Genomic DNA, 41,397 nt, shown 5'->3' on the forward strand with positions numbered 1-41,397 from the left:
CACCGGATTGGCACCCGCCTCACCATGACGACATCACGCATTCAAGGTCAGTAGTTACGCCAGGCGTCTACCCCCAAAACCGGGCGGCACCAGAACTCCTGAAGCTGAGCGCCCTGGGCTGTGCGACTTCACGGGAGGCTTGGAGGATTGTGCGTTCCGGGGCGGATCGGCATCCCCTTCCAAATCTGCACCTGAATGGCTTTCGGTGCGGCCCTGAGAAATAGAGCCGACTCTCACGAGCTTGGCTGTGGCGGTTCTTCACGACGGCATTTCGCCTTGACTGCTGTTGCACGGGATCGGCTTCTGACTGCGAGCCAGCGATACCCGGTCCTACACCCGGTTGACCTCATGATTCGTGCCGGTCGATTCCGGGCGCCGCTGCCGGCCGGGCTGCCGTACGTACCCGGTTGGGACGTGGCCGGTACGGTCGACGCGGTGGGTCCGTCCGCCGGAGATCTCAACTATGGGTGACGATGTCATAGGCTTCTCTCCTTGGCTGCGCACCACGGTCGGTGCCCATGCGGTGTATGTGATCATGGAGGCCGCGTGGCTGACCGCCGCGCCCGCCGGGATTCCCGCCACCGAGGCCGCGCCCCGGAAAAGAGGTACGGGCCCGGGGATTTCACCGCTCCGGTCCATGCCTCGTCCGTGACCGATGCGGCGATCATCGTCCGGCGTGGGGTGTCGGTGAAGAAGGTCCGGCGCAGGTCGATCACGTCGGGCAGGTCGAGGTCGAACCAGCGGGCCTGGCCGTTGTCGAGGCGTTCGTGACAGGTGTTGAGTCCGACACCGATCTCCACCACGGTGCCGGTGGGATGGGCGGTGAGGAGGTCCGCGGCCCACCGGTCGAACAGGCTGGTGCGCAACACCGTGCCGATCAGACTGGGCAGGTTGTCGAAGCGCGCGAAGTCGTAGTCGAGCGACGCGACAATGTCCTCAGCCCGGGGGTCGCGCAGGGCGGGATCCGGATTGCGGTTCTCCACCGCCCGGCCGTACAGCGGGATGAGGAGTGTCTCCTGGACCGTGCCCAGGTGCACACCGCGTTCCGTTATGGTCGGCCTCCCTCGCTCGTGTGTGTGCCGGGCCGGGCAGCGCCGTGGCTGCGACCGCTGCCCGGCCCGGAGTCCTCAGGCGTACGTCGCCGACGTCCGCTCCGCGTGCACGGGCCGAGACAGTCCGTCGTACGGACCTCGAAGCCGCCGGCGGACGCGGCGGCCCCGGCGCGCAGCCGCTCCAGCTGCCAGGCGTGGTCGGCGCCGGGGTGCTTACGCGGGTTGCCGCAGCAGCATCCCCGGCAGACGACCAGGGTGCAGGGCCGCAGTCCGGCGGCTCCGATCATCACGGTACGGGAGGCTCGGGGCCCGGGAGGCGTACGAGGGTTCACAGCGCGGCCCGTGAAGACACGCCGTACGCCCGCACGCAGCCGTCACGCAGTGCCGTGACCAGCAGATGCGGTCCGGCCCAGGCCAGCGCGGCCACCGGGGAATCGCCGCTGTCCAGGGTGCGCGCCGGGCGCAGGAGTGCCTGGGGCCGCCCGGCCGTCGCGTGCCACAGCGCCACCGTGCCGTCGTCGCCACCGCTGGCCAGATGCCCGGCGGCGCCCGGCCGCCAGGCCAGCGCGGTGACCGTCTCGTGGCAGCGCAGCGATCGAGGCGCCGTACCGGCTGGGCCCTTGCCCGAGAAGTCCCACACCGTGACGTCCGGCGCGCCGTCGGCGGTCAGCCAGAACCCGGTCTCGTCGAAGGTGAGCCGGGAGACCTTCTCCGGGTAGCCGGACATGGTCAGTTCGCTGCCGTCCCGCGTACGCCAGATGTGGATGGACGCGTCCTGGTTGCCGCTGCAGATCCACTTCCCAGTGGGTGCGACGGCGAGCGCGAGGTGCGAGCCGATATACGGGTAGGTCACCACCGGCTTCTCGGTGTGCCGCTCGTGACCCTGCACTGCTCCGTACGCCGCCACGGCCAGGCGCCGCCCCTGCCGCATCCAGGCGACGTCGGTGACCGTCGACGCGGCCGGCTCCGAACGCCACAACTCCCCGCCGTCCGGGTTGAGTACGAGCGCACGGCGGCCGGAGGCGACCGCGACCCGGTCGCCGTCGGCCCACGCGGCGGCGGCCGACCAGGAGCCGTTCTCTCGTACGGTCACCCGCCCGTCCGCGCGTCGCCACAGCGCGTAACCCATCGGCCCGGTGACCACCAAGTGCCTTGCGTCTGGGGCCAGTTCGACGCTGAGCGCGCCGCCGGGCAGTTCGAGGGCGCCGATCTCGGCGCCCATGGCCGCGTCGAGGACGCGGACAGTGCCTTCGGCTCCGGCGACGGCGACCAGGTCATCGCACGCGCTGAGTGCGACGGGCGCATCGTCGACGGTGACCTCCCACGCGGTGGCGAGATCGGAATCCATGGTGACGCTCACGCGGCCGCTCCCGCCGTGGCCAGGCAGTCCGCGAACCCGCGCTCCAGAGCCTCGCGGTCGAGGTTGCGGCCGATGAACACGAGCCGGTTGCGCCGCTCCTCGCCGTCTCGCCAGTCCCGCCCGAACTCGCCGTCCAGCAGCATGTGCACGCCCTGGAAGACGTACTGCTTCGGTGCTCCGGCGATGGCGAGGATGCCCTTGGAGCGGAAGATGTCGACGCCCTTGGTGCGGAGCAACTGCCCCAGCCACCTGTTGAGCCGGTCCTCGTCGAGCTCGCCTGGCAGGTCGATGCCGACCGAGGTGACGGTGAGGTCGTGCTGGTGCTCGGTCTCGGTGAGGAAGGACGGGTCCTCGGCGAGTACCCGCTCCAGGTCGAATGCGCCCACGTCCAGCACCTGCTGGAGGTCCAGCTGCGCGTGCTGGGCCGGGATGATGCGTACACCGCTGTTGATGGCGCGGATGCGCGCGGTGACCTCGGCGATGGTGGCCTCGCCGGCCAGGTCGGTCTTGTTGAGCACGATCCGGTCGGCGAAGGCGATCTGCTCGACGGCCTCGTTCTCCACACCCTCCGGCTTGACCTCGTCCAGATGCTGGAGCACGTGGGCGGCGTCGACGAGCGTGACGATCGCGTCCAGGCGCAGCTGGCCGGCGATCTCGTCGTCCATGAAGAAGGTCTGCGCGACCGGCGCCGGATCGGCGAGCCCGGTGGTCTCGATGAGGATATGGTCGAACTTCTCGCGCCTGCGCATCAAGGCGCCCAGGATGCGGATGAGGTCCCCGCGCACGGTGCAGCAGATGCAGCCGTTGTTCATCTCGAAGATCTCTTCCTCGGCGTCGAGGACGAGGGCGTCGTCGATGCCGACCTCACCGAACTCGTTCTCGATGACGGCGATCCGCAGTCCGTGCTGCTCGGTGAGGATGCGGTTGAGGAGGGTGGTTTTGCCCGAGCCGAGGAAGCCGGTCAGGACGGTGACGGGGACGCGCTCGTCACGGGGTTCGGGGGTGGTCATGCGCAGGCTCCTTCGTGCGGGGTGTCGAGCAGGGCGGCCCGCAGGTCGTCCTCGGTGATCTGTTCGGCGGGGCGGTGCAGGGTCCAGCGGCGGGCCTCGCCGTCCATCGGGAGAACGGCGACGACCGTCTCCAACGGCGGGCAGCCCGGCTCGGTACAGGCGAGCTCCCGGACCATGACGGCGGTGTCCTCGTCGAGGCCGAGCAGCGTGCGCACGGTCTCCTTCAGTTCGCGCAGGCGCGGGCTCGGTCCCGGTCTTCCCGGGCGGGCTCCCAGTGGCATGGCGGCGGTTCTCCTTCGTCCGGGGCGGGTTGGCAGCCGGCGCAGGTGCCGGTGAGTGCGACGGTGTGCTCCACTGCGGCGAAGCCGGTGTCGGAGGCGATCTGGCCGGCCCACTGCACGACGACGTCGGAATCGACCGGGCGGCTGCGGCCGCAGCCTCGACAGATCAGGTAGTGGCGGTGTCCGTCGTCGGGGCGACGACGGTAGAGCCGCTCGCCGGCGTCGTCGCGTACGACGTCGACACCGCCTGACGCCTCCAGGTCGCGCAGCGCACGGTAGACGGTGGTCAGCCCGATCCGGGTCCCGTCCGCGGTCATCAGGCCGTACAACTCCTGCGCCGACACGAAGTCCTTGCAGCCGGTCAGGACTCGCAGGACCGTTGCTCGCTGCCGGGTCGTCCGGCTGCTCACACAGATCACCCCCAAGGCGCTCGCCGGTTGGTGCGCTCCCATCTCCTCCACCGTAGATGAAAATGAAATCCATCGCCATATGAGCGGTCGGTCATGTGTCGGTGAATTCTCGGCTCCGCGCGACATGATGTGATGAATTCAGGATGTGCTGTACCGTCGGCATGTGCTGACTCTCGCTTCCGAGGTCGAGGTGCTCGCCCGTTTCGGCCGTGCGCTCGCCGACCCGATCCGCTGCCGCCTGCTGCTCGCACTGCGTGAGGCCCCGGCCCATCCGTCCGATCTGGCGGACGAGTTGGGGATCTCCCGCACCCGGCTCTCCAACCACCTGGCGTGCCTGCGCGACTGCGGGCTGGTCGTCGCCGTGCCGGTGGGCCGCCGCACCCGGTACGAGCTGGCCGACCCCCGGCTCGGGCACGCTCTGCAGGACCTGCGGACGGCCGTGGTGGCGGTGGAGGTCGACCGCACCTGCCCGGACGCCGAGGAGAGGGGCTGCTGCTGATGGGTAGCGAGACAGCCCTGCCCTCCAGTGACCGCCGCGAGACGCTGACCCGACGGATACGGCTGCTGGTCGGCGTGACCATCGCCTACAACGTCGTCGAGGCGGCCATCGCCCTGGCTGCCGGCGCCGCTTCCTCCTCCGCCGCGCTCATCGGCTTCGGGCTCGACTCGGTGATCGAGGTGTCGTCCGCAGCGGCTGTCGCCTGGCAGTTCTCGGCGACCGATCATGCGGTGCGCGAGGCCAGGGAGTGGCGGGCGCTGCGGATCACCGCGGTGTCCTTCTTCGCCTTTGCGGCCTACGTCGCCGTGGAGTCGGTACGAGCCTTCGCCGTGGCGGGGGCGGCGGGTCGCTCGTACACGGGCATCGCTCTGGCCGCCGTCTCGCTCGCGGTGATGCCCCTCCTGTCCTCCGCCCAGCGGAAGGCAGGTCGCGAACTGGGCTCGGCGTCCGTCGTGGCCGACTCGAAGCAGACCCTCCTGTGCACCTATCTGTCGGCAGTGCTCCTGGTCGGGCTCGTCGCCAACGCCGCGCTCGGCTGGAGCTGGGCCGACCCGGCCGCAGCCCTGGTCATAGCGGGGATCGCTGTGAAGGAGGGGCGAGACGCCTGGCGCGGTGACAGTTGCTGCGCGGTGCCGGGGGGCCGGTTCGAGGATGGCGGGCAAGGATGCGCCGCGGGATGCGCCTGCTGTGTGTGAGGGGCTGGGTCAACTCAGGCAGCGGAGTGGGTCCTTGGACTTTTTGCGGCTGACGTGCCGGACGTACGCGCGGACAGGCTGACGAGCATTGCCCCGGCCAGGGTCGCGATGCCACTCGCGAGGCCCGCGATGTGCAGTCCGCTGACGAAGCCGTCGGCGTAGTTCTCGCCCGCGGGGGCGGAGCCCCCCTGCGTCGCGACGATCAGGCCGAGCACGGCCACGCCCATCGTGGTGCCGAGTTGGCGGCTGGTGGTGACGCAGGCCGAGGCGAGGCCGGAGCGCTGCACCGGCAGGGTTGGACCATGCCTCGATGCCGCCGGGAAGTTCGACCCTGGCGGCCGGGCCCATGGCGCGCAGTCGCATGGCCTCGCCGTGGATGTCGGATGCCGTGGCGTCAATGACGAAGGGGCAGCCAGGCCTGGGCATTGTTGCGGTCATCAGGTGCCTCCGTAAGGGTGAGGGGCGGGCGGTGTCGTGCGAGGGAAGCTGACGGGGAGGCTGGTCCAACCGCTGTGGAAAGTGCCGGGACGGCGCACCAGGTCGCTGCGCGGGCAAGCGAGCGCGAGGTCGGGCAGGCGGTCCAGGACGCGTTCGATGGCGGTCTCCGCGATGACGCGGGCCAGGTCGGGAGCGGGGCAGGCGCGGATGCCGGCACCGAAGGCGAGGTGTGTGCCCTGTTTCCTGAACGGCGGTGGGCGCTCTGGTCGAGGGTGGGGTCGCTGTTGGCCGCGGCGAAGGACACCAGGATCGGCACGCCGGGGCGCGCAAGGGGACGCCCTCGTAGGTGTGGTGGTCGCGCGGGTACAGCGGGCAGTAGTCGGAGATCGGGGGTCTTCCCACAGGACGTGATCGAGGGCGTCGGCGACGGGTCGAACGCCAGTGTGGATGTCGCCGCTGCAGCGCTCGTCTGTGATCAGTAGGAGCAGGCTGTTGGCGATCAGGTTGGTGGAGGGGGTGGTGCCGGCGCCGATGACGAGGAGGATCTGCCGGATCATCTCGGCGTCATTCAGCAGCGCGGGGTGGGCGATCAGCCAGGAAGTGACGTCGGCTGCGGGCTGGTGTCGTTTGAGGCGGGTCAGGGCGAGGCAGGCCGCCTCCAGTTCAACGTTGCCCGGGCGGCATCCTGTGTGGTGTCGAAGAGCTTGGCGATCGCGATGACGATGGGCCGGCCCAGGGCGGGCGGGCAGCCGAACATCTCGATCAGCACCTGCATCGGCAAGGGGTCGGCGAAGTCGGTGACGAGATCGGCATGTTCGAGAAGGGTGACCCGGTCGAGGAGCCGGTCGGCGATTCGCGCCACGGTGGTGGCCAGGGCATGGCTGTCAACCCATGCCAGGCTGTCCGTGATGGCGCCGCGCAGGCGGGCGTGGGCGTCCGCGTCCAGCCACAGAGCGCTCCGACGTGGCTGCGTCATCATCCGAGCCGGGCTGTCCGCGGCACCTCTCCATCCCGGAGTGCCTGCCAGTGGATCGGGTCCTTGGCGAACAGCATGGGCGTGTTGCGCAGTAGGTACAGGGCCGAGCGGTAGGCGGTGGTGATGTATCCGTAGACGCCGGGGGCGATCTCGCACGGGACGATAGGCCCCAGAACGCGCAGCTGGTCGTAGGTCGCGCGGCGGTTCGCACTGAATTCGGGTCCGTAGATCGGTTGCGGATACGTCGGCAGCGCCGCGGACGATGCGGCGCTGTAGGGGCAGTTGCCTGATGAAAGGGGGATCCCGGCGGCGGCTCGGGGCGATAGGTGGTCACTGGTCGGGCATCGGCCTGGCGACGGCGGAGCCGCCCTGGCCATCGCCATCCTGCTCAACCGCGACCAGCCGGTGCACTACATCTCCAGTCGGGCCATCCACCGCGCCTGCGAAAGCTACCGTGACGAGGGCAAAACCGACGCCAAGGATGCCGCCGCACCGTGGACATGCTCCGCGTTCAACTCACGGGCGTCCTCCGGGGCCTGGAGCGCGCTGGACCTCATCTACACCGGCCCGCTGAACCCTGTTGACCGGCAACCAGACCCCGGCTGCCCTCCGACGGTTCGGAGCCAAGCGACTGGAAACCTGGCTGCGCAACCGCCGCGTCCTCCGTGCCGACAAGCTCGCCGAGACAGGCCTCCAGGCCGCCGCCGAACCCCAGCACATCGGCCTCCCGCGCGAAAGGTTGACCGCCCAGCTGGTGCACACGTTGGCGCAGCACGGAGCGCCCCAGTGTTGTCCCCGTGGGGCGTGTTCTCCCCAGCTCAGCGGAGCCGACGTCACTGCCGGGCGCTGCCCATCTCCGCGGTGAAGACCACCGGGTCACTGTCGAACCCGCGGACCATCTCACGAAACTCCCAGGCACCCGAGTCGTCCCTGACAAACTCCGCGACCGTCATGGCCGTAGACTCGGCGACGCCCGCGAAGTCGTCCGCCAGCAGTTCTCTGTACCCTTCGACGACCAGCACCCCGGCATTGGATATGTCACCGAAGGTGCGAGGGCCGCCGTCCTGATGAATGACGACCCCTACGACGACCCGTCCATAGGCGGACGACAACCGCTCCAGCTCCAGGACCATCACCTCGACGAACCCCAGGCCCAGGCCTGTCTCGCTGTGCCGATTCATGTTGATGGTGCCGTCCGGTGACCGGCTCTCGTAGTGGACGACGTACACCGGCCGCCCGAGGGGATCGTCCGCGGAGTAGGTCGCGCCGATGATGTCGAGATGGCGAGGCCGCTCCCCGAGGGGACTCGGATCCCACTTGAGTCTCACCTCGACCTTGCCCAGTCCCACACCGGTGCCGCTCACATCGCCTCCCGCGTCAAGTCACCACGGGACACCCCCGCTTGGTCAAGTATCGCCCCTGACCAGCCACTTGATGCTTCTCTAACGCGCCGCACAGCCTAGGCAGCCGTGCCCGCCTGACGCGCCCGGAGTTCCACTGCTGTCGGTGCCGGGATGTCAGATCACAGATGTGTGAACCGGGGCTCTCAGCCTCCTGCTCCTCGGTGTGAGAGCGTCGCAACCGAACCTCCCACGCGGCCTAACAGTTGGGAAACGGCAAGGCGCGGAGATCGCGCTAGCGTCGTGACGTATGAGGGTGTGGGAGCCGCTGCGGCGGCAGTTCGGCAGGCTCAGCGCGATCCGCAAAGGCCTCTCGGGCAAGGGTGGTTCAGCGGACCGCCCCGGTGGCGGGACGGCTCCGGGCCGTCGACCGGTGCCCGGCTGGCGCAGCATCAGGGGCCGGGTGACGGTGGTCATCACGGTCCCGATCTGCCTGCTGCTGGCGGTGGCCGGTCTCGCCGTGCAGGGCCGCGCCGAGGCACTCGGCGACGCCCGCACGACCCGTGCCGAGGTCGGCCTCAGTCTGCGCATCCAGGCCCTGGTGCACCAGCTGCAACGTGAACGCGGCCTGACCAACGGCCTGTTGGGCGGTGAGAAGCAGTTCCGCTCCGCACTGTCCGCCACCCGCACGAGCGTGGACACGGAGCTGCGCGGAATGCGCGGCGACATCCCCGTCGAGGGCGTCGTCCAGCAGCACCTGGGGCGCCTGGCCGGCGTCCGCGCCGCCGCCGACCGGGGCACCGCCGACCGGGCCGCGACCCTCACCTTCTACACCACCGCCATCGACGCCCTGAACGCCGTCGACCCGGTGGCCGAGACCACGACCGGCGCCGATCGCCGGCTGCGCGACGGGCTGGCGGCGTTGCGGGAGCTGGCCGCGGCCAAGGAGGCCGTCGCTCTCGAACGCGGGCTGCTCAACGGCGTGTTCGCCGAGGGCGCCTTCCACGGCCGCGAGTACCTCACCTTCACCGAGGTGCGCGCCACCCGCGTCGCCGCCCTGGCCCGCTTCCGGCAGGTGGCCACCGCACCCCAGCGCGCGGCCCTGACACACGCCTTCGCCACCGCCGACGCCCAACGCGCCACCGCCTACGAGAATCAGGCGGAGGACGCCGCCGACGGCTCCGCGCTGCATGCCGACGCCGGCACCTGGTGGAACGCGATGACCGTGCTCGTCGATGATCTGTACGCCGTCCAGCAGTCGGTCGGAGGCGATGTGCAGGGCCGGGCCGACCGGCTCAGCCACGACGCCGAACTGGGCCTGGTCGCCTACCTCGTCGCGGGAACGCTGATCGCCGCCCTCCTCGCGGGCCTGGCCGCCTTCGCCTCCCGTTCCCTCACGCGCCCGCTCGGCGCGCTCGCCGAGGCCGCCCACGAGGTGGCGCGGAACCGCCTGCCCCAGGCCGTCGAACGTATCCAGCAGTCCCCACCCGACCAGGTGGAACACCTCCTCTCCGGGGACATCCCGGACCACCGCGACGCGCAACTGTTGGGCGGCGCCGCGGAGATCGCCCAGGTCGCGGCCTCCCTGCGCCAGGTGGAACACACCGCCCTCCATCTCGCCGCCCAGCAGGCCGGCCTGCGCCGCACCACCACTGAATCGCTTGCCAACCTCGGCCGCCGCAACCAGAACCTCGTACGCCGTCAACTCGGCCTCATCACCCGCCTGGAACGGCAGGAACTCGACCCGGATGCCCTCGCCGAGCTCTTCGAACTCGACCACCTCGCCACCCGCATGCGGCGCAACGCCGAAAACCTGCTGGTCCTGGCCGGGCAGAATCCGCCGCGGCCGTCGGCGGCACCGGCCGACGGCCTGGAAGTCGTCCAGTCCGCCGTCGCCGAGGTCGAGCAGTACCGGCGGGTCCTGATCGCGGCCGTGGAGCCGGTACGGGTGCGCGGGCACGCCGTCGCCGACATCGCCCACCTCCTCGCCGAACTCATCGAGAACGGGCTCACCTTCTCGCCACCGATCCAACCGGTCGAGGTGCACGGCTGGCACGACACCCAGGACGACACGTACTGCTTCGCTGTCGTCGACCACGGCGTCGGCATGTCCGAAGCCGACAGGGAACGCGCCCACACCCGCTTCTCGGGCTCCGGGGAGGAGGCCCTCCTCGCCGCACCCACCCGCTTCCTCGGCCACCTCGTCGTCGGCCGTCTCGCCCACCGCCTCGGTGACGGCACCCAGGTCCACCTCTTCGACACTCCCGGCGGCGGCCTGTCCGCACTCCTCGCCCTCCCCGGCCGCCTTCTCTCTCCCGCCGAGACCCCCTCCACCGCACCGTCCGCGGCTGCCCGGCCCGCCGTCTCCTCCCTGCTCAACGGTTTCCGAGCAGGTGTCGCCCGTGCCGAAACCCGAACCACTCAAGGAGTGTCATCGTGACCACCGCCGTCCAGAGTTTCGGCTGGCTCATCTCGGAGTTCGTCCGCACCGCCGACGGTGTCACCGACGCCATCGCGGTCTCCTCCGACGGCCTGCTCATGGCCGCCTCCGACAGCCTCGGCCGAGACAGCGCCGACCACCTCGCCGCCATCGTCTCCGGCATCACCAGCCTCGCCCAGAACGCGGCGTCGGCGCACGGCTTCCGCGGCATGAAACTCGTCATGATCGAAATGCTCGGCGGCTTCCTCATGGTCGGCCGCATCCGCGACGGAAGCTGCCTCGGCGTCCTGGCCGCCGAAGGATGCGACGTCGGCCTGGTCGGCTACGAAATGGCCGTCCTCGCCGACCGCGCCGGCGAACTCCTCACCCCGCAGCTGGTCCGCGAACTCCATACCGGACCCGTGGCCGCGGGATAGACACGGTCGGTGCGCCACCGCGCGCGGGAACGACTCCCGCAGCCGTCTGCAGTGGGCCAACCGCCCCTGCCCGGCCTCCGGCGCCGCCGAGTGTCCGGCAGGTCACCGGCTGGCTCATCCGCCGCCCCTCGAGCGCGGCGCCTTCGGCGTAGGCTCCGGCCCGGTCCCGGCAGATCACCTCCCCCTCAAGCTGCGGCGAGGAACTCGCCGCCCCCGACCCAGCCGCCTCGACGTCCACCGCTCCTAGTTGCCGGAGCTGTGAAGACCAGGCATTGGTGGTTACTGAAGCCGCAGGATGCCTGGGGCACGGTCCTCGAAGATTGTGATCAGCCGGTCGAAGACGGTCGGCCCGTGGTCTGCGTGTGCCGCAGTCAGATCCGCGCTGTCGGCAGGACGGTTCGTGGGATGGCACCGTGGGAGGCGAATCTCCAGCTGGCGAGCGGTCTCCGGATAGCCCAGAATACGGCAACTGGTGGGCGCCGCCAGCGTGCTCGGCATGTCCAGTCCGCTCCACCTGGCTGCACGGGTTGGCGGAGTGGCCACCCCCTGGACGCCCTGGAGGAGGCGGTCGCTGCAGGGCTGCTGGCCGAAGATCCGGCCGCCGACCTGCCTCGGGCGATCTTCGCGCATCCCCTGCAACAGGCCGCCGTCTACCAGAGGTTGGGCCCGCGGCGGCGCTCGGAGTTGCACGAGGTGGCGGCACGGCTCGCCGACGAGCTGCCGAGGCGCTGTGCCACCGGGCCCGTGCCGCAGTGCGGCCGGATGCGGACCTCGCTGACGAACTGGCCGGGTACGCCGCCTGGCAGGCCGGCGGGGGCGCCTGGTCGGCGGGCCGCGCAGCAGCAGTACGTACTTGGGCATATCGCCCTGGTGTCCGGCCGCCAGGACGAGGCTCGCCGGGAGCTCACCGCCGCCTGGCAAAGCCGGAGCGCCGACACCGAGCCGGATACCGTACGTTGCATCGCCGAGCAGATGGCCGGGCTGTGTCTCATCCAGAGTGACGCGCACGGGGCGGTCCGCTGGCCCGCCGCGGACTTGGCACCGAACCCAGTGCCGAGCCTCGTTCCTGCGCGACGAATTCGCTTACGCACTGGCCCTGACAGGGCAGTACGGCGAAGGGATCAAAACCGTCGCCCACGTGCCCGAACAAGGCCCCTGCTCTGGTGCGAAGGCACTGGAGGGGTTGTCCGCCCGCGGCACGCTGCGCATGTGGAACGGGGAGTACCTGGCCGCCTGCCGCGACCTGCGCTAGGCCTCCGCCGCACACCGCAGGGGCGGCCTGCGGGGAATGGTCGTGCCCTTGCTGGGCTACCTCGCCGAGGCCGAATAGCGCGCGGGACGCTGGGGCGACGCCATCGCCCACAGCACCCAGGCCGTGTCCCTGGCCGAGGACACCGACCATCTCTCGGTGCTGACCACGGCGGCGGAGATCATAACCGTCACAGGCTCGTCCGATCGCCTGACCCAGGGTGGCAGCCGTGGGGCCGATGGACACGTTCCGCCGGCGCCACGGGCGGTCCAGGCCCGCAACCGCCAACGCCACGGAACAGCCCCATCCGTACTGCACCAGCAAGTACGGTGATTCGCAGGCCCGGTACCGCATCCCCCGTCGGTGCCGGTTCCTTCCTGTCCACTTCGCTGGTCAGCCCACAAGGAGCAGCATGGGCCATGAGTGATACGGCATCACTCGTCGGGATTGTCGGTGGGGGCCTGGGCGCCCTTGCCTTCCTTTGGCGGTTCTTGGAGTCACTGCTCGCCTACCTGCATCTCGACCTCGCTGTGGAGGTGGTTGAGGGGGTGGACGGGAGCCGCTTGCCCACTGCGGTGGTGACGGTGGAGAACAAGGGACGCCTTGGTAAGCGGATCCACTATGCAGCGCTGCTTGTCGGTCCGCCTCGGGAGACGATCGGTGAGATTGCTGCTCACTTCGTCGGCAGCGATGCCCAGTCTGATACCGCCCTGGCCCTGCTAGGCCTCTTCGAGAGTCAGCCTGACGATGATCATTGCGCCCTTGATCGTCGTGCCGCGGTCATCCCTCTCCCGTTCTTTTATCGTGAACAGCGGCGCATCGGAACCGAGACCGTCCGCCAACGGATGATCTTGGACGTGTCCGGGCTTTCGCAGGAGGCGGCGTACCGCGTCGTGTTGGTGGTGTGCTTGCGCTACCCTCTGGGCGGTTTGCGGTGGCGGACCACAGGGGACCTATTGGCCATCTACGCCGGAAATCGGGGCGGCGGCGAGGGGAGCCACTGATGTCTGTCGGGGGTGTGTGGCCGCCAAGCGGAAGCGTGAAACAGGAAATCCGAGGCCGGTGGTGGCGCAGGCGAACAGGGTGGTCACCTCAGTCGATACGGGCATGGTCCAACCGGCCAGCAGGCGGTATCCGTATAGTGCTCATCGCGCGAACCGACGGCTACGTGTTCGGTTCGGGTGATGATCGGGAGATGCGCCGTATTGTGCTCGACGCTACTTCATCTGATCTCATCATGGTTGCCGTTAAAGGCTGGTCCGGAGAACTGTTCCTCCGCGTGGTGTACGACCTGGCGCTCCTGCGTCGGCAGATGGGGTTACCGAACCGAACAGTAGCTAGCACGCCGAACGCGCCGCGGCAGACAAGGCGTGAACAAACCTACGATGCCTCTGCGTTGGGTGCTTGGCAGACCAGAGAAGGCGTAGGCGCTGCTCACTGCATCTGGCTCACTCGACAAAGGCACGCCTATAGAGAATCTGCCTACTTGTTGGCCGGGGACGCTGCGGGCCCGCGCCCGGCCGAGGGTGACCTTGTGATCATCTTGCCTTCTCCAGCAGTGAGTTCGATGGGGTCTCCGCGTCGTGTCGATGACGTGGACCAGATGATGGCCATCAGCCGAGAGGAGCAAGGCTATCGCCCTCTACCAAGGTGGTAGCGGAACCGCGCAGGCCTTGACCAGCAACTCATTGCACGATCAGCGGCAAAAGGCCCAACCAAGTGATCGCCTCCAACGTACGGACGGCGGGTGCGCCGCAGTCCAGGTTGGTTGTGTACCTCGTCTTGGGACTGGCGCTGTTCTCGCCTGCTCCGTATCTCGAAGTCGTGCGACATTTGGTCGCGGGATTGCCGGGCCTGGGACTGCTGGGTAACTGGCATGTTCCAGCGAAGTCCTCGCTGTTCAGGGCCCGGCAGGCGCTGGGTTTTGAACCGCTGCAGGTGCTGTTCGCGGCGACTGCGAAGCCGATGGCCACCGAGTCGACGCCGGGTGCATTCGGGTCTGCTGCACGATCGGGTGACATCTGAACTGGCTTGCCCTGTGGGGCGGGTGGGAAGGATGTCGCTGTGCCCAAGCCTTACCGCAAGAGTTTCGCGAGGATGTCGTACGGGTCGCGAGGAACTGCGGCCCGGCGCGACGGTCGAGCAGGTGGCCGCCGATTTCGGAGTGCACGCGATGACGCTGTGGAAATGGATGCGCCGCGCGGACATCGACGAGGGGACCAAGCCCGGAACGACCAGCCAGGACAACGCGGAACTACGGGAAGCTCGTCGGCGGATCAAGCTGCTGGAGCAGGAGAACGAGGTCCTGCGCCGGTCCGCGGCCTACCTGTCGCAGGCACACCTGCCGGGAAAAGGATCTACCCGCTCGTGAAAGAGCTGGCCACGGGCGGAATTCCCGTCACGGTCACGTGCAGGGTCCTGAAACTCGCCCGCCAGCCGTACTACCGGTGGCTGGAGCGGCCGGTGACCGATGCCGAGTTCGATCAGGCCACACGTGCGAACGCGTTGTTCGACGCGCACCGCGAGGATCCGGAGTTCGGCTACCGGTTCCTGGCCGACGAAGCCCGCAGCGCGGGATCCGGCATGGCTGACCGGACCGCGTGGCGGATCTGCCGGGACAACAACTGGTGGAGCGTGTTCGGCAAGAAGCGCGGCAGTACCAAGAAGGCCGGCCCTCCGGTGCACGACGACCTGGTCCGCCGTGACTTCACCGCGACCGGCCCGAACCGGCTGTGGCTCACCGACATCACCGAACACGCCACCGGCGAAGGGAAGTTGTATCTCTGTGAACCAGGGCGTCGCATCTCCTTCCGCGAGACTGTAGCCAACGGCATGCTGTCCGCTGGATGGGCGCTTGAGGACGGAGTGGGGGCCCTCTCACGGACGGACGTCTTGAGGAAGCCGTCACCCGGACTCCGGGGGCCCGCTTGTACTGGGTGCAGGCAGATGAAGATCACGAGGTGACCGAGGAAGCGCTGCCATGTCGGCTGCTTCACGGAGCGACGTGATGCGCAGTTCACCTTCTTTGGGCTGGCTGTCGGGGTGGCGAGGTAGTCGGACCAGTTGTCGCCCGCGAGCCTGGCCCAGCGGGCAGCAGTGACGGGGCTGATGCCGACGAGATCTGAGATAACGATGGGTGGAAGGTCGGTGAGCGCTTCCATCATGGCGGTGTTGCGCGCTGCCCGGGCCGGTAGGCTGTGGCGCTTCATTGTGTCTCCGAGGCCCACAGGATTGCGAGGCCGACCAGGGATCTACCCGGGGAGGAGAAACCTCTCCGTGTCCTGTGGTTGTCGCTGCAGTGTGGTGGTTTCACGGAGGTGGTCTTCGATGAGGCGGGCCAGTTTCGGTGGGAGTACCACCGGGTGCCGGTTGATCGTCAGGTAAGCGTTCTCGTCGTCAGCGCGGTGGAATTGACCTGCGGTGAGTTCGACTATCCCAGCTTCTCCAGACTTCGGCATGTCTCATGAGACATGCCGAACTGGCGGCGGTCGTCAGAGGTCGTTTTCATCGACAGAGCCTGTTTCATCTCAACAAGTCACCGTGACGGAGCGGCCCTCGGGAGACTTCAGGGACTGGCGCGATTGATGGGGCGTGAGCGAAGCCCACATTGCCCGCCTCGTTCGAAGAAAAGTTGATATCGACAATTAAGCGGCACAAAGTAGCTGAAAGCGACCTCTCAGGTAGCGCTCGGCTGGATCATTTTCCGGCCCGTCGTGCTTCCGCCGTCCACCGTGACCGACGCACCCGTCATATATGGGAAGTCGTCGGACGCGAGCCCGAGCACCGCGCGCGCGATCTCCTCGGCGTCGGCCATCCGTTCGAGACCGTCGACGTTGAGCGGCCCCCATGCCTGCTTGTACTTGGCCCATTCCGCGTCCGGGATTCCCGGCGGGCGGACGAAGGGGGTGTCGGTGGTGCCGGGCAGCAGGGCGTTGAGCCTGATTCCCTTGGACCCGTACGCGAGCGCCGCGGACTTCACTATGCCCTGCACCGCCCGCTTGCTTGCGGTGTAGGCGGCGCCGTTCGGCCGCGCCTGTTCAGCCGCTGACGACGAGGTACAGATGATGACGCCGCGTTGCGCCCTGAGCATGTGCGGGATCTCGTACTTGATCGCGAGGAACACGCCTCGGGCGTTGGTGGCCTGGACGTCATCCCACTCCTCGACGCTCATCTCATGGGGTAGTTTGCCGCCGCCGACACCGGCGTTGTTGAAGGCCACGTCGATGCTGCCGTAACGGCTCGCGACCCGGTCCACGAAGCTCTGTACCTGGGCGGCTATCCGGACATCGGCCTGGATGTACGTGGCTTCGCCGCCCGCGTCCCGTATCTCCTGTTCCACCTGGCGCCCCAAGTCGGCTCGCCTGCCACAGAATCCGACATGGGCACCCTCTCCGGCGAACGCCTTCGCCGCCGCCCTGCCGATACCCGATGTGGCACCCGTGATGAGCACCGACTGTCCCTGGAAGCGGCCGGCCTTGGTGCGGGACCTGGACTGGGCGCCGACCGCATGGGCGGTGGTGCCGAAGGCCGCGCTCGCCAGGCCCAGGGCGGCAGCGCCACCGAGGAGGGACCGCCGCCCCGTGGTCGCGGAATCCGCACTCGTGTTGGTACTCGTGTCCGTGTTCGCCTTCGTGTCCATGGCGACCACACTGGCAGCCCGCCCGGGGCATACGACTCCGTCCTCGGGCCGGACATCGCGGCCGGTAGGAGGAGTGGCCCTCCTCCTATGGCAGGACCCCAGGTGCGCGGGCGTCCGCCTATCGTGGGCCGCGTGAACCGATCTTGGATCGAGCTTGCGTTCGACAGGAGATTCGCCGTCATACGGGTCTTTGCGCTCGCCGGCGTCCTGATCGGCGATTTCCTGCTGCTGCAGCGGCCGTCCGGAGCACAGGACTGGGTCTTTGCCGCAGCCGGGCTCGTGCTGTGCCTGGCTGCGGGTAAGTGGGCGTGCGGCGCGCTGCTGGCGCAGTCGGTCCTGCTCGTTGTCGCACACGCTCTGGGCGCGAGCACCGTTTCTTCGTTGAAGGTGCTGGCCGCCGTGACTCTCTTCGAGCTGGCGGTTCGGCAGTCCGGGCGCCGGCTGGCCGCTGGGACGACGGCACTGGCGCTTGCCGTCGCTGTTAACCGTCTTGAGGACCTGCCCGGCGAACTTCTTCCGGTGCTCTACAAGACGGGCATCGTCGCAGGCCTGCCACTGCTCCTGGGCGCGTATGTACGCGTGACCCGCGACGCCACAGTGCACGCCCGTCAGCACACAGAACAGCAGGAACTCCGTGCCGAACAACTGCTGCTGGCCGCCCGGGCAGCGGAGCGCACCACCATCGCGCGCGAGTTGCATGACCTCGTGGCCCACCATGTCTCCTCCATGGTGCTGCGCGTTGGTGTCGCCCGGCATGTCATCGCCGCCACCAGCACCACCGACCCGCGGATCACCGACGTCCTCGACGACCTGCACTCCAGTGCCGGCGCGGCACTGACTGATCTGCGGCGCCTGGTGGCAGTACTGCGCGCCCCGGACCGTACCGGTCCCGACACTGGTTCTCTGGTCTCGCCCGGGGCGCTGTCGGCGGCATTGGAGTCGGTGGTGGAACACAGCCGCCAGACCGGCCTGGCCGTAACCGCTTCCGTGGATCCCCGTGTCGCACGACTCGACGCGGTACGTGGCCTGGCGGTCCTCCGCCTGGCACAGGAGGGCTTGGCCAACGCGGCCAAGCACGGCGGGCCCGGCGCACACGCGGAGTTGGCCGTGCGCGTGGCCGATGACGCCGTACACGTGACGATCCACGACGACGGGGCCGGCCGAACGCGGCCATCGGCCCCCGGCCCATCCGGACACGGCTTGATCGGCATGCGCGAACGCGTGGACCTGCTCGGCGGCCGGCTGGATGCGGGCCCCGCGGCTCGGGGCTGGCGGCTCACGGCCGAACTGCCCGCCTTCGCGCCCGACATGGAGCCCCAACTGTGATCCGCATCCTCGTCGTCGACGACCAGCAGCTCGTCCGCATGGGACTGCGCATGCTCTTCGAGCAAGCTCAGGACATCGAGATCCAGGGCGAGGCGGACAACGGAGCGGAGGCGGTACGACTGGCTGGACGCCTCACTCCCGACGTCGTCCTCATGGACCTGAGAATGCCCGGCATGGACGGCATCACGGCCACCCGCCGCATCCTGGCAGCGCGCCCTGCCACCCGGATCGTCGCCCTCACCACGTTCGACGACGACGACCATCTGTATCCGGTGCTCGCGGCCGGAGCCTGCGGTTTCCTCGTCAAGGACACCCCACCGATCGAACTCCTGGACGCTGTACGCCGGGCCGCCAACGGAGAGGCCCCCTTCAGCCGGGACATCCTTCACCGCCTCGTCGCCCAGGCTCTCCACGCCCGTTCCTCCTCCGACACCCCTACGGACCTCCCGGTTCCGGTCATCACCCGGCGCGAGCGGGAGGTACTCGGCCTGCTCGGCGTGGGCCTGTCCAACAAGGAGATCGCCGACCGGCTGCATCTCGGGGTCACCACGGTGAAGACGCACGTGGCGAGCCTGATGGCGAAGACGGGCCGAGACAACCGCATCCGTCTCGCCGTTCTCGCTGTCCTCACCGGCATCACTCCGGACTGACCTGCCCCTGCTCGGAGAGAGCCGCCGCGCTGAAAGAGCGTTTTGTCCCGGCGGGGGTGTTTGGTTCGAAGTCGGGTGCCGCGCCAGTTCGGGGTGGATTCGCGGGTGAGGCGTCTGCTTATGAGGTGTCGATCATCGCGAGGCGGATCATGGCTTCGGAGCGGTGCGGGTGGGTCTCGTGGTCGCGGGCGAGGCGGCGGTGGTGCATGAGCCAGCCGAAGGTCCGCTCAACGACCCAGCGTCGTGGGATCACCTTGAAGCCCTTCGCGGTGGGATCCCGGTGGACGGCTTCGATGTCGATGCCCAGGCGGGCGCCGTGCTCGATGGCTTTGGTGCGGTAGCCGGTGTCGGTCCAAGCCTTGGTGACCCGCGGGTTCGCGGCGGCGATCCGGGAGAGCAGGTGGATGCCGCCGACTTTGTCGGAGACGCTGGCAGCAGTGACCCAGACCGCCGGCAGCAGGCCGAGAGTGTCGACGCTGAGGTGACGCTTGCGGCCTGCGATCTTCTTGCCCGCGTCGATGCCCTGCCCCGTGGCCGGCACGTTCGCGGAGGTCTTGATGCTCTGGGCGTCGAGCACACAGGCACTCCGCTCGGTGTCCCGGCCTTCGGCCTGGTGGCTTTGTACGTGGGATCTGGGCTCTGTCACAGATCTTGGGGAGCCATCGCGGAGCGTTACCTTAATGTTCGATTGCGAGGGGCTGGGGCAAGGGAGACCGCGCACGCCCGGTTCCCCTGCAGTCCCAAGTGACGCTCCGTCAAGTTCGCGATCCTCTCTGCCGTGGTCAGCCCTCGACGGTGATCGTGCTGGTCATGCTGACCAATGCATCGTTCTGGGATTCGCTCGTGTTCGACGGTATCGACGAGGGGGACGTCGAGACGGTGACCGCCCTGTTCGGCACGGCCGAGGTGGTGGCGAGAGGCCGGGCGGCCGGGGCGGAGTGTCCAAACTGTGGCCGCTTCTCGGACCGGGTACACGACCGCTATCAGCGCAGATTGAAGGATCTCCCGATCGCCGAGCAGGGCGTCGTGATCCGGTTGGTGGTCCGGCGTTTCATTTGTGGGCGGCGGACTGTCCCCGTCGGACGTTCGCCGAGCCGTTCTCGCGGTTGGCCGCCCCGTACGCACGGTTCACCACCCGGCTCAACCACGCCCTGGAGGGCGTGGGGCTCGCGCTGGCCGGGCGTGCCGGTGCCCGCCTGGCCGCTCAGCTGGGCTTCGGCGCGGGAAGAATGACCTTGTTACGCAGGGTCATGGCATTGCCTGATCCACAGTTCAGCACGCCGCGAGTGCTGGGTGTGGACGACTTCGCGATCCGTCGCGGCCAGACCTATTCCACCGTCTCGACCAGCGTTGAAGCCCATCGCGTGGTCGATGTGCTCCCGACGCGTGAAGCCGGGCCGCTGGCCGCGTGGCTGATCCGTCACCCAGGCGTGGAGATCATCTGCCGGGACCGAGCCGGCGCATACGCCGAGGGTGGGCCGACGCGGTGCCCCCGACGCCCTGCAGGTCGCTGACCGGTTCCATCTGTGGCAGGGCCTCGGCCGGGCCGTGGAGACCTGCGTCGCCGCCCACCGCGACTGCCTGCGCAGCCCGTCGCCCAGCGGAACACTACTGGAGTCGGTCAGTCCGGGACTTAGTCGACCGCAGGACGACTGCGAACCCGTCGGACTGCGGGCGGAGCGCAAGAAGGCCGCACACGTGCTGGTCCACGAGATGCTCGCCCAAGGCCACTCACGCCGGGCGATCGCCCGGCACCTGGGCTGGGGCCTCAACACCGTGCTCCGGTACGCAACCGCCGCACGCTGGCAGGACACCATCCGCGAGAACCCTCCCCGGTCCAGCAGGCTGGACCCCTACAAGCCCTACCTTGAACGACGCTTTGCAGAAGGATGCACCAGCGTCACTCACCTCCACCGTGAACTACTTGCCGACAACGCGCCCGTCACTTACCAGATGGTTCGCGCCCACATCGCCACCCTGCGCGCGACTCCGGCCAGCCCGCCGCCCCGACCCCCGACGGTGCGGCAGGTAACCGGCTGGCTCACCCGTCACCCCACGGCCCTGGATGAGGAAGACTGCGCCCATCTGAAGGAGGTCCTGGCCCGCTGCCCCGAACTGGACACGGCCGCCGGGCACATCCGCGACTTCGGCGAGATACTGAGCAACCGCCTCGGCGCCACACTCTCCGGTTGGGTCGAGGCCGTCAATGCCAGCCAACTGCCCGGCCTCACCGGCTTCGCACTCCACTTGCTCCGAGATTTCGAGGCCGTGACAGCCGGGCTCACCCTGGGGTGGAGCTCCGGCAGTGTCGAGGGTGCCGTAAACCGCATCAAGAAGATCAAAAGGCAACTCTACGGCCGAGCTGGATTCGAACTGTTGCGCAAGATGACCCTGCCTCGGTAACCCTCCGCAGCCCTTACCCAAGGCCTGCACCAGGATCGAGTTCCCGCACCACACTGATCCCACTCGGTGAACGAGGTTGCCGGGCAGTATCTCAACCGACCAGGGCAAGTCCTGCGATGGCGATCAGATAGGGAACTGGGATGACGAGCATCCCAAGCATCCACGGTCGGATCCGACGTCCATAGGCCGCGGGGAAGAGCACATCAACTGCGACGACCAGCAACAAACCAAGCCCGCCGAAAATAACGACGCCGCCCCTGGCCCACCCGGCCCCTTCGATGACGTCGACACTGCCGCAGTGACTCTGAAACCCTGTGCTGTTGAACGCGCAAGAGCGGTACTCAGTCAGCAGCAACCATGCCGAGTGCAAGGGCACCATGGCGGGCAACCCGATGATGAAGTTCACCCACACCGGCACCAGTTGCCTCCACCACGACGGGCCCTCAGACCTCGACGTGTCGTTGCTCCCTAGCGCAGCCAGCCCTATGTCCCCCATGGCCGCAGGGTATCTGATCGGGCAATCAGGCTCCTCCGATCAGACCACGAGCCGTGCGGACTGAACTCATCCCGCCGGATCCACGGCGGGTGCCGGGAAACGCATCACAAAGATCGAGAGAGATCCCTACGGGCCAGCCGGATTCGAACTACTCCCGCAAATCAATCCTGCTTCGGTGACGCTCTGCGAAGGCTCCCCAAGATCTGTGCCAGAACCGGATCAAGACGGCGATTGTTCAGCACTCTGGGAGGCGCCCGCCCGGGGCCGAGGTCGATGTTCACGAGAACGGACAGCACCCGTCGACTGACTCGGGCAGGGGGTGGCCTTCCTGGGCCTCGGTACCCGTAGTAGCCGTTGTTGACCGGTCGTATTCGGCCTGGTGACTGCTGCAGTTCCCGGCGGACAGGCAAGGCAGACCGGCCGGGTCCTCGGTCCCTGGGTATCGGTGGACCTTTCGCCTCGCCTGCGGCGCACGCCCGTGGTGCGATGAAACAGGGGGTCGGGAAGGAGAGAGCGATGATTCCACCGGCAGGGGCGCACAAGAGTGGCACGGGCCGTGTGTCGGTCCGCCCGCTGGGTGAGGCGGACCTGGATCGGGCCGACGAGATCTTCAGGGTCGCCTTCGGGACGTTCCTCGGGGCCCCCGAGCCGAAGACGTTCTTCGGGACCGCCGACTACGTCCGCACTCGCTGGGCGGCCGATCCACAGGCGGCCTTCGTGGCGACGATCGGGGGCGAAGTCGTTGCATCGAACTTCGCCGTCAACTGGGGCAGCGTCGGGTACTTCGGCCCGCTGACCGTCCGTCCGGACCGGTGGGACCAGGGCATCGGCAAGCGCCTCATGGAGCCGGTCATGGACTGCTTCGGCACCTGGGAGAACCGCCACCTCGGCCTGTTCACCTTCTCGCACAGTCCCAAGCACCTTGAGCTCTACCGCCGGTACGGTTTCTGGCCTCGATTTCTCACAGCCATCATGAAGAAGCAGGTCGCAGGCAGTGCCGCAGTCTCCGGCCGAGTGCTGTACGGCCAGCTGCCCGCTGCCGAGCACCCCGACGCCCTGAGCATCTGTCGCACACTGACCGGGGCCGTGTACGAGGGCCTGAGCGTGGAACGCGAGATCGTGGCCACGCACGTGCAGGGACTGGGCGACACCATCCTGCTCCAGGGGGCCGGCTCCGAGCTCGATGGCCTGGCCGTCTGCCACTGCGGAGCCGGGTCGGAGGCCGGAGAGGACGTGTGCTTCGTCAAATTCGGCGCCGTGCGCCCTGGCCCGGAGGCAGCCAACCTGACGCTTGGAGGGGGGTTTGTTGGTGTATGGAGCGGCGGTGGGTCTGGTGTGTTGCTGGTTCGCTGAGAGGCGAGGTGGACGGCTTCGGTGGGAAGGCCGGGGTGTGTGAGCTGGGGTTGTGTCTTGTGTGCTGAACGGGGCTGGGTCCGTTGAAGGTAGCTCTGGCGCGAAAAGGCCCGGCTTGCGTTTGCGCTGGTCAGCGCTGTTGTACTGGCTGATGGGTGGGGTGTTAGCGGGTTCGTGTGGGGCGGTGGTGGGTTTCGGCGAGGTGGTCGAGGCGGATGGTGTCGAGGAGGGTTTTGGTGATGCGTTCGGTGCCGTCGCTGCTGGCGGTGATGGCGGCTTGGCGGATCAGGGGTCAAGGCCCCCCATCCGTCAATTCTCACCTGCGCATCTCGCCGAACCAATTACAGCCATCCAGTGGCCTCTGCCGTCCGGCCGATTCCGGGGCGAGGCCCTCGATGGCGGCGAACTGCCGTGCTCAACTGGCCAGAAGAATTACTCAGTCACAGGTTGTGAGACCGCGGCGTTCGGGTGTGGTCGGGGCGCTCGACTTCCCGTTGGGGCAGCGGCTGTGCCGGAGCGGGACGCGCGGTGGCTGCGGCGGGCCGGGCCGGGGCGGGCTCGTCGGCAGCGCGGGACTCGATGTCGACGACGGCGGAGGCGATTTCGTCCTTGCGTCATTTCTCGGGGGAGTTGTGGTTGACCAGGCCGCCTGCGTAGGCCATGCGCGGCAGTTCGGCCTTGGTGTGGTTGTGCATCAGTTCGTTCATGCGCTGCACCCGCGCCCTGCTTCGCGCCGCCTGGGCGTCGCGTCCTTCCTCCGTCATCGTGTTGCCCTGGTCGTGGTCCTCCTGCACGTCGGACGGCGTGGACGGGACGGGACTATCGTCCGTCGGTGCCGGGCTGCCGGACAGGGCCGGCACTGCTGCGGATCTTCGCCCAGGGCACGCCCAGCTCAGCGAGCGTTGCTCGCTGCTCCTGGGTGAGTTTGTCCCGCCTCGATTTGGTGTTGGAGACCCATACGCCCAGCTTCACGACTACCGGCTCTGTCTCGCCGTCGACCGCGATCTGCTCGCTGTGCCCGCGCGGCACCGGGCGGTCCGTGCCCTCTCGTTCCACCCACTGCGCGAGGGCCTGTACGCCCCGATGGAACGCCTGCTGCGCCTTGCCCGGGCCCTTCGTCGTGGGCGTGGCCGCCGGCGCGGGAGACGGCGCCTCAAGCGGCTTGATGCCCAACTGGGACAGCCGCTCGTGCTGTTCTGTGACGGAGCAGTGATCTTCAGGGAGCTTGGTTGCTTTGGTCTGGTGTCCCGTCTTTTGGGGTGGGACTCGGGACGGCTGAAGCGGTTGGGTTCGGGCGTGGTGGGCGTGGGCTGGTGGGTGTGTTCGGTTTGGTTGTTCGGGCGCTTGGCCTGCGGTCCGGTAGTTATGTGGGATTGATCTTGGGTTTCTTGTAGGTGTGGTGGCACGTCTACAGGCGGCTGTGTTCTCTGAGGGTTTTGGAGTTCGTTTTGGTGGTCAGTGGCGTGTGTGGGTGAGGAAGGTCCGGAGGGGGTCGTTCGCGTTGAGGGGCAGGCGGGGCAGTTCGAGTCGGTGGGCGATGAGGCTGAGGGCGTCGTCGGTGTCATGGTGTGGCGGGTTCGGGAGAGTGGCGAGTGTGCGGGCGAGGGTGATGGTTTCGGGGTAGGTGACCAGGTCGCGTGCCAGGAGGGCGGGGGAGGCGCTGCTTGTGGTGGCCAGGTGGGGGTTGTCAGTGATCAGTTGGGTGAGGCGGGTGTGCCAGCGGTGGGTGAGGTGTTGCTGGTGGTCGTACCAGCGGGTGGTGATGGCGCGTGCTGTGGTCCATGCGGTGATGGCGCGGGGGTGTCGTAGGAGGCGTTGGTGGGTGTGGTGCGTGGCGGTGAGTTCTGACGTGGCCCAGGTGCGGAGGGTGGCGGTGAGTCGTGGGTCGGGGGCGGCTTGGTGGTGGCGTGGGCACATCAGCCGGTGTGGCGCCGGGTGGACCCAGGCGGTGTCGGTGGCGTCGTGGCTGCGGTGGCGGGTGCACGGGGTGCAGGCGCGGACGGGCTGCTGTTCGGTTTCGAGCCGCTTCCAGCGCGCGGCTGCTCCGGTGCAGTGGGCGTCGCCGAGCAGGGCGAGGTGGGGCAGGGCGCGTGTCAGGTGGGGGAGTGGGGTGCGGGTCAGGACGGTGAGGTGCTGGGCCGCGTTGTGGTTGAGGTGGAGTTCGGCTGCGGGCAGGGTGCCGTGGCCGTGGAGGGTGATGCCGGTGCCGTCGAGGAGTTGGGGCAGCGTCAACTGGTAGGCGGTGGCGAGGCGTTGCACGTAGGAGGCGGTCGCCTCGAAGGGCAGTGGCCGTACACGGAGCACGCCCGGAGCGGCTGACGGGATCCGCAGCCATGCCCCTGCGACGACGATGCGCCGTGCGGCGCCGGCCCCTGCTGTGGCGCGGGTTGTGACGTCTGACCGGCTCACGAGGTGCCGGTACTCCGGCTTCGCGGCCGGGTGTGGGGGCGGTAGTGCTGTTCGGCGAGGTGGTCGAGGCGGATGGCTTCGAGGGTGGTTTTGGTGATGCGTTCGGTGCCGTCGATGAGGGCGGTGATGGCGGCCTGGCGGATGAGGCGGGCGAGGCTGCCGATGCGGCCGGCGGAGCGCTCGTGCAGGTAGGGAGTCAGCGGGGGGAGGGTTCCGGGCCGGTGGTGGCGCAGGTCGAGCGCGCCTTCCATGGCGGTGATGAGGTCGCGGAAGGGCTCTTCGTCGCCGAGGCGGGCGGGGAAGGGGTCGCAGTCGATGAGGGAGGCGCGTCCGGCGAGCTGGGCTCCGCGTACCCCGGTGAACAGGGGTGTGGTGGTGACGTCGATTCCGGCGTATACGAAGGTGGCGCCGATGCGTTCGGTGAGGTCTTTGATCAGGTCGGCGCTCTGGGCGCCGGTGGTGGTGCGGGGGTTGAGCCGGTGGATCTCGTCGATCATCACCAGCTGGACGCCTGCGGCGGTGTAGGTGTGGCAGACGGAGTTGGTGATCTGGGCCTGGGACATGCCGGCGGCGACGGGGATGCCGAGGTAGCGGGCGAACTCGGCGGCGAGGGTCTTGGCACTGGCGGCGGGCGGGACCAGAACGTAGGCGACCGGGACCTGCCCAGCTGCAGCCGCGGGGCCGTGCCGGCGGGTGTGGGCGAGGTGGCAGGCGCGCCCGACCTGGAGCAGAGCGGTGGTTTTTCCGGCACCGGCGGGGCCGGTGACGATCAGGGAAGGCCGCGCGGTGACCGTCTGGTGGCGGCCGAGGACCATCAGGGTGCGCACGTTCTTGGCGAGGGCGTCGATGGCGGGGGTGCGCACGGTGACGAACCGCGAGTGATAGGCCAGGCGTTCCTCAAAGCTGCGGTGCGGCGTGCCGGGTGGGGGAGGAGCCGCTACGGGGGTGGTGGCGAAGGCCTTAAAGCCGTCCCAGGTGGTCACCGCCTGTGGCTGTGGATCAGGGGCGTCGCCGGCGGTGCTTGCCGCGGCACCGGCAGACCGGTGTGCTGTCGACGGGGAGCCGCCGGCCGTCGTATCGCTCGTGCCCGGCGAGGCGTTCACCACTGCTCGGCTTCCGCTTCGGCGTCCCACAGCCCGTACCCGCCTGCCTCGGCCGGCAGTACGCCCGTGCCCTCCGGCTCGCTTGTGCCGGTCTCGGCCACGGTGTCGACGCTGATGAGGTCGTCCAGGCTCTCGCTCCAGTCCGGTGCCGGGGCCGGTGCGGTCTCTGCGTCGAGTGGGCGCCGCTGGCCTGGAAGATCGGGCAACTGTGCTGCCGTACCGGAGCGGGAGGCTCTCCGGCGGCGGGTTTTCTGCTCGGTCTCGGCGGGGTGGCGGGTGCGGCGCAGGAGCTGGTCGAGGGCATCGGCGAGGTCGGCCTCATGCTGCTCGCGGTCCCCGCGTTGTTCGACCTCGGTCTGGACGTGGCGCCAGAGGGCATCGTTGAAGGGCTGGTGGACGTGGTCGCGGTGGATCCACGGGATTTCGTGGAGGTGTCCGTCGGTGAGGCGGATGAAGATCTGGCGGGCGTCGTGGGGGTTGTGGTGGACCTCCCACTTGCCGTCCTTGGCCTCGACGGGGGAGCGCTGGCTGCGGTGGGGGTCGAGGATGTCGTGGTTGTAGGTGCGGTAGTCGAGGCGGATGCCGCGTTCGGTGATGGGCTGCCAGCGCACCGGCAGCAGTTCGAGGTAGTCGGCCCCGGTCAGCGGCACGGGGACGTAGCCGCTGATGGTGATCAGCGCGGCCCACATCTGGTTCGGGGTGAGGGCGGTTTTGGGCAGGACGGGGTGGCGCAGTCCGTCGTGGGACCGGTTCTGCCAGCCGCAGGTGATCCATTCGTCGAGGAAGTCCTGCAGCTGCGGGATCGTCCACCGTGCTTCGGCCGCCGTCGCTGAGCCGCGGCGCTGGGGGTTGGAGCCGGTGTGGCCGGCGACGTGCTGGCAGAACAGGTCGTTGATCGAGCCGAAGGTTCGCTCCACCACGGCCTTGGCCTGCGGCCGCCTCGGTGGCGCGGGCTGCACGCTCACTCCGAGTGTTTCGCAGGCGGCGACGAAGCCCTGCGAGAGGTAGATCTTCCCGCGGTCGACGACGATCGTCTCGGGCACGATCACCGGCCGCGCAGCTGCTCCCTCCAGCCGCTCGTCCAGCGACAGCATCCGCTCATAGGGCACTTCGGCCCGCGACAGGTGAAGCGAGGTGGGCCAGGTCGGCCTGGCCGGGTGAGGGACGGCCATCTCGGCCAGGAGCAGGGCGGCGTCGACGGCTTTGGTGCTGTGCGGGCGCAGGACGGCGGCCAGGATGGAGCGGGTGGCGACGTCGACGGCGATCGTCAACTCCGGCCGGCCCAGGCTGCCGTCCTCCAGGACGGCCATGATGTCCAGACGGGTGGTGTCGATCTGCACCTGCTCACCGGGCCGCAGCACCACCAGCGCCGACGATGAGGCGCGGGCGGGTGCGGTGGCGGTACGCGCCGGGCGTCCCGGACGGTCGGCCGGGTCGGCCAGCACACTCACCAGCCGGTAGAACGTCGAGCGTGACGGCATCTCCACCACCCCGCGCCCATGGGTGTCCTCCAGGATCTGTCCGACCAGTACCTGCAGTCCCTTCACCGTTCCCTTCGACCGGCCCCGCTGGCGCCGCAGTGCCTCCAGCACCGCGGCCACGACCCGCTCGTCGGCATATCCCGTCGGGTGACGGCCACGGGCCGGCACCGCGCGTTTGTCGACCAGCCCCCACAAGCCCTGTTTGCGGTAGGCGTGCCGCATCCGCTCCACCGTCGTACGCGTCACCCGGGCGAAGCCGAGCGCCGCCAGCTCCTGCGCCTTGGCCGCATCCCGCTGCGTCAGCGTCCACCGCTCGGGGTCGTACTCCGGCCGCATCGTCTGGCCGTCACGGCCACCCTCAGGGTGCGGCCATCCGGTCTCGACCTCCCGGATATGGGGCAGCCAGGCCAGCGCCCGCTGCTGGGCCGCCACCGGAACGGTTTCGAACAGTCCCCACTGCGGCACCACGTCCGGCGCCCGCGCGCCCACCACTTCGAAGCCCGGATCGGCGAACAACCGCCCCAGCAGCAGGCTCACTTCGGCGCCAGTCTCCTGCAGCAGGTAGACCCGCGGCCCTTGCAGGGCGGCGACCTGCCAGGTCTGTCCCCGGTAGGTGACGTGCGCGCCGACCTCCACCACCGGTCGTTGGCTCTTACCGCGTGTGCCGCCCACTGCACTCACCCCTTCCTTGGCCGCCCCCGGCGTCCAGCCGCGTTTCGACGCCCCCACCACTACGTTCTGCGTCAGCGCAGACCAGCGCCTCCTCGTGCAGCGGCTCATCAAGAGACGTCGTCAGACGCCCGCACCACAGGGCGTGATAGACAGCCGGCAGTACTTGCAGAGGCTCACCCACCGCGGCTGCGCCGTCGGCCAGCGGCCGCGGCACGGCGAATACTTCGGCCAGCGCGGCCTGCAGCCCGGGCGGGCCCTGATTGCGCGGGTGGCGGTAGCCGGCCAGCCACCGCAGATTCGCCGCCACCACCGCCGGAGGCGGCTCGAGGCGCCGGTAGGACCAGCCCACGCGGGCACACGCCTCTTCCAGGACCACCCGCGCCCGCTGCGCCCTGTCTCCACCGATGCTCGGGGTGGAGGGGCAGTCGGCGAGCAGGCCGGTGGCGTCCGCGTACCGGGCGAACAGCTGAGGCACCCACGAACGCACCTGCCCGTCGGCATCCCGCCACAGCAGCCGTACCGGACGTGCGGACAGACCGATCACATGCGGATTCCGGTCCAGGACCATCAGCTGGGTGCGCATTGCTGCCGAACCGTGTACGACGTGCCGTCCGGTGGTCGCCGACCACCACCAGCCCGGCCCCCACCGGCGGCCCGGCACGACAGGAAACGCGGATACCGGCGCGAGGTCCTCGAACCGCGCCGACGCCGCCGCCTGACCCCACGGCAGTTGCGTCACCTGCCCGGCGGCCGTGGCGAACGCGGCTTCGATTCCCGCACCGGCGCCTCTTACGGCAGCCTGCTGCACCCGCCTGCTGTGCTCGTGCCCCTCCACACTCAACAGCCAAGTCCATGGGGGGCAGCTGAACACCGTGATCCGGATCCGCCACCCGAACGGGTGAACGGCGACTGTGATGCCGAGCTCTTGCAACCGTGGTCAGACCGGGAAGATTCGCAGTTCCTGCAGGAGCCGCTGTTGACCGGGTAACAAGGCATGGCGATGAGCAAGTTGCTCGCTGAACCAGGAGCCCAGCTTGGGCGGTGGTTCGAGGCCGGCGGTGAGCAGGAGACGCAGACGGTGGTAATCGCGCTGCCATACGAACGCCCACGGAGGGAACCACCACGGATCCAGAGCAGCGAGGGACTGCATGCCCGGCCACGGATCCGGTGAGCGGCGCGCGTGGGCCCCGGCCGCTCCCCGCTTGCTGGCGAGCCACCTGCCCAGCGGGAACCCGTTGTGCTGGACGGGGTGCGGCAGCGCCAAGTGGCCGTGAACACCGGCGTAATCCCGGGCATGGGCCAAGCCCACGGCGAAGTCGATCCGGGCACCGGTGGGGCGGTACCGCGCCGTCCGCCTCGCTTGTGCGGCCTCGCCGGTGATGCCGATCTTCCGCAGTAGATCTTGCTGGCGGGGGTGGAGCTCTTCGAACAAGGCGCACTGCGCGTACAGCCACGATGCGGCAGACGCCCCAACCCCGGCGAAGTCATCCCCCGGCACCAGCAGCTGATGGCTGCCGCACTGCTTGCGGGCGTGGTGGTAGGCCCGTTGCCATGCCAGGGGCCACGGCGGGTTCCACCACGGGTCGATAGAGGACAGCGCACGGCTCCGGTCGGTTTCCATCTCCGCCATACGGGCCCGGTTGCGTTGGCTCATCAGCCATTGCCCAAGAGGAAAACCATCATGGCGCGTGCTCTTGGACGTGGCGAGGTGGCCGTGGACGGCGGCAAAGGCTCGAGCGCAGTCCAGGCCGACCGCGAAGGCCTGAGCAAGGCTTTTGCGGCGAGGGTGTGCTGAGCGGGCGTGCGCGGGCCGGATTCCGAGATCTGCGAGCAGGCGTTGCTGGCCCACGTGGAGGTCGTCGTACCGGGAACACTGCTCATGGAGCCACTCGCCCAAGGCGAGACTGGTGCCGGGGAATCCTGCCGTGGCGTCGACGGGGCCGTGCTTTCGAACGTGTTCCAGCGCGCGGTGGTACGTCCGTCGCCAGGAGATGGGCCAGGGACCATTCCACCAGGGATCGATGCGATGCAGGGCCCGCGCCCGATCGACAGGAAGCGCCGCTACTCCGGTTCTCTGATTGGCCAGCCACGTTCCCAGTGCGAATCCCTCGTGACGGCCGTACTTCGGAACGGCGAGATGCCCGTGACGCACCGCGTAGGAACGGGCGTGTGCCAAGCCGACCTGATACGCCTGCTCTGCAAGGGACGGCCTTCCTGCCGCTGGAGCGCTGCCGAAGGGCTGCTTGAGGCGCAGCTCCCGCACCTGTGCCGCAAGCCCACGAGGCCGGTGCGCGACCGGAACCGCCCACACGTCTTCCTCGGGCACTGTTCCGCGCCCCTGCCGCACACACGCCCGCACCCAGGCGAACAAGGCTCCTGCGCTGGAGGTGGCGAGCTGCTTCGCTAGCCACGGGCGGTCCAGACGGTGGGCCAGCTCGGTCAGCAGACGGGGTACCTCGGCCAGCGTGTGCGGCATCTGACCGTGCGTGTCTTCCAAGACGCGTTGTCGCCACAACCGGTCACAAAGAACCGTCGTGACCGCGACAGCCTCGGGATACGTCACCATGTCCCGGGCGAGCACCGGTATCTCACTCTCGGGGAGATCGGCACGGACATGGCCAAGACGCGCCGGCCAGAGCACCTCGTCCCGCCAGTGCGCATCCCACCAGGAGGCAACGACCGCCTGGGCCACGGCAAAAGCGTTCTCGCACGAGCCTCTACGGCGCAGCAGCGGCAGAAGGCGCTGGTGCGCACGGATCACCTCCGGTACCCCGGCGAGGCTCACCTGGCCTTCAACCAGCGTGACTCTGTCCAGCGCCAGTGAGTCGAGGGACCAGCACTGGTGCCTGATGCAGATCCTTGAACGCAGGTCGGAGTACAGACGGGCAGAACACAGGGCGCCTGTCCGGGCCGCCGTACACAGTCGGCATCCCAGCGTGACGGCAGGAACCGTGCTGCCGGAGGCGAAACGCACGTTCGGCTGGTCACCGTTCGCCTCCGCGTCAGCGCCCTCATCCCAGGAAGGCAGCGCGCGGGACAGATGCGACTCCGGCACCTGGCAGAGGGAGGCCAGTCGGCGCCGCACCGCGGACGCCAGGAACACCTCGCCGACGAGACAGCCCTTTCCCCAGACACCACGCACACCGGGGCCCGCCATCGCAGACAACAAGCCCGTCACGGTGACGTTGTAGCGAGCGGCCAGTCGGTTCACGAACGACAGCGTCGTTTCACCTGCCAGCGGGGCCAGGCGGACGACACCGATCGCCGGCCACGGGGAAAACGGATCCGTCACCTGCCCCTCCACAGTCTCACCAGCGCACGCGATGGGGCCGGTTCCCAAGCACAACACCCGGTCAGACTGCGAGGACACGGTGAGGCTCTCGCCGAACCGCTGCTGTGCCCCAGCCACCCGTCCAGCCGCGCGAGATCAACACGTGAACGCTTCCTGTACGTGTTTGGTACGCGAAATGTGCGCTTCACGCTAGGGTCTGGGGCAGGAGGTGCTGCATGTCCGAGCTGTTCGACGCGGTCGACGCGCTGGTCTCGTCCCGCTCCCCGCTGCCGTCCCCGGCAGAACGCAAACGGCTGCGCCAGGCGCACGGCCTGACGCTGGATGAGGTGGCCGCCGCACTGCAGGTGCGGCGCGCGACGGTCAGCGGCTGGGAGGCCGGCAAGACTGAGCCCAGGCCGCCGGAGCGCGACGCATACGCCCGCATGCTCAAACAGCTCGCGCAGCTCTACCCCGTCGACCCCAACGCCGCGGCGCCCGCGACGGACACGGCGGTCCCCGAGACGCTTGCCGTCCCAGCCGTTCCTGCGTCAACGGCAGTTGAACCGGCCAAAGCCCGCACCGAACCCACAGGACCGATCCTGGAGCCTGCTTCCGAGGACACCGCACTGCGCCCCGCCCCTGTGTCGCAACCGGCGGCCACGACCAGGCCGACGTCGCGCCGTCCGGGAGCGCGCAAGGCCGCCCCTGTCGGCAGCCCAGCCGGTGGCACCGATGTGCGGTTCGAGAACGGTCCGCTCGCGGTCGTCGACGTCGACGTCGACGTCGACGCAGATGGTCAGGTGCTGGCGTACTGCGTCGGCGGCCTGGTCCTGGACGTACCGGCGAAGTCGGTTCCCGCGCTGGTGGAGTGGACGCTGCGCGAAGGGCGGCTCGGTCAGCCGAAGTTGTCCGGGCCGGGCAAGGACGCCGACCCGCTGCTCGTGCTCACCGAGGCCGCGCTGGAGCGCTACGGTCTGCCCGTCGCCCTCACAGAGGAGGAGCGGCTCGCCGGGCGGATCCCGGAGCGGCACAAGGTCATCAAGCAGCTGGCCCGCGCCGACTGGCAGCTGACGAAGCGCGGGTTCGGGCCGTGGGCGAGGATCTACCGTCCCGCGCAGGGTTCGGAGCGGGCGTGCGTGCAGTTGTGCATCCCGTCTTGGGACGCGCTCGACACCCGGCACTGGGCGAATGCGGGGCAGCTGCCGCCGGCGGATCTGGCCCGGCTGCTGGGCACGTATGCGGCCCGGGTGATCACGCCGCGCGGCTCCAGCGCCGTGACCGGCCTGGAGCTGATGACCGCTCTGCACCCGCCGACCCGTGCCTCCGAACCCGATGAGACGGGGAAGCGGCACTCCGAGTACAACCCTGGCTCGCTGGGGAAGGATCCGGTGAACTGCGCGCCGTGCGAGGCCCCCGACGGGCACCCGCTGCTCGCCGATCTGCCGCGTTTCCACCAGCGCACCCCGGCCGAGGTTCTGGTGGAGGAGGCGTACGACTGGGCGCGCCCGCTCACCGACGCTGAATGCCTGCGCCCTCACCTGGTGGGCATCGACGTGAACATGGCCTTTGCCGCTGGCGCGAACGGCCTCCCGGTCGGCCTGGGCGCGCCGACGCATGTCAAGAACCCCGTCTTCGACGCGAAACTGCCCGGCTCCTGGCTGGTCGACCTCAGCCACGTCGACCTGTCCCGCGTGAAGGTGGCCAAGGACAAGTGGGCACAGCTGGACGGCGAGCTGCTGCCCAGTCCGTTCACGCCGAAGGGCGAGTGCCCCGAGGGGCCGGCCTGGTACGCGACGCCGACCGTGGCGTATGCGATGGAGCTCGGCTACGACGTCGCGCCGCTCGAGGCGTACGTCCGCCACGACAACGGCCGCTACCTGGACGGCTGGTACAACCGGCTGCGCGACGCCTACCTCGCCACGATGGCCGACCTCGGCGTGGGCGCGGACCTTCCCCCGGAGGAGTTCCTCGCGGCGATGGACGGCTACCGGCACCGTGACCCTGAGCTGGCGATCGTGGTGTCCGCGATCAAGGCGACCGTGAAGGGCGGGATCGGCAAGCTGCGCGAGCGCCCGCGCGGGGAGGGCTGGAAGCCTGGGCAGCCGTGGCGGGCCCTTGCCCGGCCGACGTGGCGCCCGGACATCCGCGCCGCCGTCATCTCCCGCACCCGCATCAACATGCACCGCAAGATCGTCAAGCACGCCGCCTTCACCGGGCAGTACCCAGTGGCCATCCTCTCGGACTGCGCCGTCTACGCGTCCGACGGACCCTCCCCGCTGGACTTCCTGCCCTACCGGGTCGGCAAGCCACTGCCCGGCGGCTTCAAGCTCGGCATCAACCCCGGCCTGGTCAAGCATGAGGGCACCCAGAGCGTGCTGTGGGGCGAGGGCTTGCGCGAGCAGTTCAACGCCCCAGAGCTCAACCTCGCCCGGTACATCAAGGACGGCACCGTCACCAACGTCGACAACGGGGAGTAGCAGGCGATGAGTGTGTTCGGGGACGGCTTGGAGGCCGCGGTGCACAAGGCATTCACCCGCCCGGCGCCCAAGAACGCGGGCGCGCAGATGCGGTACCTGGTCCAGCAACTCAAGAACACCAAGGCGGTCGCTCAGATGCTGCGGGTCTCCCAGCGCACCGTCGAACGGTACGTGAAGGACCAGATCAAGAAGCCCCGCCCGGACCTCGCCGCGCGCCTGGAGCGCGAGGTGAAGAAGCGGTGGCAGCCGCAGATCCGAGCCAAGGCCCGGCAGAAGGCCGCGACGACCGGCGGCATCGTCCTCGACACCCGTGCCCGGATCGGCTACACCGCACCGATCGGCTCGACCGACGAGGACCGGATCCGACACCTGACCGTGGCATTGCCGCCGCAGTACGCCGCCCGTCTCTTCGAGGCGCAGGAGCAGGGCGCCACCGAGCAGCGTCTACGGGAGATTGTCGCCGAAGGGCTCAAGGACGTGTACTTCCAGGACGGCGGCCGCCGCGCCGGGCAGCTGGAGGAGGTCCGCTTCACCGACATCGAGCACCTCGAGTTCGACCTGTAGGCGCGCCCTGAACACGTCGCGTACCACCCTGTCCGGGGATCGGGCCGTGCTCACCGGAGTTGCGCCTCGGCGGTGCGCCGCACCTAACCGTCGGCCGAGCGGCGGGTTCGATGCGGGAGGGCGCTTGCGACAGATGAAACCGGAGGCGCTGAGGGGCCATTGCGGACCAGAATCCCTCTGGAACGCCAGCCCTCTCACAGCAAGGAGCGCCGACATCCGCAAGCCGATCTCGCCTCAGAACATGAAGAACCTGGCCTTCATCAGGCTGCTGCACCGCCAGGGCATCGAGCAGTCGCTCCTTCCCGAGCCGCTTTCCTTCACCTCGGTGCTGACCTTCCACGACGCTGTGGAGCTGTTCCTCATCGTCACGGCCGAACATCTGGGCGCCGTGGTGAAGGACCGAGACGGGTTCATCAAACGGTTCTTCGAGGGCCTGCACCCCAGTAACTTCCCTGACGGTGTGGAACTGCAGGGGCAGTACGGGATCAAGCGCCTGACCGAACTGCGCAACGGGTTCAAGCACACGGCTGGCTTCCCGGGCCCGAACGCCATCGTGGATGTGAAGGCTGACACCGCTCACTTCTTCGAGGAGAACACCCCCCGGGTCTTCGGCCTCGCTTTCGACGACATCGACCTGGCCGAAGTCGTCCAGCATGGCCAGACGCGCACACACCTGAAGCGGGCCGCACAGCTGGACTCGGAAGGCAACCGCCTCGAAGCTATGGGCACGTTGGCTGTCGCGTTCGAGCAGCTCATGACCGACCAGGTCAACGACGCAGATGCACCGCGCGGTCTGTCCGTCTACAGCTTCGGTGAGCGGCTTTCACGCCATAGCCTCCGCGCCAACCAGGTGCAATCGATCCTGCACCAGCCTGATCATGCATCGCGAAGGGGAGCGCCTGCACGTGCCGCGGAAACGTTGGCCAAGGAGTACACGCACACGCGGGACGTCACCCGGGCCCTGCAAGAGGGCATGCGCCTTATGTCGCTGGGTGTGGACTTCCACCAATACCAGCGATTCACTCAGCTCACACCAGGCGTGAGCTTCACCTACGGCAATCCGGACACCCCCAGCTTCGCTGTAGAGCCCGGATACGCCCCCAACCAGGAAGAGTTCGAATTCTGCCGCCAGTTCGTCATCACGGTGGCCCTCCGCCTCACCGAAATCAATGCGCGCGCCGTACCTCCGTCGTGGCGGTGACGCAGATCCTGAGCTCTGCCCCGGCGCATCGGATGGGAGAGAGCGAGCAGGCGCCAAGGCACTGCTGGAGGATGGGGACGTCGGGGATCAGCCGATCAGCGGCACCGCATGGCGAGCGAGGTGCCCGCCGGTTGTGCTCCTTGCCAGCCCGGGTGAGTGTCGGTCTTCGTCCGGCAGCCTGGTAAAAACAATTCCTCCTATGCTGAACCCGCCGCATGGGATCATGCGTTCATGGCGGAAGATCAGGATCCCCTGGAGGAGCCGGAGAAGTGGGAGCCGGTTGACCTCTCTCGGTTCTATTCGTCGGCGTTCAAGCCGCTGACGGACTACTACACCAACTGGGCAGCGGGTATCAGCAAGCAGCTTTCCGAGGCCGCTGCCGTTAGGCTCGATATCCCCCGGGTCACCTTCGTGCCGCCTGTCGTACGAGCGAATCCCGTTGCCGAGATGCTGGGCAGGCAGTTGGCGGACTTGACGGGCTTCAACGCTATGGTCTGGCAGGCCATGGAGCCGCTGAACCAGTACTACAGGGATCAGTGGCAGGGCATCTTCGCCTCGCTCGCCAACCTGAGAGATCAGATCTTCCCGGAGAACCTCCGAGACGCTGCTCCGACTTTCAAGGTTATGGAGATGCTGTTGATCGACGAGGGCATCCCGCTCATGTGGGTGCCGGGCCCGAAGGTCGTACGCGCTCTGCTGGATGCACCTGACGCGGCTGCTCGACGGCGTGTCATCGGACAGCGGTGGAAGGGCATAACCAACGACTGTGAAGCGGTCCTCGAAGGCATCGACCATCCGCGTCTGCAGGACGACCGTGGCTTCGGATTCGACGTTGTCGGGGCGCTGCGCGACGGGCACACCAGCGCGGCTCAGGCCCTCGCCGCCAACTTGCTCGACTCCCTGATGCAGCGGCACTTCGACAGAGCGAGCCGCGTGCAGCTGACGAAGAACGAGTTCAAGACCAAGGGCATCAAGTTCAACCTGGACGAATACAAGATCCGGATGGCACTTACCTTCGCCCCTGTCTGGTACGCACACGCCAGGTACTTCCCGACCGACGGCGACCCGATCCCGCGCGTATTCGGCCGACACCCGAGTGCCCACGGCGTATCGCGCGCTCAGTACACGCGGATCAACGCCATCTACGGGCTCATGCTGGTGGTGTCGGTGCTCAAGTTCTTCGATCTGGAGATGACCCGGCGGTAGGCGCCCGCCAGGGCGTCATGTGGACGTCCTCTACCGCTGACTGAAAACACGAAGCCCCGGGCCATGACTCCCGGGGTCTCTCTGTGCACTGCTGGTCCGGCCAGTTCGACGACCCGCCAGCAGTGATGTCACGCCCATTCGACGCCCAGTTCTCGGAGCGCCGCCCGCTGCGGGTCACTCAGCCTGTCCCGCCTTGACTTGGAATTGCTCATAAACACCCCCAGCCGGACCGCTACCGGCGCGGCGTCGCCCTCCACCACGATCTCCTCTGCATGGCTCCTGGGGATGCGGTGATGGCCCTCGCGGGCGATGTACTGCGCGAGGGCCTGCAAGCCCCGCTGGAAGGACGCTGACGCCTTACCCGCCGTCTTCCCGGCATCCTTGGCCGCCGGTGCCGGAGCGGGCCGCCCAGCGGGCGTTACGCCCAGCCCAGACAGTCTCCGCTGCTGCTCTTCCGACAGCTCCGCCCAGTAGTTGGCCTGCCGCTGGACCCACCTCCCCAGATCATCGCCCTCAAAGAGCACGCCCGGCTTGATGTCGGGCAGGACGCCGTCGGCGTCTACTAGGTCCGCGAGCACGCGGTAGTGGCGTTGCCAGTCCAGCGGCCATGGGCAGTTCCAGTCCGGGTCGATGGCCACGAGCTGCTGGACCCGGTCCGCGGCCCGTTCCTCGTCCTTGCCGAGCCCGCCCTTGCGGCGGAGGTTGGCCATGCGCTGCCCCACGGGCACCAGTTCGGTGCCCTCCTCGCCCCACACGGCGTCCTGGCGGGGGGCCAGGTGCCCGTGGGCACGGTGGTAGGAGCGCAGCGCGGCGAGCTTGGCCTCCCACGCCTCGTCGCCGGGCTCCCACACCATCCCTTCGTCGTCCAGCTGGGTCTTGCGGTGGTCTTCGAGTTCGCCGGCGCGCAGCGCGCGGCGCTGCTGGTGCACCCACCGGCCCAGCGGGAACTGGGTGACGCCGACCTCGACTTCGGTGTCGTAGGGGACGGCGTAGAGGCCGTGGATGTGGTGCCGGGCCCGGTAGCGGTGCAAGGCCTGGAACCCTTCGAGCCAGACCAGGGAGTCGGGGCGGTAGACGCGAGTGCGCAGGAACGCGGCGATGGTGGCGGCGTCGCGGGGGCCGGCGAAGTGCAGCAGGGCCGATTCGGCGGCCGCGGCTCTCTCGTCCTGGCCCTCCTCGCCGTCGCCTGCGTCCTCGGCGTCCTTGGTGTCGCCGGGGTTGATGATGTTGCCGTCGGCGTCGCGCCGTACATGGACACGCCGCCGCTCCTGGCCGCGGGTGAGGGCGCGGGAGGCGAGCTGTTCGACGAGGCGTTCGTCGTGTGAGCGCAGCCCCTGGAGCACGGCGACGAGCGGCTTGTAGCTGGCGGAGGAGACCATGTTCTCGGGGTCTTCACCGGGGGAGAGGAAGACGGGGACGATAATGCGGGCGACTTTGGTGGTGCCGTCGGGGTTGGGTCGCAGGGCGCGGCCGATGTTCTGCATGATCTCGACTTGGGAGCCGCGGGTGTCGGCGAAGCAGATCGCTTCGACTCCGCGCAGGCCGGTGATGTCGACGCCTTCGCCGAGGACGCGTACGGAGGCGAGGAACGCCCTGTGGACGCGCTTCCCGTTGGCGTCGATGCCGTTGGCGAACTGCCTGATCGCTTCCCGCCGCTCGGAGACGAGGTGGTCGCCGCACAGCCACGCTGACCACACGCGGTCCGCGGGGACGTGGCGGAACGCCTCCAGCTCGTAGGGCGTGGTGCCCATGGAGGAGGGGGGCAGCGAGGCAGCGTCCTGAAGGGCCTGGTCGGACGCCTCGGTCGCGTGCAGTTCGGCCGCGGTCTCGGGAATCTTCGCGGCGAAGGCCTCGGCTTCCTCGACGCGCTGGTGGAAGGTCATCATGGTGCGGATGTTGTGAGCGGCCGCGTGCTCCAGGAGCGCGGTCTGCAGCAGTGCCAGGCGCCGCCCGCGCAAGGCTTCCTCCGAGAGGCCCAGGATCGGGTCGGGGTCGCGGATCTCCAGGACGTCGATCTCGAATCCAGCGAGGATGCCGCGTTCGATCGCCTCGGACAGTCCCAGGTCGGCGATCCGCTCGCCGTAGGGCCCGTTCGGGTCGGAGACCATCGAGGCGATCTCCACTTCCTGGTCCTCCTGACCCTTGCGCGGCCGGGGAGCGGCGAGGACGCGGGGGGTGGCGGTGAGGTAGAGGCGGAAGTCGGCAGGGATTCGGGCGTTGTCGTGGATGGCGGCCCACGGGCGCCCCAGGTCGCCGGCGGTCCCGTGCGCCTCGTCCACGACCAGCAGATCGAACCGTTCCATCTGCTGCCCGTACATCAACTCCCCGCCCGCGAGGGCCATCTCCAGCGGTCCGCGCATCTTCCGCTGACCCGTGAAGTCCCGGGGGTCCTCACGGTCCACAAGGGAGGCGTACGTGGCGAACACGACGACCGGGCCGCTCCCTGCCCACAGCGCCAACTGGATCGGGTTCGTGGTCGTGCGCACGCCGAGCGACTCCAGGACCGCATCCTTCTCCAGCGAACACACCGCGACCATCGGGGAGTTGTGGCCGATCCGGCGCCACGCCTGAACGGTCTGAACGAGGAGATCGAGGGTGGGCACCATGACCAGGATCCGGCCGTCCGGGAAGCAGTCCAACGCGCCCGAGGCGGTCGTGTACGTCTTCCCGGATCCGGTCGCCGACACGATCATGGCCCGCGCCCCCTCGGCGGGCACAAAAGATCTTGCAGGGAACTCGACGATATTACGGTAGCGGCTGACCCACTTTCGGAAGCGTGACTTCTGCCCTACCTGATGCTCCCGGAGCTGAATTGCGGTCATCGTCCCTGCTCCTCGCTCGCGCCAGCTGCGTGCGGAATGCAGGCCGCACCCAAGTCGTTCCAGATCGACGCACCCGCCTTGTGCCAGCCGCCGGGCTTTCCGTCCTTGAAGGGCGGCTTGTCGTCCGGGTCGTAGTGCCCGGCATCGAGCGTGCAGACGATGACGTCCCCGTCACTGTTCCTCGTTCGCGCGGTGCACAGACCGCCGACCTCGCCCAACGCCTCCAGCGCCCGGCGACGTTGCGTGCTATGCGGATAGGTGCGCGGCAGCACGGCCTCCCGGACGAACCTCTCCAGCCGCACCAGGCCGGCCCGCTCACACTGCCTCACGTCCGCGAGATGTACGGCCAGTTCAGCGGCCCCGGCCGACCGGCCACCGCGCCGTGACCAGTCCCGGTCCGCGATGCCCACCAGGGCCTCGCTCAGGGCCGTCACGCCGTCATCCCAGCCGTCCGCGAACACCTCGCCCCGAGAGGCCGGCGCCATGCCGTCCAGCTCGACTACCTCGCTCTGCGCCCCGGCGACCACTCCGGCCTCCAGCGCGGCCACCAGGTCGTCCGCCTCACTCGCGGTCACGCCCTGGGCGGCCAGGAGCGCGAACAGCCTCAACCGGGCGTTGGTGCCCGCCGTCTGATACTGGCTCACCCGGCGCACAGAATCGCTGCTCAGCGCAGGATCGGGTCCGGTAGATTCGTGGTGACCGGTCATCTGCGGTCGTTCCTCTCGGAATTCTGGGGAATTCCCGGATGGTTGAGGGTTGTCCCGTGTTTCTGCCAACGGTACATGCTGCATCAACAAGATGCACGCGGTACACTAGAACCCACACGAACGAGCGACCCTCACCCCCGTAGCCAGCCCGGCCCGCGCCAGCGGGCTCCAAGGTTCTGGAGGCGCAGCCGGAAGGACCGTCAGGCGGGGGAGCGCAGCGGACCCGCCCAGGAGTGCGAAGCGCTCCCTAACTCCCATACTGGAGACCCAACTAGCCGCACCTGACACCCTGTCAGCCACGGCTGCGCGATGCGCGGCCAGCCGGGCGCGCAGCGGCCGGCCCCACCGATCCCTGGAGCGCAGCGGAGGGGATCGCCCTCGCATCGCGAGGGCCAGCGGGAGCGCAGCGACCGCCCCGCTTGCACATCGCGCAGCGATGTGGTACCCGCTC

At 68.7% G+C, this 41,397-nt stretch carries 40 protein-coding genes and 2 pseudogenes; 19 read left to right on the forward strand and 23 right to left on the reverse strand.

Features of this window, described 5'->3' with window-relative positions; genetic code table 11:
* Nucleotides 1-195 precede the first annotated feature (195 nt).
* Nucleotides 196-471 (forward strand): alcohol dehydrogenase catalytic domain-containing protein, encoded by a 276-nt coding sequence (locus ACFWP7_RS37285; protein ID WP_384391256.1) that lies wholly within the window; start codon nucleotides 196-198, stop codon nucleotides 469-471.
* 62 nt (nucleotides 472-533) lie between these two features.
* Here ACFWP7_RS37285 and ACFWP7_RS37290 read toward each other — a convergent pair whose 3' ends face one another.
* From ACFWP7_RS37290 to ACFWP7_RS37315, 6 genes are read right to left on the reverse strand one after another with little or no spacing between them, the layout of a single operon-like run.
* Nucleotides 534-1,037: a class I SAM-dependent methyltransferase gene (locus tag ACFWP7_RS37290; RefSeq protein WP_384391259.1), complete on the reverse strand. Its 504-nt coding sequence runs from the start codon at nucleotides 1,035-1,037 to the stop codon at nucleotides 534-536.
* Nucleotides 1,038-1,048: 11 nt separating this feature from the next.
* A complete protein-coding gene (locus tag ACFWP7_RS37295; RefSeq protein ID WP_384391262.1) occupies nucleotides 1,049-1,339 on the reverse strand; it encodes a hypothetical protein in 291 nt (96 codons plus the stop codon).
* 41 nt (nucleotides 1,340-1,380) lie between these two features.
* Nucleotides 1,381-2,412 (reverse strand): WD40 repeat domain-containing protein, encoded by a 1,032-nt coding sequence (locus tag ACFWP7_RS37300; RefSeq protein ID WP_384391265.1) that lies wholly within the window; start codon nucleotides 2,410-2,412, stop codon nucleotides 1,381-1,383.
* Nucleotides 2,409-3,422 (reverse strand): CobW family GTP-binding protein, encoded by a 1,014-nt coding sequence (locus ACFWP7_RS37305; protein ID WP_384391268.1) that lies wholly within the window; start codon nucleotides 3,420-3,422, stop codon nucleotides 2,409-2,411. The genes ACFWP7_RS37300 and ACFWP7_RS37305 overlap by 4 nt, the downstream gene beginning before the upstream one ends.
* The gene (locus ACFWP7_RS37310) at nucleotides 3,419-3,637 is read right to left on the reverse strand and encodes a hypothetical protein (protein ID WP_384391271.1); all 219 of its coding nucleotides are present in this window, start codon (nucleotides 3,635-3,637) and stop codon (nucleotides 3,419-3,421) included. Before ACFWP7_RS37310 ends, ACFWP7_RS37305 begins: the two co-directional genes overlap by 4 nt.
* A gap of 8 nt (nucleotides 3,638-3,645) precedes the next feature.
* Complete coding sequence (locus ACFWP7_RS37315) at nucleotides 3,646-4,155, reverse strand: Fur family transcriptional regulator (RefSeq protein ID WP_384391273.1); 510 nt, start codon at nucleotides 4,153-4,155, stop codon at nucleotides 3,646-3,648.
* A 121-nt stretch (nucleotides 4,156-4,276) separates the two neighbouring features.
* On the opposite strand from ACFWP7_RS37315, the gene ACFWP7_RS37320 reads away from it, so the two are divergent.
* Both ACFWP7_RS37320 and ACFWP7_RS37325 read left to right on the forward strand, forming a co-directional pair.
* Complete coding sequence (locus tag ACFWP7_RS37320; RefSeq protein ID WP_384391276.1) at nucleotides 4,277-4,612, forward strand: ArsR/SmtB family transcription factor; 336 nt, start codon at nucleotides 4,277-4,279, stop codon at nucleotides 4,610-4,612.
* Nucleotides 4,612-5,307: a cation transporter gene (locus ACFWP7_RS37325; protein WP_384391278.1), complete on the forward strand. Its 696-nt coding sequence runs from the start codon at nucleotides 4,612-4,614 to the stop codon at nucleotides 5,305-5,307. Before ACFWP7_RS37320 ends, ACFWP7_RS37325 begins: the two co-directional genes overlap by 1 nt.
* Nucleotides 5,308-5,321: 14 nt before the next feature.
* Here the strand turns inward: ACFWP7_RS37325 and ACFWP7_RS37330 are convergent, their stop codons facing one another.
* The 4 genes from ACFWP7_RS37330 to ACFWP7_RS37345 form a co-directional block, all read right to left on the reverse strand.
* Complete coding sequence (locus tag ACFWP7_RS37330; protein WP_384391281.1) at nucleotides 5,322-5,594, reverse strand: hypothetical protein; 273 nt, start codon at nucleotides 5,592-5,594, stop codon at nucleotides 5,322-5,324.
* 788 nt (nucleotides 5,595-6,382) lie between these two features.
* The gene (locus ACFWP7_RS37335) at nucleotides 6,383-6,724 is read right to left on the reverse strand and encodes a hypothetical protein (RefSeq protein WP_384391284.1); all 342 of its coding nucleotides are present in this window, start codon (nucleotides 6,722-6,724) and stop codon (nucleotides 6,383-6,385) included.
* Nucleotides 6,721-7,098 (reverse strand): hypothetical protein, encoded by a 378-nt coding sequence (locus ACFWP7_RS37340; protein WP_384391286.1) that lies wholly within the window; start codon nucleotides 7,096-7,098, stop codon nucleotides 6,721-6,723. The genes ACFWP7_RS37335 and ACFWP7_RS37340 overlap by 4 nt, the downstream gene beginning before the upstream one ends.
* A 456-nt stretch (nucleotides 7,099-7,554) precedes the next feature.
* A complete protein-coding gene (locus tag ACFWP7_RS37345; RefSeq protein ID WP_384391289.1) occupies nucleotides 7,555-8,085 on the reverse strand; it encodes a TerD family protein in 531 nt (176 codons plus the stop codon).
* 286 nt (nucleotides 8,086-8,371) lie between these two features.
* Between ACFWP7_RS37345 and ACFWP7_RS37350 the strand changes: the two genes are divergently transcribed.
* The 6 genes from ACFWP7_RS37350 to ACFWP7_RS37375 all read left to right on the forward strand — a co-directional run bounded on the left by ACFWP7_RS37350 (nucleotide 8,372) and on the right by ACFWP7_RS37375 (nucleotide 15,130).
* Complete coding sequence (locus ACFWP7_RS37350) at nucleotides 8,372-10,501, forward strand: nitrate- and nitrite sensing domain-containing protein (RefSeq protein WP_384391292.1); 2,130 nt, start codon at nucleotides 8,372-8,374, stop codon at nucleotides 10,499-10,501.
* Nucleotides 10,498-10,917, forward strand: coding sequence for a roadblock/LC7 domain-containing protein (locus tag ACFWP7_RS37355; RefSeq protein WP_384391295.1), 420 nt, complete (start codon nucleotides 10,498-10,500; stop codon nucleotides 10,915-10,917). The genes ACFWP7_RS37350 and ACFWP7_RS37355 overlap by 4 nt, the downstream gene beginning before the upstream one ends.
* 1,668 nt (nucleotides 10,918-12,585) lie before the next feature.
* Nucleotides 12,586-13,170, forward strand: a complete 585-nt coding sequence (locus ACFWP7_RS37360) for a hypothetical protein (protein ID WP_384391298.1) — start codon at nucleotides 12,586-12,588, stop codon at nucleotides 13,168-13,170.
* 715 nt (nucleotides 13,171-13,885) lie between these two features.
* The gene (locus ACFWP7_RS37365) at nucleotides 13,886-14,191 is read left to right on the forward strand and encodes a transposase domain-containing protein (protein WP_384391301.1); all 306 of its coding nucleotides are present in this window, start codon (nucleotides 13,886-13,888) and stop codon (nucleotides 14,189-14,191) included.
* A 31-nt stretch (nucleotides 14,192-14,222) separates the two neighbouring features.
* Nucleotides 14,223-14,537 (forward strand): transposase, encoded by a 315-nt coding sequence (locus ACFWP7_RS37370; RefSeq protein ID WP_384391304.1) that lies wholly within the window; start codon nucleotides 14,223-14,225, stop codon nucleotides 14,535-14,537.
* Entirely contained in the window at nucleotides 14,534-15,130 is a 597-nt protein-coding gene (locus tag ACFWP7_RS37375) for a hypothetical protein (RefSeq protein ID WP_384391307.1), read from the forward strand. The genes ACFWP7_RS37370 and ACFWP7_RS37375 overlap by 4 nt, the downstream gene beginning before the upstream one ends.
* A 712-nt stretch (nucleotides 15,131-15,842) precedes the next feature.
* Here ACFWP7_RS37375 and ACFWP7_RS37380 read toward each other — a convergent pair.
* Nucleotides 15,843-16,805: an SDR family NAD(P)-dependent oxidoreductase gene (locus ACFWP7_RS37380; RefSeq protein WP_384391310.1), complete on the reverse strand. Its 963-nt coding sequence runs from the start codon at nucleotides 16,803-16,805 to the stop codon at nucleotides 15,843-15,845.
* A gap of 132 nt (nucleotides 16,806-16,937) precedes the next feature.
* On the opposite strand from ACFWP7_RS37380, the gene ACFWP7_RS37385 reads away from it, so the two are divergent.
* Nucleotides 16,938-18,131 carry a sensor histidine kinase gene (locus ACFWP7_RS37385; protein ID WP_384391313.1) on the forward strand — a complete coding sequence of 398 codons (1,194 nt, stop codon included), beginning with the start codon at nucleotides 16,938-16,940 and terminating at the stop codon, nucleotides 18,129-18,131.
* Entirely contained in the window at nucleotides 18,128-18,781 is a 654-nt protein-coding gene (locus ACFWP7_RS37390) for a response regulator (RefSeq protein ID WP_384391315.1), read from the forward strand. Before ACFWP7_RS37385 ends, ACFWP7_RS37390 begins: the two co-directional genes overlap by 4 nt.
* An 80-nt stretch (nucleotides 18,782-18,861) precedes the next feature.
* Here the strand turns inward: ACFWP7_RS37390 and ACFWP7_RS37395 are convergent.
* A pseudogene (locus ACFWP7_RS37395) lies at nucleotides 18,862-19,394 on the reverse strand (transposase); the annotation flags it as partial.
* A gap of 182 nt (nucleotides 19,395-19,576) precedes the next feature.
* Between ACFWP7_RS37395 and ACFWP7_RS37400 the strand changes: the two are divergent.
* Genes ACFWP7_RS37400 through ACFWP7_RS37410 form a run of 3 tightly spaced genes read left to right on the forward strand, consistent with a single transcriptional unit; the run spans nucleotide 19,577 to nucleotide 21,184 of the window.
* Nucleotides 19,577-20,014 (forward strand): transposase family protein, encoded by a 438-nt coding sequence (locus ACFWP7_RS37400; RefSeq protein WP_384391318.1) that lies wholly within the window; start codon nucleotides 19,577-19,579, stop codon nucleotides 20,012-20,014.
* Nucleotides 20,015-20,031: 17 nt separating this feature from the next.
* A complete protein-coding gene (locus tag ACFWP7_RS37405) occupies nucleotides 20,032-20,295 on the forward strand; it encodes a transposase (RefSeq protein ID WP_384391319.1) in 264 nt (87 codons plus the stop codon).
* Nucleotides 20,255-21,184, forward strand: a complete 930-nt coding sequence (locus ACFWP7_RS37410; RefSeq protein WP_384391321.1) for a transposase — start codon at nucleotides 20,255-20,257, stop codon at nucleotides 21,182-21,184. The genes ACFWP7_RS37405 and ACFWP7_RS37410 overlap by 41 nt, the downstream gene beginning before the upstream one ends.
* Before the next feature lie 91 nt (nucleotides 21,185-21,275).
* On the opposite strand, the gene ACFWP7_RS37415 is transcribed toward ACFWP7_RS37410, so the two are convergent.
* Complete coding sequence (locus ACFWP7_RS37415) at nucleotides 21,276-21,590, reverse strand: hypothetical protein (RefSeq protein WP_384391324.1); 315 nt, start codon at nucleotides 21,588-21,590, stop codon at nucleotides 21,276-21,278.
* Nucleotides 21,591-22,196: 606 nt separating this feature from the next.
* Here ACFWP7_RS37415 and ACFWP7_RS37420 point away from each other — a divergent pair.
* Nucleotides 22,197-23,033 (forward strand): GNAT family N-acetyltransferase, encoded by an 837-nt coding sequence (locus ACFWP7_RS37420; RefSeq protein ID WP_384391326.1) that lies wholly within the window; start codon nucleotides 22,197-22,199, stop codon nucleotides 23,031-23,033.
* A gap of 163 nt (nucleotides 23,034-23,196) precedes the next feature.
* Here ACFWP7_RS37420 and ACFWP7_RS37425 read toward each other — a convergent pair.
* The 8 genes and pseudogenes from ACFWP7_RS37425 to ACFWP7_RS37460 all read right to left on the reverse strand — a co-directional run.
* Nucleotides 23,197-23,322 (reverse strand): annotated as a pseudogene (locus tag ACFWP7_RS37425) (ATP/GTP-binding protein); the annotation flags it as partial.
* A 325-nt stretch (nucleotides 23,323-23,647) separates the two neighbouring features.
* Complete coding sequence (locus ACFWP7_RS37430) at nucleotides 23,648-23,827, reverse strand: hypothetical protein (protein WP_384391329.1); 180 nt, start codon at nucleotides 23,825-23,827, stop codon at nucleotides 23,648-23,650.
* Nucleotides 23,828-23,852: 25 nt separating this feature from the next.
* Nucleotides 23,853-24,206 carry a helicase associated domain-containing protein gene (locus ACFWP7_RS37435; RefSeq protein ID WP_384391332.1) on the reverse strand — a complete coding sequence of 118 codons (354 nt, stop codon included), beginning with the start codon at nucleotides 24,204-24,206 and terminating at the stop codon, nucleotides 23,853-23,855.
* A 282-nt stretch (nucleotides 24,207-24,488) separates the two neighbouring features.
* Nucleotides 24,489-25,442, reverse strand: coding sequence for a TniQ family protein (locus tag ACFWP7_RS37440; RefSeq protein ID WP_384391334.1), 954 nt, complete (start codon nucleotides 25,440-25,442; stop codon nucleotides 24,489-24,491).
* Entirely contained in the window at nucleotides 25,439-26,425 is a 987-nt protein-coding gene (locus ACFWP7_RS37445; RefSeq protein ID WP_384391337.1) for a TniB family NTP-binding protein, read from the reverse strand. Before ACFWP7_RS37445 ends, ACFWP7_RS37440 begins: the two co-directional genes overlap by 4 nt.
* 116 nt (nucleotides 26,426-26,541) lie before the next feature.
* Complete coding sequence (locus ACFWP7_RS37450) at nucleotides 26,542-28,698, reverse strand: transposase (protein ID WP_384391340.1); 2,157 nt, start codon at nucleotides 28,696-28,698, stop codon at nucleotides 26,542-26,544.
* Nucleotides 28,679-29,533, reverse strand: a complete 855-nt coding sequence (locus ACFWP7_RS37455) for a TnsA-like heteromeric transposase endonuclease subunit (protein ID WP_384391358.1) — start codon at nucleotides 29,531-29,533, stop codon at nucleotides 28,679-28,681. Before ACFWP7_RS37455 ends, ACFWP7_RS37450 begins: the two co-directional genes overlap by 20 nt.
* 102 nt (nucleotides 29,534-29,635) lie before the next feature.
* A complete protein-coding gene (locus ACFWP7_RS37460; protein ID WP_384391342.1) occupies nucleotides 29,636-31,990 on the reverse strand; it encodes a helicase associated domain-containing protein in 2,355 nt (784 codons plus the stop codon).
* 215 nt (nucleotides 31,991-32,205) lie between these two features.
* Between ACFWP7_RS37460 and tap the strand changes: the two genes are divergently transcribed.
* The 4 genes from tap (at nucleotide 32,206) to ACFWP7_RS37480 (ending at nucleotide 37,417) form a co-directional block, all read left to right on the forward strand.
* Entirely contained in the window at nucleotides 32,206-34,446 is a 2,241-nt protein-coding gene (gene tap, locus ACFWP7_RS37465; RefSeq protein ID WP_384391344.1) for a telomere-associated protein Tap, read from the forward strand.
* Between the two features lie 6 nt (nucleotides 34,447-34,452).
* Nucleotides 34,453-35,010, forward strand: a complete 558-nt coding sequence (tpg, locus tag ACFWP7_RS37470) for a telomere-protecting terminal protein Tpg (protein WP_359857237.1) — start codon at nucleotides 34,453-34,455, stop codon at nucleotides 35,008-35,010.
* A 241-nt stretch (nucleotides 35,011-35,251) separates the two neighbouring features.
* The gene (locus ACFWP7_RS37475) at nucleotides 35,252-36,211 is read left to right on the forward strand and encodes a hypothetical protein (RefSeq protein ID WP_384391347.1); all 960 of its coding nucleotides are present in this window, start codon (nucleotides 35,252-35,254) and stop codon (nucleotides 36,209-36,211) included.
* A gap of 231 nt (nucleotides 36,212-36,442) precedes the next feature.
* Complete coding sequence (locus ACFWP7_RS37480) at nucleotides 36,443-37,417, forward strand: hypothetical protein (protein WP_384391350.1); 975 nt, start codon at nucleotides 36,443-36,445, stop codon at nucleotides 37,415-37,417.
* 128 nt (nucleotides 37,418-37,545) lie between these two features.
* Here the strand turns inward: ACFWP7_RS37480 and ACFWP7_RS37485 are convergent, their stop codons facing one another.
* Together ACFWP7_RS37485 and ACFWP7_RS37490 are read right to left on the reverse strand one after the other, a co-directional pair.
* The gene (locus ACFWP7_RS37485; protein ID WP_384391353.1) at nucleotides 37,546-40,239 is read right to left on the reverse strand and encodes a Helicase associated domain protein; all 2,694 of its coding nucleotides are present in this window, start codon (nucleotides 40,237-40,239) and stop codon (nucleotides 37,546-37,548) included.
* On the reverse strand, nucleotides 40,236-40,883 hold the full coding sequence (locus ACFWP7_RS37490; RefSeq protein WP_384391355.1) for a hypothetical protein: 648 nt from the start codon (nucleotides 40,881-40,883) through the stop codon (nucleotides 40,236-40,238). The genes ACFWP7_RS37485 and ACFWP7_RS37490 overlap by 4 nt, the downstream gene beginning before the upstream one ends.
* Nucleotides 40,884-41,397 lie beyond the last annotated feature (514 nt).

It is taken from the genome of Streptomyces sp. NPDC058470 (genome assembly GCF_042721055.1).
GTDB lineage: Bacteria > Actinomycetota > Actinomycetes > Streptomycetales > Streptomycetaceae > Streptomyces.

Bases quoted from the DNA above. Each gene is read 5' to 3' on its own strand.
- tap (WP_384391344.1), top strand. From the start codon at position 32,206: ATGTCCGAGCTGTTCGACGCGGTCGACGCGCTGGTCTCGTCCCGCTCC.
- ACFWP7_RS37340 (WP_384391286.1), bottom strand. From the start codon at position 7,098: ATGGCCAGGGCGGCTCCGCCGTCGCCAGGCCGATGCCCGACCAGTGAC.
- ACFWP7_RS37325 (WP_384391278.1), top strand. From the start codon at position 4,612: ATGGGTAGCGAGACAGCCCTGCCCTCCAGTGACCGCCGCGAGACGCTG.
- ACFWP7_RS37305 (WP_384391268.1), bottom strand. From the start codon at position 3,422: ATGACCACCCCCGAACCCCGTGACGAGCGCGTCCCCGTCACCGTCCTG.
- ACFWP7_RS37315 (WP_384391273.1), bottom strand. From the start codon at position 4,155: ATGGGAGCGCACCAACCGGCGAGCGCCTTGGGGGTGATCTGTGTGAGC.
- ACFWP7_RS37405 (WP_384391319.1), top strand. From the start codon at position 20,032: ATGGCATTGCCTGATCCACAGTTCAGCACGCCGCGAGTGCTGGGTGTG.
- ACFWP7_RS37285 (WP_384391256.1), top strand. From the start codon at position 196: ATGGCTTTCGGTGCGGCCCTGAGAAATAGAGCCGACTCTCACGAGCTT.
- ACFWP7_RS37350 (WP_384391292.1), top strand. From the start codon at position 8,372: ATGAGGGTGTGGGAGCCGCTGCGGCGGCAGTTCGGCAGGCTCAGCGCG.
- ACFWP7_RS37335 (WP_384391284.1), bottom strand. From the start codon at position 6,724: ATGATGACGCAGCCACGTCGGAGCGCTCTGTGGCTGGACGCGGACGCC.
- ACFWP7_RS37480 (WP_384391350.1), top strand. From the start codon at position 36,443: ATGGCGGAAGATCAGGATCCCCTGGAGGAGCCGGAGAAGTGGGAGCCG.
- ACFWP7_RS37420 (WP_384391326.1), top strand. From the start codon at position 22,197: ATGATTCCACCGGCAGGGGCGCACAAGAGTGGCACGGGCCGTGTGTCG.
- ACFWP7_RS37360 (WP_384391298.1), top strand. From the start codon at position 12,586: ATGAGTGATACGGCATCACTCGTCGGGATTGTCGGTGGGGGCCTGGGC.
- ACFWP7_RS37295 (WP_384391262.1), bottom strand. From the start codon at position 1,339: ATGATCGGAGCCGCCGGACTGCGGCCCTGCACCCTGGTCGTCTGCCGG.
- ACFWP7_RS37475 (WP_384391347.1), top strand. From the start codon at position 35,252: ATGAAGAACCTGGCCTTCATCAGGCTGCTGCACCGCCAGGGCATCGAG.
- ACFWP7_RS37485 (WP_384391353.1), bottom strand. From the start codon at position 40,239: ATGACCGCAATTCAGCTCCGGGAGCATCAGGTAGGGCAGAAGTCACGC.
- tpg (WP_359857237.1), top strand. From the start codon at position 34,453: ATGAGTGTGTTCGGGGACGGCTTGGAGGCCGCGGTGCACAAGGCATTC.
- ACFWP7_RS37380 (WP_384391310.1), bottom strand. From the start codon at position 16,805: ATGGACACGAAGGCGAACACGGACACGAGTACCAACACGAGTGCGGAT.
- ACFWP7_RS37370 (WP_384391304.1), top strand. From the start codon at position 14,223: ATGTCGCTGTGCCCAAGCCTTACCGCAAGAGTTTCGCGAGGATGTCGT.